Raw genomic sequence first — 57,671 nt, 5'->3', positions numbered from 1 at the left:
GCGAAAGCATTAATCGCCCTTGGAATTGAAAAGGGAGAAAATATTGCGATTTGGGCAACAAACACTCCTGAATGGGTAAGTATGCAATTTGCCACAGGTAAGATGGGGGCAGTACTAGTTACAGTTAATACAAACTATCGATCAAACGAACTGGAATATTTATTAAATCAGTCAGAATCTACAACGCTAATCTTAATTGAAAATTACCGCGATCATTCTTATGTAGATACGATCAATGAGCTATGTCCTGAACTGAAAGATTCTTTACCAGGCCAATTACAATCACAGCGCGTCCCATTGCTAAAAAATGTCATTGTTTTAAGTGAGAAACAATATAATGGAATGTACAATTGGACACAGCTGTTAGAAATGGCGAATCAGGTGACAGATGAAAAATTAGAAGTGAGAAAAGAGTCTCTCCATTATGATGACGTCATTAATATGCAATATACATCGGGAACAACAGGTTTTCCAAAAGGTGTCATGTTAACGCATAATAACTTAATCAATAATGCAAATAATATCGCCGAATGTATGAATTTAACAAAAGAGGATCGCCTATGTATTCCTGTGCCTTTCTTCCATTGCTTTGGTTGTGTAATCGGAACACTAGCTTGTGTTAGTGTCGGTGCAACGATGGTACCTGTTCAAGAGTTCCATCCAGAAGAAGTGTTGAAAACCGTTGAGAAAGAGAAATGTACGGCCCTTCACGGTGTTCCAACGATGTTCATTAGTGAATTGAATTTGCCGAATTTTGAAAAATATGATCTTTCTTCATTGAGAACGGGTGTCATGGCAGGATCCAATTGCCCTGTAGAAGTGATGAAAGCTGTCATTAACAACATGGGAATGAAGGAAATCACGATTTGCTATGGACAAACTGAATCTTCCCCTGTAATTACACAAACACGTGCGAATGATGAATTCAATCTGCGTGTCGAAACCGTTGGAAGAGCATTGCCAAGTGTTGAAGTGAAAATTGTAGATCCAACAACTAACAAGGAAGTTCCAAGAAATGAGCAAGGGGAATTATGTACACGTGGCTATCATGTAATGAAAGGCTATTATAACAACCCTGATGCAACGAATGAAGCGATTGATCAAGAAGGTTGGTTACATACAGGGGATCTAGCTGTCATGGACGATAATGGATATGTGAAAGTAACAGGTCGATTAAAAGATATGATCATTCGCGGTGGCGAAAATATTTATCCGCGTGAAATCGAGGAGTTTCTATATACACATCCAAAAGTATTAGATGTTCAAGTCGTTGGGGTCCCAGATGAAAAGTATGGTGAAGAAGCAGCAGCATGGATCATTTTGCGAGAAAGTGAAAAAGTCACTGAAGAAGAGATACGTGAATACTGCGATGGCAAAATCTCTCGTCATAAAATCCCAAGATATATCTTATTCACGGAAGAATATCCAATGACTGCTTCAGGGAAAATTCAGAAATATAGATTACGAGAACAGTTTATGGCACTTATAAAATAACTTTTGAAACATCAAAGGAGAGGATCCTATGTTGAAAAAAATATTAATTGCAAACCGCGGAGAAATTGCGCGACGAGTAATTCGTACATGCAAGAGACTGAATATTCAAACAGTTGCTATTTATTCTGAAGCAGATCAACAGGCTTTACATGTAAGGGAAGCGGATGAGGCATATTGTATTGGAAAACCTCCTGTTAATCAAAGTTATTTAAAATTAGAAGAAATCATTAAAGTAGCCAAGGAATCAGGGGCAGAAGCGATTCATCCCGGATATGGATTATTATCTGAAAATGCTACTTTCGCGAAACGTTGTATAGAGGAAGGGATTACATTTATTGGTCCATCCCCGAAAATAATCACTTCGATGGGGAGCAAAATTGAAGCGAGAAAAACAATGAAAGAAGCAGGTGTCCCGATTATCGAAGGGGTGGATCTGCCATTAGAAAATGAAGAGGCAGCGATTGTAGGAGCAAAATCAATTGGCTATCCGTTAATGTTGAAAGCATCGGCAGGCGGTGGTGGCATTGGTATGCAGCTTGTTCATTCAGAGGAAGAGTTAATCAAAGCATTCGCTGGAAATAAAAAGAGAGCAGAAACCTTCTTCGGAGATGGCACGATGTATTTGGAAAGATATATTAGCGAACCACATCATATCGAAGTACAAATCATAGCCGATACTTACGGAAACATTATTCCTCTTTGGGAAAGAGAATGTTCCATTCAAAGACGAAATCAAAAAGTGGTTGAGGAAGCAACTTCTCCTTTCATTAGTGAAGCGACAAGAGAGAAAATGCTCCAGGCAGCAAAGGATGCAGCGAAACACATTCAATATACAAATGCTGGCACAATTGAATTCTTAGTAGATAAGGATCAAAACTTCTACTTTTTAGAGATGAATACAAGATTGCAAGTGGAACATCCTGTAACAGAGGAAATTACCGGACTTGATTTAGTAGAAGAGCAGATACGAATTTCATCTGGGTTAGAGCTGTCCATAAAACAAGAGGATGTCGTGAAAAAAGGACATGCAATTGAAGTTCGAATTTATGCAGAAGATCCAAAAACATTTTTCCCAAATCCAGGGAAAATCACTTTACTGCAACTTCCTGAGGGGGAAGGAATCCGTCACGAATGTGCAGTTGAATCGGGATCTATGGTCACACCTTTTTATGACCCAATGATTGCAAAATTAGTCGTTTGGGGAAATGATCGTGATGAAGCATGTAAACGATTAAAACAAGCATTACTGGATTATAAAATTGAAGGAATTAAAACCAATATTCCAATGTTAATCAAAACGATCAGCCATGAACAATTTTTAAAAGGCTATACAACTACAAAATTTGTGGAAGAATATTATCTCCCAGAATTAGCGACAATTTAAGTTTCTTCCAACAATCAATGGAAAAAAAGGAAAAAGGGAAAAGTCTAGTTTCAAGGAGAAGCGTATAGAAATAGTAAGATTTAAAATCCGAATCCGGAACGATCTTTTCAAGTTGGCGCTTAAAAAGAATGACGATAATACAAATCTCCCTGCTAGACTTTTCCCCAATAATTAGCATATACGGAGGGATACAAAATGGCAACAGTAAAAGCAAGTATGGCAGGTAACGTTTGGAAGGTTTTAGTGTCAGAAGGAGAAGAAGTAAAGGCTGGTCAAGATGTCGTCATTCTTGAATCGATGAAAATGGAGATCCCAATTGCGGCTGAAGAAGATGGAGTTGTACAAAAACTGATCGCTCAAGAAGGAGATTTTGTAAACGAAGACGAAGATTTGCTTGAATTACAGTAGGAGGTTAAATCAATGAAACTTCCCAAACATGTCACTATTAAGGAAGTCGGACCAAGGGACGGTCTCCAAAACGAAATAGAAATGATCCAGACAAAGGATAAGATTGAATGGATTGAAAACTTATCGAAAACAGGATTGTCTTATATTGAAGTCACATCATTTGTCCATCCTAAATGGATTCCGCAACTTGCAGATGCGGTCGATGTATTAAAGGGACTTAAACGTGAGGAGTCCGTGACCTATGCGGCACTTGTTCCTAATATGCGCGGGTTAGAACGAGCACTAGAAGCGAATATTGATGAAGTTAGTGTGTTTATGTCCGCGAGTGAAAGTCATAACAAAAATAATATTAATAAATCCATTGAAGAAACCTATCCGGTTTTGGAGGAAGTGGTTCAAGCAGCAAAAAAAGAAGGGAAGCAAGTTCGTGGCTATCTTTCAACCGTGATCGGCTGTCCTTATGAAGGAAAGATTCCTGTGGAACAGGTGGTCCGTATTACTGACCGATTATTGGAAATGGGGATTGAAGAAATTTCTCTCGGGGATACGATCGGAGTTGGGGTTCCAACTGAAGTAGAAGCATTATTGTCTGCACTTTTAACACGTTTTAATTCTAATTTATTTGCCATGCATTTTCATGACACGAGAGGGACCGCTCTAGCCAATATCTTACAGTCATTAGAAATGGGTTTAACGAAATTTGATAGTTCACTTGGAGGACTTGGTGGCTGTCCGTATGCAAAAGGAGCCTCAGGAAATGTTGCAACAGAGGATTTACTATATATGCTTCAAGGGATGGGGATCAATACCAATATCGATATGGACGCATTACTAAATGCAGCCTTTTTCATAGAAGAAAAATTAGGAAAACAACTAAACAGCAAACAAATGAACATTGCTAGAAAGTAAGAAAGGGGGAGAAAGATTGGGAGATTTTGTGCAAGTAGATCAAGTAGAAAATGGAATTGCACTGATTACTCTTGCAAGACCAGAGGCCGCTAATGCACTGTCAAAGCAATTATTATTTGAATTACATGATGCCATTTATACGATCAAAAATAGCGAAAATATTCGTGTTGTAATCATAACGGGCAAAGGGGAAAAGGCCTTTTGTGCAGGTGCCGATTTAAAAGAAAGAAAAGGAATGAGTCATCACGAGGTTAAAGCAGCTGTTCATCTAATTCGTTCTACAGTGAATGATTTAGAATCATTGCCTCAACCAGTCATCGCAGCCATGAATGGAGTAGCTTTTGGAGGTGGCTTAGAGCTTGCTTTAGCTTGTGATATCCGAATCGCATCTAAGACCGCAAAGTTTGGGTTAACCGAGGCGGCATTGGCCATTATTCCAGGTGCAGGTGGTACACAGCGCTTACCGCGGTTAATTGGGCTAGGTAAAGCAAAAGAATTGATTTATACAGCAAAACGGTTAGATGCAACCGAAGCAGCTGAATATGGAGTTGTTGAATATGTTGCAGAACCGGATCAATTGCTTGAAAAAGCGATTTCACTAGCGAAAGAAATGGCTAAGAATGCTCCGCTTTCACTCGTACAAGCCAAAGTGGCAATAAATAAAGGATATGAAGTCGATCTTATGACAGGACTGAAAATAGAAGAATTGGCGTATAGCGCATTGATTCCAACAGAAGATCGAATGGAAGGTTTACGTGCTTTTCAAGAAAAGCGACCACCTCAATACAAAGGTCGATAAGGAGGATTATAAATGAGCGATGCAAAAATTAAGGAAAAAGAAACTCTGTCTGCGATCCAAGAGGAAAAAGCAAAGATTTTAAAGGGTGGACAACCTAAATATCATGAAAAAAATGAACAGCAAGGAAAACTTTTCGTTCGTGACCGCCTTAAGCATTTATTTGACGGTGACCTACAATTAGAGGATGGAATGTTTGCTAATTGTAAGGACGGGAGCCTTCCTGCTGATGGTGTTGTAACAGGAATTGGAAAAATCCATGGAAAAACAGTCTGTGTAATGGCTAATGATTCAACAGTAAAGGCCGGATCGTGGGGAAAAAGAACGGTTGAAAAAATTATTCGTATTCAAGAAACTGCTGAAAAATTAAGATGCCCACTTTTATATTTAGTTGACTCTGCAGGTGCTCGAATTACCGACCAAATTGAAATGTTCCCTGGTAGAAGAGGAGCCGGGCGTATTTTTTATAACCAAGTAAAGCTGTCTGGGAAAATCCCACAAATATGTTTACTATTTGGACCATCTGCTGCAGGAGGAGCATATATTCCAGCATTTTGCGATATCGTTGTCATGGTTGAAGGAAATGCGTCCATGTACTTAGGATCCCCTCGTATGGCTGAGATGGTTATTGGTGAGAAAGTGACACTCGAGCAAATGGGTGGCGCGAAAATGCATTGTTCGGTATCTGGATGTGGGGATGTATTAGCAAAAACAGAGGAAGAAGCCATTTCATATGTTCGAAATTATTTATCTTATTTCCCATCCAATTATTTAGAAAAGCCTCAAAAGGTTGAAGCGAAAGCACCAGCAAGCTTTGACAAAACGATCGAGGAATTAATCCCAAAAAATCAAAATTCCCCATTTGATATGTATCAATTAATTAACCGGATCATTGATGAAAACTCTTTCTGTGAGATTAAGAAACTATTTGCTTCTGAACTTATTACGGGACTAGCACGACTGAACGGTCAATCGATTGGAATTATTGCGAATCAACCTCGTGTTAAAGGTGGGGTACTTTTCCACGACACAGCGGATAAAGCTGCGAAATTTATTAATCTTTGTGATGCATTCCATATTCCAATTCTATTTTTGGCCGATGTTCCAGGATTTATGATCGGAACGAATGTAGAAAAAGCCGGGATTATCCGTCATGGTGCCAAAATGATTTCGGCTATGAGTGAAGCTACCGTTCCAAAAATGACGGTCATTGTCAGAAAAGCATATGGAGCAGGTCTTTATGCAATGGCTGGACCAGCATTTGAACCGGATTGTTGTATTGCATTACCGAATGCTCAAATCGCAGTAATGGGTCCAGAAGCCGCTGTAAATGCCGTTTATGCGAATAAAATTGCCCAGCTTCCAGAAGAGGAAAGAGCACAATTTGTTGCCCAAAAAAGAGAGGAATACTTAGAAGATATCGATGTCTACCGTTTAGCATCTGAGCTTGTCATTGATGATATTGTTGAACCAGACCGACTGCGTGAAGAATTATCGAGTCGCTTAGATGCTTACATGTCAAAATATGTAGTTTTCACTGAAAGAAAACATGGTGTATATCCCGTTTAATAGGAGGGAAGTAGGATGAAAACAATCTATACAAATTTTCAGGAAGCGGTTAGTGGAATTAAAGATGGAATGACGTTAATGGTCGGGGGTTTCGGACTTTGCGGAATACCTGAAAATTTAATCATGGCTTTGGCAGAGTCTGGAGTGAAAGATTTAACGGTCATATCTAACAATTGTGGAGTCGACGATTGGGGTTTAGGGTTATTGCTTCGAAATAAACAAATTAAAAAAATCATTAGCTCTTATGTTGGTGAGAATAAAGAATTTGAACGTCAACTATTGGCGGGAGAAATCGAAGTGGAACTTACTCCACAAGGGACATTGGCTGAAAAAATTAGAGCCGGTGGAGCTGGAATTCCGGCATTTTTTACACCCGCTGGAGTAGGTACCCCGATCGCCGAGGGAAAAGAAATAAGAGAATTTAATGGAAAAGAATATCTTTTAGAAGAATCATTGGTGGCTGATTACAGCTTAGTAAGTGCTTTAAAAGCAGATAAGGCGGGAAACTTACTTTATAATAAAACAGCCCGGAATTTTAATCCAATGATGGCGGCAGCTGGAAAAATAACGATTGCCGAAGTAGAACAAATCGTTGAAATCGGCGAGATTGATCCAGATTGTGTGCATACTCCTGGAATTTATGTCCAATGCATGATCCAAGGAGAAAAGGAGAAACGAATTGAAAAAAGAACGACCCGATAAAAAAATGTATTCGTCTAGCCCCGACCATATCCTATTGTGGGGCTAGTGCCTTCAAGATGATAAACATGGTAAAAGGAGGGAGTTCATCCTATGGATACACGAGAGAAAATTGCAAGAAGAGCAGAAAGAGAGATTGAAAGTGGAAATTATGTGAATTTAGGAATTGGAATGCCTACATTAGTAGCGAATTTCATTTCTGATGATAAACAAGTCGTATTGCAATCTGAAAATGGACTTCTTGGGATTGGCCCTTACCCGACAGACCAAAATGTTGATCCTGATTTAATCAACGCAGGGAAAGAAACAGTAACAACGATTCCTGGAGCGACTTATTTCGATAGTTCCGAATCATTTGCCATGATTCGCGGTGGTCATATTGATGTAGCCATACTAGGTGGGATGGAAGTGTCTGAACAGGGGAATTTAGCCAATTGGATGATCCCAGGTAAGATGGTGAAGGGAATGGGAGGCGCGATGGATTTAGTCCATGGTGCAAGAAAGACGATTGTCATCATGGAACATGTCAATAAACATGGACAATCTAAAATACTGAAAGAGTGCAGCCTTCCATTAACTGGGAAACGTGTTGTTCAGAGAATTATTACCGATCGAGCGGTTATGGATGTAACAGATGAAGGGTTGAAATTAGTAGAAGTAGCCTCAGGTTTCACAGTCGAGGACATCCAAAATTGTACTGAAGCCACATTAATTATCGGTGATGATGTAAAATTGGCCTCATTTTAAATGGAGAGTTTTAAAAAAACGGAGCTGTCTAAAAGCTACTGGCCCCCCTTATCTCAAATGGATAAGGAGACCATTTTTTAGCTTAAGAGACAGCCCTTTTTATTTCTAAGTTTAAGCAATATTGTTTCCTTTTTCATCGTGCGATTGTTTCTGTAACTTTATACTTGGTAATTTCCAGTGGAATGTATAGGAGAGAACTCTTAATGATGTAATTATAGCAAATAGAATCAGCAAATACAGTGGACTGTTCATTAAATTTAAACCCAAAATCAAGCCAGCCAAGGCGGCCCAAACCCCGTAAATTTCATCTTTTAAGATGAGAGGTTTTCGTTTAGCTAATACATCACGAACAAGACCCCCTCCACTACCTGTTAAAACAGCGGCAACGATGACAGCACTTAAGGGGTGATTCATTTCAGTCGCATATAGGGCCCCTTGAATAGCAAAGGCAGAAAGACCGACTGCATCTGTGAAATTTCCCCATACATGCCAATGCTTTAGTAAGTTATTAGGAAATAAAATGGCTGCTGTGACCGATAATAGCGCAATTTGGAAAAACAACCCTTGACTCCATAAAGCCGAAACAGGGACATCGATCAGTAAATTCCGTATTGCACCCCCGCCAAATGCCGTAATCATACCTAATATATAAACCCCAAATATGTCATACTCCTCTTCCATAGCCACCATGGCACCAGAAATGGCAAAAGCAATGGTCCCAATGATCGTTAAAATATCCCACGTCATGTTCCATATCCCCTTTTTTGTGTGAAAAATGAACCGTATGTTTTGGAGGTAAAAGCTATAATTCTTAAGACATTTCCTCACTTCTGCAAATCGATTTTATCACAGCATTTCTAATTTGCAACGGGTTTCATACACATTTTAATGGGGGCAGATTCCTATTGAATTTAAACTAGGCAAAATAGTTTTTCTGAACAATTTTTGATATGATAAAAGATAGTGATTTTAAGGAGGTTGGGTGTTTATTGGCTGAAAAATTAATGGAGAAAGTGATTTTAGTCGGTTGTCAAATGGATGATGATCCAACACAGTTTTTATATTCTATGGAGGAATTAAAATCTTTAACGGAAACTGCGCAAGGAAAGGTATTATGCACTTTAACGCAAAAAAGAGATCGAATTCATCCAAGTACATATATTGGAAAAGGGAAAGTAGAGGAACTTTCAAGATTGGCGGAAGAAATCGAAGCAGATTTAATTATTTTTAATGATGAATTAACCCCTAGTCAACTTAAGAATTTATCTCGCGTATGTTTGGCACGCATCGTGGATCGAACTCAGCTTATCCTTGATATTTTTGCACAAAGAGCCCGTTCAAAGGAAGGAAAGCTTCAAGTGGAATTAGCACAGCTGCAATATTTACTCCCGCGATTAATTGGGCAAGGAACAGAGTTATCTAGACTCGGTGGTGGTATCGGGACGAGGGGACCGGGGGAAACAAAATTAGAAAGCGATCGCCGTCATATTCGCCGTCGGATCAGTGAAATAAAAAATCAACTCCAAACCATTGTTCGACATCGAGAGCGATATAGAGAACGGAGAATAAAAAATCATGCTTTTCAAATTGCGCTTGTCGGCTATACAAACGCAGGGAAATCCACTTTATTTAATCGCCTAACCCCGGCTGAATCGTTAGAAGAGAACCAATTATTTGCAACACTTGATCCGATGACGAGAAAATTTATTTTACCTAGTGGGTATACGGCACTACTTACGGATACAGTAGGTTTCATTCAAGATTTGCCGACTACATTGGTCGCAGCGTTTCGCTCTACATTAGAAGAAGTGAAGGGGGCAGACCTTCTTCTTCATGTTGTCGATAGCTCTAATCCAGATTATTCCCAACATGAAGAAACCGTGAAGTCCTTGTTGGAAGAGTTAGAATTGAATCATCTTCCCCAACTGACGGTTTATAATAAAATAGATCAAAAACATGAAGAATTTGTCCCGATTTCAAAGCATGAAAAAATGATGATCAGCGCTTTGGATAAAGAGGACCTCCTTCTATTAGTGAATAAAATAGAAGAACAAATGCTAGCATCCATGCAACCCTATTCTATTTTAGTTCCAGCAACTGAAGGAAAATTATTGGCTAGAATCAAATCAGAAACAGTACGGAAGAGTATGATCTTTAACGAAGAAAGTGAATCCTATCAAATAAATGGTTATACATTTACGAATCACCCGGTTTACGGGGAAATTAATAAATACTTACAATAAGGGAGAACATCATGTTTGAATTACTAAAACACGGAAAAAAGATAAAAGAGATTGTACAAGAAATAGAGGAACAGATCCGTCCCGTGCATGAAAACATTGATCGTCAAATGGAGAACAATCAATTTCGAGTATTGCAAAGTTTCCAACATCATCATGTGAGTGAATTTCATTTCCATCCGTCTACAGGTTATGGATATGATGATACAGGAAGAGATTTATTAGAAGAAATTTATGCTGAAGTCTTTGGGGGAGAAAAGGCCCTTGTTAGACCACAAATCATCTCGGGAACCCATGCCATTTCGATTGCATTATTTGGAATATTACGGCCAGGGGATGAACTTTTATACATAACGGGAAAACCCTATGATACGTTAGAGGAGATCGTCGGAATTAGGGGAGAGGGGGTTGGATCCTTAAAAGAATTCGGAATTGGTTACGATAGTGTTTCCCTCAAAGAGAACGGAAAAGTAGACTATGAAGCAATCAAAAAGGCCATTCATTCAAATACGAAAATGATTGGAATTCAACGGTCAAAAGGGTATGCTACACGACCGTCTTTTACAATAGAAGAAATTAAGGAAATGATTACATTTGTGAAAGAAATAAAAAAAGATGCCGTTGTTTTCGTGGATAATTGTTACGGAGAATTCGTTGAAGGAATGGAACCTTGTCATGTTGGGGCGGATTTAATGGCTGGATCCTTGATCAAAAACCCGGGTGGAGGGATCGTCAAGTCGGGAGGGTATATTGTTGGAAAGAAAGAATATGTCGAGGCATGTTCCTACCGTATGACTTCTCCAGGGATTGGTTCAGAAGCGGGAGCAAGTTTATATAGTCTGCATGAAATGTATCAAGGATTTTTCTTAAGCCCTCATATCGTGGGACAAGCATTGAAGGGGGCAGTATTTACATCCGCATTATTGGAGAAAATAGGGATGAATACTTCGCCAAAATGGGATGCAGTGAGAACAGATCTTATCCAGTCGGTTCAATTTGACGACCGTGAGAAAATGATTGCCTTTTGTCAAGCGATTCAATACGCTTCTCCCGTCGATTCACATGTAACCCCAACTCCTAGTTATATGCCGGGTTATGAGGATGATGTCATCATGGCAGCAGGAACATTTATCCAAGGGGCAAGTATTGAGCTTTCAGCAGATGGTCCCCTTCGCCCGCCATATGTAGCCTATGTTCAAGGAGGACTAACTTATTCTCATGTAAAAATCGCTGTTTGCACAGCATTAGATCATTTAATGGAGAAAAAATTATTGTAAAAAAGAGCGGAACCAGCTCTTTTTTCTTTTTTTCTAAAAACTAGAATAGTCGCGGTGAAAAGATGGATTAATATTCTTCCGTCTAAAATCATTATCCTGATCAGTAATTACCTTATTGATTGATGTCAGGAAACCTAACATCAATTTGACAGATAATCAGACATTTTGATAAAATAAAAAAGAAGAGTGAGAGAAAGGGGGATTCCATGATGAGTAGGAGCCAAATACGGCGATCCATGCCTTTGTTTCCAATGAGTACCGTGATGCAATTGACAGAATTAACTGCTAGACAAATACGTTATTACGAGCAACACCAATTGATTTCTCCTGCAAGGACGGAAGGGAACCGTCGACTCTTTTCTTTAAATGATATTGATAAATTATTGGAGATTAAGGAACTACTCGATGATGGAGTCAATCTAGCAGGAATCAAAAAAATTCTCGGTCTTCATGAAGATCAATCAAAAATTCAGGTGGAAGAAGAGAAGCGAACGAAAAAAGAGTTATCAAAGGTTGAATTAAGAGAAATCCTTAAAAATGAACTTCTTCATGCTGGACGTTTCAACCGTTCTTCATTGCGGCAAGGAGATATGTCACGCTTTTTTCATTGATGAATGGATGATTCATGATTCTTAATCCATAGCAGATGATTTATACCATCTTGTATATATATAAATAAGATTTTAAGAACTTTCCTATACGTACTTAGGGGTATAAATAAATCAAGCTGAGGTTAGAATACATTTTAATCATATACTTTTTCGAGAGGAATGGGACAATGGGTAAGTATGGTAGAGAAGATATTATGAAAATGGCTAGTGATGAAAATGTGAAGTTTGTTCGACTTCAATTCACAGACATTTTAGGAACAATCAAAAATGTGGAGATCCCAGTTAGCCAATTACCAAAGGCACTTGATAATAAAATGATGTTTGATGGTTCTTCAATTGAAGGGTTTGTCCGTATTGAAGAGTCAGACATGTATTTATATCCTGATTTAGACACTTGGGTCATTTTCCCATGGACAGCAGAGAAAGGGAAAGTAGCACGATTAATTTGCGATATTTTTAATTCTGATGGCACTCCATTTGCAGGGGATCCACGAAATAATTTAAAACGTGTGTTAAAAGAAATGAAACAACTTGGATTTACTGATTTTAATCTTGGACCCGAACCGGAGTTTTTCTTGTTTAAATTAGACGAGAAAGGTGAACCAACATTAGAGTTAAATGATAACGGAGGTTATTTTGACTTAGCTCCAACCGATTTAGGTGAAAACTGCCGCCGTGATATCGTACTAGAATTAGAAGAAATGGGTTTTGAAATTGAAGCATCTCACCATGAAGTAGCGCCTGGTCAGCATGAGATTGATTTTAAATATGCAGATGCTATTACAGCTTGTGATAATATTCAGACTTTTAAACTAGTTGTTAAAACAATTGCACGTAAGCATGGCTTACACGCTACATTTATGCCAAAACCGCTTTTCGGAGTGAGTGGTTCAGGAATGCATTGTAACTTATCTTTATTTAAAGATGGCGAAAATGTTTTCTTTGATCCGAACGGCGAATTACAGCTTAGTGAAAAGGCTTATCAATTTATTGCGGGAACGATTAAACATGCAGTCAATTATACGGCTATCACAAACCCAACTGTCAACTCTTACAAACGTTTAGTTCCAGGTTATGAGGCTCCATGTTATGTTGCTTGGTCTGCTCAAAACCGTAGTCCATTAGTCCGGATTCCATCATCACGTGGATTAAGTACACGTGTAGAAGTAAGAAGTGTTGACCCTGCTGCAAATCCATATTTAGCTATGGCTGTTTTATTGGAAGCGGGTCTTGACGGCATTAAAAACGGCCTAACCCCTTCAGCACCAGTTGATCGAAATATATACGTCATGAGTAAAGAAGAAAGAGTAGCTGAAGGGATTATTGATCTACCAGCTACATTGTACGAAGCATTAGAAAGCTTGAAAAACGATGAAGTGATTAAAGAAGCATTAGGAGATCATATTTTAGAACATTTTATTGAAGCAAAAGAAATCGAATGGGATATGTTCCGCACTCAAGTTCATCCGTGGGAACGTGAACAATATATGAGCATGTATTAATAAAAGAACCCCCTTATACTATTCGTATTGAGGGGGTTCTTTTGTGGATAAATTACCTCGTTCTCAAGCAAAAGTCTATGCTATCCATCAACAAAAGGTGCAGATGGGGAGTTAATCAGGATATGAAAGGCGTAATAATAGGTAACCTAATATGGGGCTTCAAGAAGATCGATGTGGAATCGGGATTTTGGCATTAGCCCACAATTTCCTGAAAGTGGCGGACATCTGTCGACTACTTTCAAATAAAAATTGAAAAAACAGGTGGAGAAAAACAGTTCGTTTTTCTCCACCTATTTTATTTTAGAGGCTTATTGGACAGCCCCATTTATTCCATCTTTCTCAACTTACGATATCAACTAAGCCCGATTCTTCATTTTAAAAATTTCTCGATCATGCTCGCCTAATTTCATATAAATGTATTCAAGATCTTCTAAAGTGGCTACTTGTTCTAAATGAGCAATAGTCTCAGCGTGGTATTCTGATAATTTCCCTGTTTGATTAAAAACACTTGTAATACGCTCATTTCCCTTTTGTTGTTCATGTTCAATTTTGTTCACTTTATCATCTATACCGCTAACTTTACTATCAAGATTTTGAACTTTAGAGTTTAAAGTGCTAACATCTCGTTTCAAGCCATTAACATCTTGTTTCAAGCTGCTGACATCCTGTTTCAAGCCACCGACGTCCGCTTTTAAACCAATAACATCTTCTTTCAAACCTTTTAGTTCCTCAAGTATTTGCTGTAATAATTGGTCACTCATCTATTTCACCACCTTTTCTAATATAATGAACCTCATGTCATTCTTTCTTTCGCCATCATCGTAATCAACTTAAAATGTTCTTCAAGAATTTTAAGTTGAAAAAACTAAAAGAAATGTTCAAAGTGGATTTCCTAGATTTAATTTTATCACAAAACATTAAGGGGGGTGGGAAATCAATAATAAAATCAACTTATATCAAACAAATGAAATTTACCCCCCACAATGGACAACTGCAGTTTCTTCTCATATTCCTCACTAATAGACTCGCAATTTAATTTTTTCTTCTAGTAACCTTTCTACTATTTTTTATCATAGTTTAGTCATCGCCTTCATATGAATCTTGTAAGTAAATAAAAAATGAGGATGAAGAGTAGATGATAAAAGGAGCCTTCCAAACGGTTTTATCCATCATTATTATACTTTTTATCATTGCGGCCGTTTCCTTTTCGGGAATAAAAATAAGTGACCAAAATCTATTCGATAAAGATGAACTAAAAAGCGAATCACTGATTTACCTTATGTCACTTGAAAATCATCACTTATCACGGTTAATTCCAAACTACCAAAAAACATCAGTCGTGGAGGCAGTGATAAAGTTTATTACGAGTATTAATTTGAAGGATCAAAGGTCATTGTTGATTAGTGAAATTAGTGGGTTAGAAAATTATAATTCAACGATATTCGTCGCCGGAAGAGGGACTGATTTTACTAATTTGCCGATTGAAACCCCGCCACACCATGAAATGAGGAATACACAATCAGATCACGATGGTAATCATGAACAGAAAGAAAATATTCAAAATATAGAGGGAGAAGGAAAGATTTACATTTATCATTCTCATAATCGGGAATCGTTTCTCCCTGTTTTAGATGGTGTAAAAAATCCTAATCTTGCTCATGACCCCGACAAAAATGTGACATTACTAGGAAAAAGATTGTCAGATAATTTAAGAGAAAAAGGGATACAGACGATTGTGGATACGACAGATATTTATGGGGTCTTAATGAAAAGAGGGCTGAAATATCCATCATCATACAATGTATCGAGGGAGTTCGTTCAAGCATTTTTAAAGGAAAATGATCGTATTCAAATGATGTTTGATATTCATCGTGATGCAAGGCCAAAAAAGGTAACCACGACTACGATCAATCAGCTTTCATACGCCCGGCTGTTCTTTGTTGTAGGTGTGTCCCATCCGAATTATGAAGAAAATCTCAAGTTTGCTAAGACTTTGAATCATGAACTTGAGAAGAAGTATCCTGGAATATCCCGTGGTGTATTTGGTAAGAGCAGTAAAGAAGGGAATGGAGTGTACAATCAAGATCTATTAGCTCATTCCGTCATCATCGAGGTTGGCGGTTATGAAAATAATATGGAAGAGTTGAATCGAACCATTGATGCTTTAAGTGGAGTCATTTCCGATTATTATTGGCAAGAAGCGAAGGAAGTGCAAAAGTAAAGAATCTCCCCCTCAAGAAAGCTGAGGGGTAAATATTATTGGATATGTCGAAATACACCGATCACTTTTCCTAAAATGATGACATTTTGTAAAATAATTGGCTCCATTGTAAAGTTCTCTGGTTGAAGTCGAATAAAATCTTTTTCCTTGAAAAAACGTTTGACTGTTGCTTCATTCTCTTCTGTCATGGCAACAACGATATCACCGTTTGAGGCTGTGTGTTGCTGTCTAACAATCACATAGTCACCATTTAGAATTCCGGCTTCTATCATACTATCACCCATAATTTCAAGCATAAATACTTGACTATCAGCTGATGCGAATTGTTCAGGTAGAGGAAAATATTCTTCTACGTTTTCAATGGCAGTGATCGGAAGTCCAGCTGTTACTTTTCCTACAAGAGGTACATTCATAATGTTTTGCCGTGGAATGGTATCTTCTTCATAATTTAAAACTTCAATTGCTCTAGGTTTAGTGGGGTCACGACGGATAAGTCCCTTTTTTTCCAAACGTGCTAAATGTCCATGAACAGTTGAACTGGAGGCTAATCCAACCGCTTCGCCAATTTCCCGAACAGACGGGGGATATCCCTTTGTTCTTACTTCGTCTTTAATAAAATCAAGAATATCTTGTTGCCTTTTAGATAATTTTGTCATATTCAGCACCTCTAATATTTGTCTGTTATGTAAATTATAGCACGAGTTCATATCGGATACAAACATAAGTTCGAATTTTTATCTTGACACAAACAAACGTTCTTATTATGATGTTTGTAGAAATAAGTCGAACAAATATTCGTACGGAGGGATATTTATGATAAAATCTATTTGTAAGAAACATATTTTTTCACTTCTATTTGTTGGTGTCATGTTTTTGGCTGGGGGGTTCGTTATATTGCAATTAGATTCAGAAGTAGAGTATCAAACCATCCTAGTGAAAAACGGAGATTCACTCTGGAGTCTTGCTGATGATTATCATCATTTGCATTTAATGAAGACGGAGGAATTTGTCGAATGGGTAGAAGCAAAGAACCATTTATACTCAGAAACGATTAAACCAGGGGATACGTTGATCGTCCCTATTAAAGTGACGAAAGAAAATATGCAGGATCATATTGCATTGAAAGAGGAGTAAAAAGAAATGAAGGCGATTATTTACTGTCGTGTTAGTACGACAAAACAATCTCAAGAGACTTCTTTAGAACGCCAAGAAGAAGAATTGCAACAATTAGCGAAGAGCAAGAATTATCAGATTGAAGAAGTCATAAAAGACCAAGCTAGTGGATATGACCTGGATCGACCTGGGGTTTTACATATGCTGGATCTTTTGAAAAATGATGAGATTCAAGCGGTTTTTATTCAAGATGAAACAAGAATTGGGAGAGGAAATGCTAAAATCGCCCTTTTACATTGTATTATGAAGGAAGGGGTTACTGTTTATAGTATCGATCATAATGGGGAGATCCAGCTTTCAGAATCGGATTCAATGGTCTTAAAAATCGTAAGTATAGTAGAAGAATATCAAAGGAAAATTCATAACCTGAAAATAAAACGGGGAATGAAACGAGCAGTAAAAAAAGGCTTTCGTCCTGAGAAAAACTTAAAACATGCCGGACATAACTCAGGGAGAGAACGAAAAGAAGTACCTGTCGAAGAAATCATTCGGTTAAGGGACAATCATTTAACCTTTGCAGAAATTGCGGCCACATTAAGAGGTTTTGGGTATAATGTCTCAAAGGCAACTGTTCATCGCAGATATCAAGAGTATATAGATGCCAATGAAAAGACATTGAATTCATGAATCTTGTCATTTTATTGCTTTTCTAGTATGATGACCAATATTATAAATAGAATAGAAAAGGAGAACAAGCATGCTTTCACCTAATAAAATTGCAAGAATTAATGAATTAGCCAAAAAAGCAAAAGCTTCTGGCTTAACAGAAGCAGAAGCGAAAGAACAGTCCAAACTTCGAAAAGAATACTTAGAAGCATTTAGGAAATCTGCACGCAAAACAATAGAAAATGTTCGTGTTATGGATCCAAATGGAAATGACGTCACTCCTGAAAAACTTAAACAGATTCAAAACAATAAAAAGCTCCATTAATAGATGATTCAATCCATATCTTGTCTGTTTCACTTTTTGAAACGATACGATTTTTTAATGACTCTGAATAATAGCAAAAATGAAGGAAGCCATATAAATTATAGAAACCAAACAGTAAGTTCTTATATTGTTCATTATATATTGTATAAATACGAAAAGAACTATAATATTAAGAATGTAAATAGTGAAAGGAAAGGATGGTCAACATGTTTGATAATACCGACCAATTGGCAATAAATACGATTAGGACATTATCAATTGATGCAATTGAAAAGGCTAAATCTGGTCACCCAGGCATGCCAATGGGAGCTGCTCCAATGGCCTACACCCTATGGACAAGATTTATGAATCATAATCCGAAAAACCCAGAATGGTTTAATCGCGATCGATTTGTACTTTCGGCTGGTCATGGATCTATGCTTTTATATAGTTTGCTTCATTTATCCGGATATGAATTATCAATGGATGATTTAAAAGATTTTCGTCAATGGGGAAGCAAAACGCCTGGACACCCTGAATATGGACATACAAAAGGGGTAGAAGCTACAACAGGACCATTAGGTCAAGGGATTTCCATGGCTGTTGGAATGGCTATGGCTGAACGTCATTTAGCTGCTGTATACAATAAAGAAAACTATGAGCTTATTAATCATTATACATATACTATTTGTGGTGACGGAGATTTAATGGAGGGAGTTTCAGCAGAGGCTGCCTCACTAGCTGCCCATTTGAAATTAGGTCGTCTGATCGTATTATATGATTCCAATGATATCTCCCTTGATGGTGATTTAAATAAATCATTCTCTGAAAGCGTTGAAGGGCGATTTAAAGCCTACGGATGGCAATATATTCGCGTTGAGGATGGAAATAACCTAGAGGAAATTTCTAAAGCAATTGAAGAGGCGAAAACCGATGAAAACCGCCCTACAATGATCGAGGTTAAGACGGTCATTGGTTACGGATCTCCAAATAAATCTGGGAAATCAGATGTTCATGGAGCCCCATTAGGAGCAGATGAATTAAAACTTACGAAAGAATATTATAAATGGACATTCGAGGAAGACTTCCATGTGCCAACTGAAGTATATGATCGCTTTAACGAACAAATTGTTCAGGCTGGGGAAGCAAAAGAAAAAGAATGGACAAAAATTTATTCACAATACAAAAAAGACTATCCTGAACTTGCTCTTCAATTAGATCGAGCTATTCAAGGGGAATTACCTGAAGAGTGGGATGAAAAAATTCCAGCTTATGAAGAAGGAAAAAGTTTGGCAACTCGTGCTTCCTCAGGTGAAGTCATCAATGCGATTGCTGAAAAGGTTCCAACTTTTATGGGAGGTTCAGCAGACCTAGCTGGTTCGAATAAAACAACTATTAAAAATGAAGAAGATTTTCTTCCAGGGACATTCGAAGGCCGTAATATTTGGTTCGGAGTTCGGGAGTTTGCGATGGGGGCCGCTATGAATGGGATGGCATTACATGGAGGAGTCCAAATATTTGGCGGGACTTTCTTCGTTTTCTCCGATTATTTACGTCCTGCGATCCGTTTAGCAGCGTTGATGGGCCTTCCTGTCACATATGTATTCACACATGACAGTATCGCGGTTGGAGAAGATGGACCTACACATGAACCGATTGAACAGATTGCCGCATTACGTGCCATGCCGAATTTATCTGTTATTCGTCCCGCTGATGGGAATGAAACAGCTGCGGCGTGGAAGCTCGCATTAACATCGAAAACAACGCCAACCGCCCTTGTATTAACTCGTCAGAACCTGCCAACGTTAAAAGGGACAAACCAAAATGCTTCAAAAGGTGTTGAAAATGGGGCATATGTCATTTCCCCTTCTAAAAAAGAAGTGGCAGACGCCTTACTTTTAGCAACAGGTTCTGAAGTTCATTTAGCGACCGAAGCACAAGCAGTATTAGCTAAAGAAGGGATCGACGTTTCCGTAGTTAGTATGCCTTCTTGGGATCGTTTTGAAAAACAATCGGCTGAATATAAACAATCGGTTATACCGAAAAATGTGAAAAAACGTTTAGCAATTGAAATGGCTTCTTCATTTGGATGGGCTCGTTATGTTGGCGATGAAGGTGAAGTATTAGCTATCGACCAATTTGGCGCATCCGCACCAGGTGAAAAAGTGATGGCGGAATATGGATTTACTGTAGAAAATGTAGTAAATCAAGTGAAACGTTTACTAGACCGATAAAAAATGCAAAAACAGCTGTTTCCTGTAAAAGGGAATAGCTGTTTTTCATGTATTAAAAGAATACCCTAATGATGGAAATTTTTTTTAAACCTTTGGATGAAAAGAGGATAATGGTGGTAACCTACTGCTATAAGGGAAGATACCGAGATGATGATTTGGATGGAGCCATTTATTAAAATGATGATGATAAAGCGTCAAAAGGCACATCATTACTAAAATTCCTCCTTTTATCGACAAAAGTAGTTTTCTTTTTTTTCAACATTCTACAGTAGCCGCTTGTAAAATTTTCTATAATAGAGAAAAGGACAAGCGGGGAGGAATGAAATTGCGTTCTTATCAAATCTATTGGGTTGTAGATGAGTTTGCAAACTATTTTTATGGTCGAGAGCGTGTATTTTTCAACTTATTTTCCGAATGGAAAAAGACAGACGGAATAGAGAAGACGATCCTAGAAAAGCAAGTACAGTTTATTACGAGACCGATTCCCTATTTACATATTCATCGGCTTTTACATCATTTTTTTCAGAAAAGAAAAGGGTTTATGAATGAGGGGAGAGTATACCAAATTCATTTTCCGAAAAAATCGAATTATAGTATACTTCGGGTAGAGGATCGAAAATTACTGATCAGTGCTAAAGGTAGCTATGATGCAGAATCTATATTTTTTGAACCATTGGAACATTTCCACGGGAGACTACTGGCAATTGACTTCGAAAATGAAAGATATGGTTGGTTAAAGCCAATAAAGGAAAGAAAATACGTTTAATTCCATAATAAATATTGTATAATTACTTCTTGTTTAGTACACTCTTAATAGACAACATGAAGGAGGAAGTTTTATGTGGTATGTTCTAGTCGGTATTCTAGCATTACTTGCTGGAGTCGCACTAGGGTTTTTCTTTGCACGTAGATATATGATGAACTATTTAAAGAAGAATCCGCCAATTAATGAACAAATGTTAAAAATGATGATGATGCAAATGGGACAAAAGCCGTCTCAGAAAAAGATCAATCAAATGATGAACGCCATGAATAAACAATTTAAAGATTAAATCACTAGCACTCAAATTTGTGAGTGCTTTTTATGTTTTTTAATTAGAAATGCAAGTCAGTTTCTTTGTATTAGGGAAGGGGAATAGGGTAAACTGGGTGGGAACTATTTAATCGCAAGAATCGGTTTCTGTTTTGGATAGGCCGGGCTTCCTTTTATCTATAAAAAATATGTCTCATTCGCAAATGATTCTCAAAATTCATAAAGAAAAAGTAGGTCATGGAAGCATCAACCTACTTTATTATTTAGTAACGAGTGATTTCTCAATAGATGATTTTTTTATATATAACCGATTATAGTCATTCAATAATGAATCGAGCTCTTGACTATACTGAATAGCGATAGGAGAGTTTAAACCATTATTAGCTACAATCCCAATAAGTTCGTTCCGTTTATTTTCGATTTGTTTAAGAAGTTTTTCCCTAGACACTAGATTTGTTCCTTTCATTCGTGATCAACATTTTGCAAAGGTCATGGTGGCTACTTTATTCGATTGGTGAACCCCAATCATATGGGATTTCGACCATTTTCTCCTAGCTGTATTAAGTATAACCAATCTTTTACACTTTTTCAAAATGAAATTATCAATTTCCAGCTGTTCCCGTCGAAAAAAGACGAGTTTGTATTTAAATATCCATTCCTTGAGTAATTTGATCGTTTTATTCTGCTTTTTCTCTTAAGGAAGGACACAAATCTTTCATATTTTTTATCCTAATATAATTCAGGTGGCTTTGTTAGAATGGAGTAAGGAGGTTGTTTTACAAATGACGGATATTAATATCTTTTTTGCTTTTGGCGCGGGGTTTTTAAGCTTTATTTCTCCGTGTGTGTTACCGCTTTATCCAGCCTTTCTTTCCTATATTACAGGGATGAGCGTTAATGATTTAAAAAATGAAAATGCGATGTTACATCGTAGAAGTATTCTGCATACATTATTTTTCTTAATCGGGTTTTCTATTATCTTTATTGCACTTGGATTTACTTCATCATTTATTGGCGACTTTTTCAATCGGTATCAAGATTTAATCCGCCAAATTGGTGCAATCTTAATTGTATTCTTTGGATTGGTCATATCAGGTGTATTCCAACCGAAATTTATGATGGCGGATAAACGAATTGAGTTTAAAAACCGACCAAGTGGTTATATAGGCTCTATTTTAATTGGGATTGCTTTTGCTGCCGGCTGGACTCCTTGTATGGGTCCAATTTTAGGAATGGTCATTGGTTTAATTGGGACGAATCCTAGTTCAGGATTATTGTATATGATTGCTTATATTCTTGGATTTGCAATTCCATTTTTCATTCTTTCCTTCTTTATCGGAAAAATGCAGTGGATTCGTAAACACGGAGCCATGATCGTTAAAATTGGTGGTTATTTAATGGTTGTAATGGGGATTGTCCTTTTCTTCGATTGGATGACAAAAATAACGGTTTTATTCACAGAGTTATTCGGCGGATTCCAAGGTTTTTAATTTTTTCCAAGGAAAATATCGGCAATTGCTTATTGCTAATTCAAAATTACCAGTGATATAGTTGAATATAATAACATAACATCTCCAAAAGAATGATGAGGAGGAACATCGAGTGGCAACTATATTAATAGTAGATGATGCGAAGTTTATGAGACTAACACTTGCGAATATGTTAGAAAAACTTGAACATAAAGTGATCGGAGAAGCGGAGAATGGGAGACAGGCAATTGAGCAATATCGGGATCTACAACCCGACCTTGTAACGATGGATATTACCATGCCTGAAATGAATGGAATTGAAGCGGTTTCAGTGATTACATCAGAATTTCCTGACGCTAAGATCATTATTTGTTCTGCCATGGGACAACAACGGATGGTAATGGAAGGAATTGAGGCTGATGCAAAGGACTTCATTGTGAAACCGTTTGACGAAACCCGAGTAAATGAGGCGATTCGCAGAGTATTACCTTAAGCTGTTTCTTTGGAAACAGCTTTTTGTTTTTTCGTGGACTCCATCGCTCTCGTTTCCTTTATGTCAGTCGAAACTTACGAAATCCGTACGCCGATGAACAGGCGCTTTCGCATTTGATCGTCTAGCTACAGCGCCTATCGGCTAGCGAATTTCTCCATTTTCTCCCTCCGATAAGTCAACATCGGCTCGTGGAGTACCTCGCCGTGTTTCCTTTATCTCAGTCGAAACTTACGAAATCCGTACGCCGATGAACAGGCGCTTTCGCATTTGTTCTTCCAATGAATTTAATATATAATATCAATGCAAACTAGTGTACGAAGGATGATTGATATGTTGATTATAGCCTCTACAATAATGGCAGTAATAATGGGGACTTTAGTTATTTTTGTTAGGATGAAAGCTGCGCAGAAACCGACATCAGTAAAAAAAATCATTTTACCTCCCTTTTTTATGAGTACAGGTGCACTCATGTACATTTTTCCACAGTTTCGATTAACATCTATGGAAATAATTGAATCGATTGTGGTAGGGCTTTTGTTTTCCATCATTTTAATTAAAACATCCAATTTTGAAATTAAAGAAAATGATATATATTTAAAACGGTCAAAAGCATTTATCTATATTTTAATTGCTTTATTAGTCGTTCGTTTAGTAGGGAAGGTGCTATTAAGTTCAACGATTGAAGTAGGACAATTAAGTGGGATGTTCTTCCTTTTAGCTTTTGCCATGATCGTCCCTTGGAGAATTGCCATGTATTTGCAATATCGAAAACTTTTAAATAAAGTGAGGCAGGATTCAATTGAGGCTAATCCGATTAGTTGATAGAAATAAATAAAGAGAGGAAGCATGGTACTCCTCTCTTTTGCCTCCCTTATTAGAATAAATGTTCATAGGGAGTTACATCAATTTGCATTTCATGAAGTTTCTTTCTTAAAAATTTATGATCACGTTTCGGAGTGGCAACGATGTATCCTCGGATGACATGTTCTTGGGTAATTCGCTCCGCTCGATCTTTTAAAGCAATTTCGCCAATTTTCCCTGCGATTTTATGACGGGCTACATCGCGGAATAGTTCTGGAACAGGGCTCACCAATTCCTCTAAAAATTGTTTTTGATCCTCTGGCCAAAGCTTTCGAGTTTGGTTCACATAGTATTCTTCCCAGTCCATATCCGATTTACCATCTGCCTTTGGTAGTTTTTTCAAAAACTTCCGGAACATGAAAAACCCTCCAATAGCAAACGATCCCATTAAGACAACAACCCAAAATAAGATAAAATATAAAAACCAACCCTCAAGCATGAAAAATACCTCCGAAATCCTTCTATTCGTAATTATTATAGTAAACGGTTAAACTGTAGACAAGGGAAAGGTTCTTTATTATATAATTGTTCGACCAAAACGTTAGTGGCTACTCATTTAAATGGTAAGGACAAATGATTGATTTACTAAAAAAATAGTAGTAAGATGGTTTCAATATGGGGCTGATTACTATGCTGGTGCAGGTCGTAGTCTTCAAAACTATTCGAGAGGCGCGTGTCGTCTCTGCTGGGTTCGATTCCCAGGCAGTCCCGCCAAATAAGATGATGAACTGAACAGCTAGTATTGGACTAGCTTTTTTTATTTTAGATAGATAGAAAAGAAGATTGAAAATTTAATCTATTTATCATATAATAAGAACAGATGTTCCCTTTTTAATTAAAATCAATGAAATCGATGTTTTTGATATAATGGACTTCGATAACAAGCTTAGTAGAGGTGTTTTCATAATGAAATTTATTCATACAGCTGATTGGCATTTAGGTAAATTAGTACATGGAATTTATATGACCACACAACAAAGAGAAGTCTTGCAGCAATTTGTAAAGCTTGTGGAAGAGGAGAGACCTGATGCGGTTATTATCGCTGGTGATTTATATGATCGCTCCGTTCCACCAGTAGAGGCTGTGGAATTGCTTAATGAGATGTTATTTACGATAAATGTAGAACTCAAAACACCCATTGTCGCTATTTCAGGTAATCATGATAGTGCGGAAAGACTTTCATTTGGTGCATCGTGGTTTCAGCATAGTCGATTTTATCTAAAAGGTGGATTAACAAACGATTTTAGCCCGGTAAACATAAATGGGGTAAATTTTTACCTTATTCCATATGCAGAGCCTGGAATTGTCCGTGAGCTATTAGATGATGAGTCGATTCATTCCCATGAAGAGGCGATGAAGGCAATGGTTGGAAAAATAGAAAAACAATTAAATCCCAATGAAGCGAATGTGTTAGTCGGGCATGCGTTTGTACTAGGTGGGACGACATCTGATTCAGAACGTATTTTGTCTGTTGGGGGCTCAGGCTGTGTTCCAAGTGATGTTTTCTCTCCATTTGATTATACAGCACTTGGGCATTTGCATAGCCCCGATGCTATTAAACATAAAACGATTCGCTATTCTGGCTCTCTATTAAAATATTCTTTTTCGGAAGCAAAACAACGAAAGAGTGTCTCGATTATTGAGATGGATGAGAAAGGGAACTTTTCCTTAAAAGAACATTCTCTCACACCATCCTTAGATATGAGGGAAATAGAAGCATTTTTGGATGAGCTATTAGATCCTGCCTTTTATCAACAGCAGAACACAGAAGACTATATTAAAGTTATTTTGAAGGATGAAGGGGCAATTGTGGATCCCATGGGAAAACTCCGAAAAGTATATCCAAATATCCTTCATTTAGAACGAAAGATTGAAGCAATTGATCTACGAAAAAAACAAAGCTACCAAACAGTTCGGGATGAGAAAAAATCAGATTTAGATCTATTTACTCACTTTTATGAACAAATGACAAGTCAATCATTTTCAAGTGAAAAACGGGAAATTATGAAGAATGTCATGGACAAGGTAAAGTTGGAGGCTGAAAGCAGATGAGACCACTTAATTTGATGATGCAAGCGTTCGGACCTTACGCAGAGAAAGAAGAAATTGATTTTCGAAAATTAGGGAATCGAACCATGTTTGTCATTTCAGGGAAAACCGGTTCTGGTAAAACGACGATATTTGATGGAATTAGCTATGCCATATACGGGAAAGCAAGTGGAGAGGACCGCAATGGCAACGAACTTCGCAGCCAGTTTGCGAAGGATAATCTTTTGACCGAAGTATCTTTATTATTTTCATTAAGAAATAAACTCTATTACATATGGCGCTCCCCTCAACAGGAGAAAAAAAAGGAACGCGGTGATGGGTATACAACTGTCAATGCTAAAGCGGAATTATATGCGATCAATCATGAGGGAAAAAAAGAAATACTCGCTGGAAATGTTCGTGAAGTAGATGAAAAGATAAGAGAGCTGATTCAATTGGATGCGAATCAATTCCGGCAAATTTTAATGATCCCCCAAGGTGAATTTCGTAAGCTATTAATATCTGACAGCAAAGAAAAAGAAGTCATTTTGCAACGACTTTTTTCCACTCAGTTTTATAAAATGATAGAAGAGAGATTAAAAGCAGAAGCAACGGAACTAAAAAATCAAGTCCATCACCTTCTGAATGAACGGAACCGGCTACTAGGAAGCATACAACCATACTCTCAAACGATGCAAAATCTTCTTAAAGAAAATACCTTAAATGAAATCGAAATCACACAGCTATTAGATAACGAGCTATTACAAATGAAAAATAAACAATCCATATTAATGGATGAATATGAAAAAAGCCAAAAGGCACATGATGAGATCATTGAACAGCAAACTCAAGCGAAAGTCTTACTCGACCAATTTACCCATCAAATGCGATTACAGAACGAAAAAATCAAGCTTGACGAGGACCGGGAAAAAATTCATCAACTCGAACAGGATCTCCTGTTAGCGAATAGGTCCGGTAAATTAGCTCAGCAAGAAGAATATTGTCGAAAATTAAGCAATGAGAAAAAAGAGTTAACATCTCGACAACAGAAATTGCAAGAACAATTTCAAAACATTCAGCAAAAACTAGAACAGGTAAAGCAACAATATGAAGAGGAACAAGGTCGAGAGGGAGAACGTAATGAACTCGCTAAGGAAATCAATCAATTAGAATCGATGAAGCCGTTAGTCTATTCTTTTTCCAACGAGAAAAAAGAGCTTGCCCTACTTCAGACAAAAGCCCAGGAAGTGCACCGTAATAAACAGCAAACGCAAATACAACTAGAAAAAATCGAGAAAGAGTTGGAACAAATCGATCGAAAGGTTAATCAAGTAAACGAATTGAAAGTGCAATTTTTGAAAGATCAGATGCAGCAAGAGAAAACAAAGCAAGTCTGGATGAAATTGAACAAAATAGCGAATTGGCAATTAGAGCTGCAAAAACTACATGTAGTGGAAACGAAAGAACTTGAAGAATTCCAACATATTGAAAGGTCTTTTGAAGATGCAAAGGCAACATTGCAACATCTTGAAGAGAACTGGCGGGATGGACAAGCAGGATTACTTGCCGAGCAATTACTAGACAATGCCCCATGTCCTGTTTGTGGTTCAACTCACCATCCTAATAAAGCAATGGTCCAAGAAAATTTACCAAGTGAGGAAGACCTGAAAGCGGCTAAAGAAACCGTCTTACAATATGAAAATGAAAAACATAAAAAGGAAAGGAAATTATTTGAATATCAATCCAAACGGGAAACGCTGGAATATAATATTCAGGAAGAATCAGATGCAATAACGAAGTCCGTTGGGAACTATTCAGTTGAACAAACGGCTTATTTCCAAGATCATCTTCAACAGGAAATGGATTTGATGAATACAAGGATGTCTAGCAATGCCGATATCATTCATCAACATCCTATATTAGTTGAGAAAATGGAAAGTTTAAAAAATATGCAAGTGCAGGAAAAAGAACAATTAGCTACCTATGAACGAAAAGAAAATGAAGTCAAGGAACAATATATTGCAAAGCGGACACAAGTTGAAAAAATGACAGAATCAATTCCAGAAACCTTACATCAAAAGGAAGTATTTGATAAAGAATTAAATGGAATGGTTTTAAAACAGAAAAAAATGAAACAAAGGCTGGAGGAAACAGAGAAACAGTATTATGATTTTCAAATTCAAACGAAGGGCTTTCAGTCGAGATTGGATGAAATGCAAACAACGATCGAAGAAAAAAATCAATCATTAGAAACAGAAAAATCATTATTTTTATCGATGATGAAAGACGAACAATTTGTGGATTACAAACATTATGAGCAGTCAAAACGTTCAGAGGATCAAATAAATAAAATTCAACAACAAATTCGACATTATCATGAGACCTATCGTTCGATTACAGACCGATTACAAGAATTAAACCAAAACTTACAAAATGTCAAAAAACCCGATCTGATAGCTTTGGATGAAAAATTTAAAAAAATCAATGAACAATTGGACAAGATTAATCAGGAAATGAGTAATATCCAGCATAATATACGCTTTAACGAGCGAATTCAACATGAGCTTCAATCATTAAATGTTCAGCTAAAAGAGCTAGAAGAACAGTATAAAATGATTGGTGATTTATCCGATATCGCTTGCGGACAAAATGTTCATCGATTAACATTTGAACGCTTTGTTTTAGCCGCATTTTTAGATGATATTTTACATGTAGCTAATCAGCGACTTACCAAAATGACGAGTGGACGTTATCAGCTGTTAAGAAAAACAGAACGCGCGAAAGGGAATACGCAAAGTGGCTTGGAATTGTTAGTTTTCGACCAATATACTGGACAAGAACGTCATGTGAAGACACTATCAGGGGGCGAAAGTTTTAAAGCAGCTTTATCCCTTGCGTTAGGGCTTGCAGAAGTTGTTCAACAATATTCAGGAGGAGTTTCACTTGAAACAATGTTCATTGACGAAGGATTTGGAACGTTAGATCCTGAATCATTAGATCAGGCTATTGAATCATTAATGGAAATTCAAAATAGTGGTCGTTTGGTAGGGATCATTTCCCACGTTCCAGAATTAAAAGAACGAATTGACGCTCGACTTGAAGTAGTCGCAACACAGAAAGGGAGTTACACACAATTTCACTTTTTCCATTAATCCTAAAAAAGAGTCATTACCATTTTATTTGTTCCATAGTGTGTCTTGTCGAACACTATGGGATAATCTTTTACCTAAAGAAATCCCTGTAAACTTAAAGATCATCTCATCAACCGCTTCTTTATCCCACCTAAACGGGCAGTTAAACCTCCACCTCAAAATGATTCGGAAACAGAGAAGATAGGTGGAGGATCACTGCTTCTAAGGAACCGATAAGTTTAACTAACATTTTAGTGGGGAATGAAGAAAACCCCCACTGAATGAAGTTTACTTTATAACTGCTGCCCCCTTATTCATCCAAATGAAATTGCAATCTATTTGAAATAAGATTCCTATACTTTCATTGATTTTGTCTACAATAATGAATAACTTGGATTGGGTGTGAAGAGGATTTTATACGATTTAAAGGTGAAAAATATGAAATATAAAACTTTTTCGAAATATGAGCATATAATCATATATATAGTGTGGAAGGTATGTTAAACTTTTTTTATAGCAGGTTAGGAACGGAGGGGCGGTTATGGATGAATATCGTTTGAAAGGATTATCATGTGCAAATTGTGCACGAGAAATGGAAGAGGAAATTCAAAAATTACCAAATGGCAAAGATGCCAAAATTTTTTTCAATTCTGGAAAGCTTAATATTTCAAAGGACGTGGATATAAAAAAAGTAGAAAAAATCCTTGCGTCAGATGGAGCCGTGCTTGTACGTGAGAGAATGGACAATCAAGGACACGAAGAGCATGATCACCCCCATGGAAATGGGCCTAATTGGAAATTGCTCGTGGCCATCTCATTCGGATTGTTTTTACTTGCGATGTTCACAACGAATTGGTTACCTGTTTCCGTTACAGTTGGATTATATTTAGCAGCAACCGCCATTAGTGGCTTCCAAACATTTATAAAAGGAATTAAAAATTTGTTTCGCTTGAAATTTAATATTGATACACTCATGACCATTGCGCTTATTGGAGCATTTAGTATTGGGGAATGGAAAGAAGGGACACTTGTTGCGATCCTCTTCGGTGTGAACGAATATTTAGAAGGGCTTGGTATGGAAAAAGCTCGCAAATCCATGGATTCATTATTAAAGGTGGCGCCAAAAGAAGCCATCCGTATTGAAAATGGAATTGAACGCCTTGTTCCCATTCAATCGTTAAATAGAGGGGATATTGTTCTAGTGAAGGCCGGTGAAAAGATTCCTTCAGATGGGGTTGTCTTGGAAGGGAAAAGTTCGGTCAATGAGGCTGCAATCACAGGAGAATCGATGCCTGTTGATAAAGGAATTCACGATTCTGTTTATGGGGGCAGTATTAATAATGAAGGAGTGCTGAAAGTCGAAATAACCAAAAACTATGTAGACTCTTCATTAGCTAAAATTTTGCATTTAGTTTCTGAAGCACAAGAAACGAAAACCCCTACAGAACAGTTTATTAATCAATTTGCAAAATATTACACCCCTTTCATTATGTTCATTTCATTCGTAGTTATGACGATTCCGCCATTATTTATGAATGGACATTGGGGTGATTGGTTTTACCAAGGCTTAGCCGTTCTTATCGTTGGTTGTCCTTGTGCCCTTATCCTTTCATCACCGATTGCTATTATTTCGGGAATTACCCGAAACGCAAGAAACGGGATCTTAGTGAAAGGTGGAGTCTACTTAGAAGAACTTGGAAAAATCAAAACGATTGCTTTTGATAAAACAGGTACGTTAACAAAGGGTAAACCTTTTGTTGAAAAAACAATTGTATATAACAAGGATGAATTCTTCTTTGTGTCTGGATCCATTGAAAAGTCCTCTTCCCATCCATTAGCCAAAGCGGTAATGGAGGAGGTCAATAAACAAAAGATTTCTTTTTACGATCCAGAAGAAATCCAAACTTTAGCAGGACAAGGGATCATCGCCACAATGAAGGGGGAAAAATATTTCGTTGGTAATGAAAAAAGCTTACATCATTTAAATTTGACTGAAGAAATTCAAAGGGACATCGACGATTTGAAAAATGAAGGATTCACGCTTGTGATAATTTCCAATGAAGAGAATGTATTAGGAATGTTTGGGATTTCAGACCAAATTCGACCGGAAAGTAAAGAGATTATGGATCAACTAAAACAAATTGGCATCGAACATACAGTCATGTTGACAGGTGATCATGAAAAGACAGCTGAGAAGGTAGCAGATAAAGTTGGGTTAACTGATTACTTTGCAGGGTTATTGCCTGATGAAAAAGTAGAGAAAATAAAGAATCTGACTCAAAAATCAAAAACTGCGATGGTGGGAGACGGAATCAATGATGCCCCAGCATTAGCTACTGCTAATTTGGGGATTGCCATGGGAAAGGGAACAGATAGTGCCATTGAAACAGCCGATATTGTCTTAATGCAAGATCACTTAGGCAAGCTTCCATCGGCGATTTCGATTAGTAAAAGGGTGAATGCCGTCATTAAATGGAATATATCGATAGCATTGGGATTAAAATTAATCGCACTAATTTTAACCATTCCTGGTTGGTTAACACTATGGATTGCCATCATGTCCGATATGGGAGCAACAATTTTAGTCACTTTAATTAGTTTAACGGTTCTAATCGAATCTAAGAAAGAAAGTACGTTAATGGTTCCATCCTAATAAGAAGAATCTTTTTTTGATCATTTATTTCAAGCTTTTCACCTTCTGTCACTAAATTTTCACGAAAAAAATCAGTTGGAAGTTGAGAATCACTCTTCATTCGTCTACCATTGAATATATACAGAAGCTTCTCAGGAGGGAATTATTTTGAAGTTATTAAAAAAGATCTTATTCATTCCCACTATCACAGCACTCCTTTTATTAGCCGCATGTAGTAATAGTGATTTTCAAGGGAATATGGACGTGAAAATGCAAGACTTTTCATATGTAAACCAAGATAATAAAAAAGTAAGTTTAGATGATTTGAAAGGAACCGTTTGGATTGCAGATTTAATTTTCACAAACTGTAAAACGGTTTGCCCACCGATGACGCATAATATGACACAACTTCAGCAAAAATTAAAAGAAGCAGGAATTAAAGATTATCGAATCGTCTCATTTAGTGTGGACCCAGAAAATGATACACCTGAAAAATTAAAAGAATATATCGGCTACTATGAAGCGGACGAGTCTAATTGGGATTTACTTACAGGTTATACTTCTAAGGACATTAAAGAATTTGCGGAAAAATCTTTAAAAACATTAGCTGTTCCAGAACCTGATTCAGACCAAGTGATGCATGGAACAAGTTTTTACCTTGTTGACCAAAAAGGAATCGTCGTAAAAAGTTATAGTGGGTATGAAGATGTACCATATGATGAAATTGTTTTAGATATGAAAACTTTAATCAATCAAAAATAAACTAAAAGAAAGGGAGCTTGAGTTTTTTTAAGCTCTCTTTCTTATGGGGGCAAGTCGAGACATTTGCAAGGATCCCTATAAGCTTGTACATTTGTATACAGCAAGAATGAAGGAAGGTGTTCGCTTGGAGAAGAAGTATTTTACGATCGGAATGGCTGGCCATATTGACCATGGTAAGACAGCTTTGACGAAAGCTTTAACGAATATAGATACGGACCGATTAAAGGAAGAAAAAATAAGAGGGATCTCGATTGAATTGGGGTTTGCTCCATTATATGAAGATTCTGAGGTACATATTTCCGTCGTGGATGTTCCAGGGCATGAACGATTTATTCGACAAATGATCGCGGGTGTCGCTGGAATTGATTTAGTTTTATTAGTGGTGGCTGCAGACGAAGGGGTCATGCCACAAACGAAAGAACATACGGAAATTTTACAACTGTTGGGAATTAAGCAAGGGATGATTGTTGTAACGAAAGTGGATAAAGTGGAGAAAGATCTTTTGTCGTTAGTGAAAGAAGATATTCGCGAACAGTTAAAAGGGACTGTATTTGAGTATGCTCCTATTTTCTGTGTTGATAACGTTTCAAAAGAAGGAATCGAATCGTTAAAAACATCAATTATTCAAGAACTAAAGAAAGAGCCAATGCGTAGTATGGAGGGAGAGTTTCGTCTGCCGATTGACCAAGTTTTCACGGTAAAAGGTCAAGGAACAGTTGTACGGGGGACCGTTTATGAAGGAGTCGTTCATGACGGGGATACTTTGCATGTTTTTCCGGAAATGTTGGAAGGAAAAGTAAGACAAATTCAAGTTCATCATTCCAAAGAAGCAAAAGGGTTTGCAGGTCAACGAGTAGCGATCAACCTAGCGAATATAATGAAGAATGAAATTCATCGAGGGGATGTACTTGTATCATCACCACATGTCACAAGTACGCAAATGTTAGATGTTTCTCTTCAAGTGATTGCAGATATAAGAATGCCTGTGAAACAAAGGATGCTCGTCAAGGTGTATATTGGAACAGCTGAAGTGATGGGGAAAATCACATTTTTTGATCGTAACAAAGTAGAAAGTGAACATAAAGAAATATTATGTCAATTAAATTTACAACAGCCAATTGTCGCTAAACGAGGCGATCGGTTCATTATCCGACGACCTTCTCCACCTGAAACGATTGGAGGGGGTTGGGTCATTGATCCCAAGGGTGAAAAATATCGATTTGGTCAAAGGACAATGGAGCGACTGAAAAAAAAGAAGGAAGCGACACCGGAAGAAAGATTGCTGGAGCTAATCAAAGTCCACAAAGGAATGGCTTTTCAACATATGTTAAAGGAAACCTCCATACCAGAAGAACAATTGCAAAAAATATTCCAAAGCTCCCCTTGGATCCAATATAAACAACAGCATTACACACACGAGCGTATCATTACTTCATTAGACGGAAAAATAAGAGATGAGCTTCAAGCTTTTCATACATCAGAACCGATGAAACAAGGAATGAAGAAAGCGGAATTGATCCATGTCCTTTCCAATTCTTATCCAAAAGATCTTATTCACTTTGTCATGGAACGAGGAGAAGAACAATTAGTGTGGAAACAAAAGGGACCAATCCTTCAATTGACTCATTTTCATCCGTATATTCCAGATCAATGGAAAAAAAGAGCGGAAGAAATACTCCACTTATTAAAACAGGATGGGGTGAATCCCGATTCCTTATTCGCTTATTTTAATCAGCAAAAAATTCCTGAAAAAATGAGAGAAGATTTAAAACAATTTTTCATTTATGAGAAAAAAATCATAATGCTAGATGAGAAATTCGCCTGGCATATGGATGTTTTCGAGAAAATATTGAAAAATTTACATGTTCAAACAGACGATCACTTTGAATTAAAGAAAGCAAAGGAAATCACCCAATTATCGCGGAAATTTCTGATTCCATTTCTTGAAACTTGTGATCGTATAGGAATGACAAAGAGAGAAGGGAATCAACGACTTTGGATCGAATAAAATTTTGTCATGTAGTGGTGTGACCCTCCACACCACTTCCAATGGAATGATTGGTGAAAAGTGTTAATAAAAAACGATGAAGATTCGAATTCTGAAAAAAAGGAAGGGAAAAATAATAAAGAAATCCCGCTAATGGAATCGTTTTCATTGGAGAATTCACAAATTTGTAATTTGCAACTTCATCAAAATGTAGTAAAATAAGAATGTAGTAAATTTTCAGAAAATTAATAGAGAGGTGATTGTATGAAATATGGAATGTATAAGTTTGGTTCAACGAGTCCGATTAAGTGTGATTGTGGTTGGGAAGGTCTCCGTGCGGAACTTCGTCAGCAATTAATCATTTTAGAACAAACCAAACGAGGCGATGTTTTTGATGCCGAAGATATTTATGTATGTCCAAACTGTTCCGCAAGAAAGTATTAATCATATCAAAGGTTTCCTACAAGTATCTGCCTACATTATTACCTATCCCGTATTAATTTGTTCGACTTACGAGTTTTCATTATGTTTTAATTGAAACCATTATTTTTAATGGAGTTTAAAAAGTAATGTGTTTTTTCCTCATTTATCCTTTACAATGCTCATTCCTCACAAATGTAAGGTGCGTTTTCTGAATATTTCAGAAAGCGTCCCATCTTTTCAAAATTTCAACTTCTCGAAGAAGATGTATTTCGGGACTAGAAGATGATACACAGATACGGTTTTCAAGGACGACAGTCACTTTCATCCTCCATTTATGATTGAAATTATTTAACTCAAATACAGAAAGATATCACATATTAATGAATTTCTCGTCATTTCTAGTATAATTTATTTTATAGAGGTGATGAGGATGGAGAAAGTGTTGCGTGGCCACCATCTTTTGTGTGTTCACGGATTTCGCGGGATGGGATATAATGATGGCTTTGTTGCGAAAATGAAAGAGATTGTGGAGGATATTCGTAACGAAGAGAAGGATTTTTTCATTCAAGTTGTTGCTGATTTAGATCAAGCCTGCGCGGCTTGTCCCAATCGTGGCGAGACAAGATGTGAAGCATCGGCGAATTCTAATGAACATGTCTTAACATTGGATGAAAATGTGATCCATCATTTAGGATTAAAAAAAGGTGAAAGCTATTTGAAATCAGAGCTTGTGGCTTTAACCGCTAAGAGAGTGGTTCCAGATGATTTAGATATCCTTTGTAAAAATTGTTCCTGGTTAGCTGCAGGTGTATGTAAAGAAGGAATGGCCAACCTACGGAAAAAATATAAGATAAAAAAATAGCGTGAAGGCAGGATGAGGAGGACATCTTGCTTTTTTTGTTGCATATTCATCCCGTTCATTTTGCTTATGAAATTGTAACAAAGTGAAATGGATGATAAGATATTCCTGAACATGAATATTATTGAAGGAAGTGACTAGATGATTGACGCGAAATTATTAGATGTAAGAAAAAAATTTGAAGATAGCCCCTATTTCCAATTTCTAGGTATCGAAATTCTTTCATTTGAGGAAGGAAATGTGGAAACGAAACTTCAAGTAAAAGAAGATTTCATGAATACAAACGGAACATTACATGGAGGGGTACATGCTTCCATGATTGATTTTGTCATGGGAATGACGATTGTTTCAAAAACAAAAATAAAATGCAATACGATGAATTTAAATATTCATTACATAAAACCCGTTTTGACAGGGGATATCTTCGCAAAAGGATTCATTGTACATGAGGGCTATAAAACCATCGTCGTGGAAGGGATTCTTTACGACAAAGAAGGCGAACTCATTGCCAAAGGTTCTGGCACGTTTAAATTGATGAGAGGGAAATAATCGAGGGGATATAGGAAGGAGATTTGGAAACCGATTTCCGAAACACCTTCCCTATTTCAATCATGATTCGATAGTTGGATGGAAGCGTAGACTTCCAGAGTCTTTGATTTGTAATTGGATGTCAATGTCAATAGAATCCTTTGATAAAGGAATTTCACCAGAAACTTGGTTCTTTTTCCAAAGGGGATTATTTTTGCGGTAAAGTGCGCCAGATAAATTATAAATATCAGAGCCCTGTTCTAAAGCGGTCTGATAAGTGGTCTGAATTTGCTTTCTCATTGTTTTCACTGCCTCTTTACGCAACTCTTCTAAAGGTACGGCTTTATCAAATAAATTAATTGAAGCTTTTGCGTTTATTTTAATTTTAAACCGAATTTCCCCATTTTGCACAAATGGGATGATTGTTGATTTTTTATCTTTGATGACTAACGACGTTTCGTTATCGTCTGATAATTTCATGGTCAATTGATCACGGGTAAAATGGTTTGTTACCCATCTGAGCCCCCTCGCTTTTTCTTCTGATATTTTTCCTAAATAATGTTTGTCACGATGATAAAGGGTAACCCCTGAAAAGCCAACCATATTTCTTGGCTCCTTGTTCGTTTGCCACACTGTTTTTGTCACGTACACTTTGGGGATGGGTACGCTGTAACCTGGTTCATTTAAAGCAATAACGAATTCCCGCATATTTCTCATTGGAAGAAAGGAGCTCTGTTTTAAGCTGCTTTCAGGTCGCGATAGTTTAGATAAGGTTGTTGAAATACTAAGTAATGGTGTAAATAATAATATGTCTTCTAAATGATCTTCAGCTGAAAAAATATTAATATGATACCTGATTTCTGGATACCGATTCCATAATTCCATCACATCTTGTATCCCTTTTTCCTTAAGTAAATTTTCAGTGAGGATTAAAAAAGAAACATCGCTCCAATATATTTTAATTTGCGAGGATTGATACAATTTAAACAAGGCTTCATCTAAATTCTTCGCTTTTACCCTGCCCATTTCTGTTGGATCTTTTTCTTCATCACCGCCTCCTTCTGTTTTAGCAATACTCCCAAGATTAATGATCTGCAAATATATAATATATTCTCCATCAACATAGTCTACTCCAATGCCATGTGCATATACCATATCTTCTGGTGGCGTTGAATCAGAACAGCCATGAATGAACAGCACGCTGCTAATCATCAAAAGCAATAGGCGATTTTTTTTCGAAAAGAAGGATCGGATCATGACCTGAAATTTTCGAATCAAACTATTTTGACAAGTGATCATCTTGTGTCCGTTTGGCTGGGATTCTGTCTTTATGGACTGGGCCATTACTCTCCCTCTTTTCTCGTTGAATCTTTCGGATTTAACATTGATGGACGTTTTGCGTATGCTTTCCAAGGGAGTCGAAAGGAAGTGACCAAAACTGATTTGATATCAAAACGCGTTACAAACGATAAATAAGGCACCCCGAATATTCGGATATTGGATAAATAAGTAATAATAAAAAACATGGAAACAAAAAAACCAAAGAACCCCAAAAAGGAAGATAATAAAAGGACAAAAAATCGAAGGACACTGACGGTTCCAGTTAGCGTTTGATTGACAATCGTAAAACCAGCTACAATCGACCCAGCGATGACGACTAACATGGATGGGCTTGTAATTCCTGCACGAATTGCCGAATCTCCAATAATAAGTCCCCCGACAACACTTAAGGTTTGTCCGATTGCCATGGGAAGTCTTAGTCCTGCTTCACGAAATAGTTCAAAGATAATTAACATGAGAAATCCTTCTAATGCTGGGGATAACGGCACTCCTCTCCTAGATTCGACTACAGTGGCAAGTAAGGAAATGGGCAGTTGATTTTGATGAAAGGCCGTAATGGCTATCCAAAATCCTGGAACAAATATAGCAATAAATAAGCCCATGATTCTCCCTAATCTTTCCATACTATTAAATACGACTGGAAATGCGCTATCTTCCGCACTTTTAAACAAGAGGAATAGATTCGCTGGTGTAATGATGACATATGGAAATCCATCGATCAAAATGATCACTCTTCCTGTCACTAATGATTGAACAGCAAAGTCTGGACGACCACTATAGTCATATCTTGGGAAAAAAGATGATTTTTTTTCAATTAATGACATTAACTGATTGCCACTAAATAGGACATCAATATCAATAAGATGAATGCTTGTTCGAAGTTCCTGTAGTATTTGCTGATCCGTAATATCTTTAATATATAGTACTCTTACTTTTGTTTGTGAACGCCTCCCAATAATGAAGTCTTCAGAACAGAGAGAGTTCGATGGAAGCCGTTTTCTGATTAGCGCCATATTCACGGTAATGTCCTCTATGAAATTATCACGTGGACCGACAATGGCCACTTCCATATTTGTTTCTTCCGGTTGACGCTGTGGCTTTTTTCCGAGATTAACTGCAAATAAGGTTTCACACCCTTGGAATAGCAAAACCACTGCACCGTTAAAAACATTAGATAATAGATCTTCTGTTTTCTCGATTGACTGTAAAGAAGGAATGGATAAATGGTTTAAAATATATTCTTTTGATAATTGTAGAACAGATGGCTTTGCAAAAAAGCGATTAAGTGTCTCCATAATTCTTTGGTCAAGAGCTTGTTCGTCAATCATTCCTTCGCAATAAATAAGTTGCACTTCATAAGATTGCTGTTCCTTTACAAAATGAACAGGTTTGAACGTTACATCTGAATTAGATTCAAACAATTCTTTTAATCGTTTTATTTGTTTGTTGGACGATTTATTTTGTTGTGAATCTAGTACTTCGGATAATTTTTTTATCTTTTTCACTGGGATTCCTCTTTTCTTTTTGAAATGAATACGAATAGCCCTATGAGTAGAGTAATGCTAGCAAAAAAGTAAAATGAAAAGGGAAGGATGACATTTTTTAGTAAGCGATAAAAAATGATGTCACTAATCGGTAAAAGACAGAATACAAAAAGAGCAACAATCATTATGATGAAAAGGAAATAGGTCGCCTTTTGTTTCTTGGTACTAAAAATTTCTAATATTAAAATGAAAATGAGAGAAATACGGATAAAAGCACCTGAAAGCCATTGGTAAATGGATAAAAAATCCAAATGTTCAATAAACCTACCTAAAGATGCAAGTCCCCATTGTTCGTAAGCACTAAAACGTTGATTACTAGCTTCCGATGGTCCAAATTCTGTGATCGCCCCAATCGTCGGTCCAAAAGCCAACCAAAAAAGGAGGAAAGCGGTAAGGACAAGATGCTTGAATTTTATTTCCTCTTTCACACGATGTTGGAATATAATAAACATAAACAGTTCAGTCATACCAGATAAGGGGTAAATGCTCCCTTTTATCACGGGCTGAAATCCATGTTCTAAAACGGGAAGTAACAATGAAAAACTTTTAAACTGCATATTTGTAAAAGAAACGAAAAATCCAAAAATAATGACAAAAAATAAGATGAAGAAATTAGCAATAGCAAGTCCACGTAATCCAGTAAGGGCTGCTACTGCACAAAGGAATAAAAAAAGCCCGACTAATACGAATGAAGGAGTATTTTGCAAATAGGTTACTTTTGTCCAAACAACCGTATCCTTTAATGTCACTGCCCCGATGATGATCAAAAATAAATAGAGCAAAGCGGCAAAAAGAAAGGATACCACCTTCCCAAACTTCTCATTTAACCAGGTAAACAAATGCGCTTGGTTCGTTCCTTTATGAATATAAATTAGCAAAATTGCCCAAATAATGGATACGAATAGGACTAAGATGAGGGAAATCCAGGCATCTCGACCAGCCGTATCGATTAACGGATCAATAATTAAGACATGAACTTTTAATCCCAAGGCCGTAACGGCTAATAGGATCAGTTGAAATAAACTAATAGGTCCGTTTGTGTTCATCAATGATTATCATCCTCTTTGAAGGTGAACGTTATAGAAAGGAACATCTTCTTGTAGGATTACCTAATAAATAAAAATTATGAAATTTTTCAAATGATGAAGGCATATGAGATAGACCATTTATTAGAAAAGTATGGTATAATAGTATATCCATGATTTTACAGGTGAAGGAGCTTCATTTAGATGATCCAAGACAAAGCAAATCGATTCTTTACCGACCATAGTGCTTCGATTGACATACTAGCAGATCGTATTAGTGAGAAGTTGGAGTGTCCAATTACCATTGAGGATGCTAATCATCGAATCATTGCGTATAGCCGCCATGAAGGGGAAGTAGATCCCGTTAGAATTGCCACGATCATGCGACGTCGAGTTCCGGAGCAAGTGATTAATAGTTTATGGAAAGTGGGGGCGATCCCGAAGCTGTTTGAAAGTGGGGAGCCTGTCGTCATACCGAAAATTGAAAATGTCGGATTAGGAGAAAGGGTAGCGATTTCTGTTTGGAAAAACAAAGAAGTATTGGGGTTTATTTGGGCGCATGCGACGACAACGTTTTCGAGTGAAAAAATGGATATATTAAAAGAGTCCGCAAAAGTAGTCAAACAAGTGTTAATGAAGCACCAGAAAAATCAAAGAGAAAATGATGAAAATTATCAAGAATTTTTCTGGAAATTGCTGACAGGTCATATAACAAAATGGAAGGATATGGAGAAAGAATGCCGGCATTTTGATCTGAATTTTGATGGTGTATTAGCTGTCATTGTTTTTGAATTTCAAGATAAGCTAGACCCATCTATTGAAAGTCAAGCCAATTATTTAATCGATAATATTCAAAAGATTCCGGTTCTCTGTCGGACATTTGAATCGAATCAATTGATCCTACTTACGAAACTTCCTACAATGGATCAACAAAAGCAGATCGATTCCTTTATTTCCCATTTCACTAATAAAATGGGGGAGAGACTCCAATCGATGTCTCATGTCACAGGGGCAGTAGGAGGTCTATATACAAAGCCTTCTGATATTCATCAAAGCTTTCAAGAGGCTTTATATGTCTTGCAAATGAAACAGCTCTTTCCTCATGAATGTGAAAAAATGGTCTCCTATGATCATTTAGGAGTCTTTCAGTTTATTCAAACCTTATATGAAAATAAAAAGAAGCATCATGATCGCAATTTGATTTTAGAAAAATTAACACAATATGATGAACAACATCGAACGAATTTATTAAAAACGATTGAAGTATTTCTACAATGTGATAGCAATGTAAATGATGCTGCAAAAATTTTACATATTCACATAAATACTCTATCATATCGTTTAAAGAGAATTTCTGAAATTGCGGATTTCAATTTAAAAGACCCGAACCAGAAAATGAATCTATATCTTCATTTGCTGATGTCTCGTATGGAATTGAGCGATTTGTGAAATTTCACAAATATCTCGCTTGTTTTTTTGAAAATTACATAATGAAAATTTCGTAAAATTGTCATATTATTATAGAGTAATTAATTCTTAGGGGGATGTAAATATGATTATCGGTGTACCTAAAGAAATTAAAAATAATGAAAACCGTGTGGCTATTACGCCTGCAGGGGTTGTGAATCTTACACAAGCTGGTCATCAAGTATTAATAGAAGCGACTGCTGGACTTGGTAGCGGTTTTACTGATGAAGAATATACACAAGCTGGTGCTAAATTGATTGAAAGCGCTTCAGACGTTTGGGGACAAGCTGATATGATATTGAAAGTAAAGGAACCAATTGCTTCTGAATATCCATATTTCCGAAAAGATCTGTTGCTTTTTACATACTTACATTTAGCAGCTGAGCCAGAATTAACGAAAGCATTAGTAGAGAAAGAAGTAACAGCTATCGCGTATGAGACTGTTTCCGTAAACCGTACATTGCCACTATTATCTCCAATGAGTGAAGTAGCGGGACGTATGGCTGCTCAAATTGGTGCGCAATTTTTAGAAAAGAACTACGGAGGTAAAGGGGTTCTACTTGGCGGAGTCCCAGGTGTTCAACGTAGTAAAGTGACCGTAGTAGGCGGTGGGATGGTTGGTACAAACGCTGCGAAAATTGCTATGGGATTAGGAGCAGATGTAACGATTATTGATTTAAATGCGGAACGTCTTCGTCAATTAGAAGATATTTTTGGAAACAGAATCCAAACGTTAATGTCGAATCCTCATAATATCGAAGAAGCTGTTAAACAATCTGACCTAGTTATTGGTGCTGTACTTATTCCAGGTGCAAAAGCTCCAAAACTAGTAACAGAAGAAATGGTTAAACAAATGTCACCAGGTTCTGTTGTTGTAGACGTTGCAGTTGACCAAGGAGGAATTTTCGAAACGGTTGATCATGTAACGACTCACGATGATCCAACATATGAAAAACATGGTGTGATTCACTATGCAGTGGCGAATATGCCAGGTGCGGTTCCACGTACATCTACAATGGCATTAACAAATGTTACGATTCCTTATGCTCTACAAATAGCTAATAAAGGATTCGTAAAAGCCATTCAAGAAAACCAACCATTAAAACTGGGTGTCAATACTTATAAAGGTCAAGTAACTTACGAAGCTGTTGCAAAAGACCTTGGCTATAATTACTCTTCAGTAGATGAATTATTGTAAGTATTCAAAAGATGTCTCTCTATTAGGAGGCATCTTTTTTCTCTCTCTTTTATTGAAATTCCCCCATACGCATCATTCATTATTTGAGAATAATCGATAATTATATTATGTAAACTATAATTTAGGGATGGCTTTTCATGACGATCTTGTAAATCCTTTTATATATATTGAATTTTTACTTAAATTGTGACATTGCCATTCATTATTCCTGGGGTAGTAAATGATTCTATTGGAAGTAATCTTAAATGAATAAAATGGAAATCATAAGAATCTCTTTTTTACCTCAATCTAGTAAGGAGATGGAGGTGAATGGGATATGACGGTTGCTACACAAATGCAACAGACGATTGCGAATTGCCAAGGAGTGTTGTCAAACTTAACAACTTTTTCTTTGGAAACAGAGGATCAAGCTGCAAAGCAAATGTTTCAAAATTTAGCGAAGCAGCAACAGCAAATTTTAGATAATTTAAATGCACGATATCAATATATTCAATCGCAGGAACCGCAGTTTAAAGAACAATGAGGTATTAAAGCAAAAGCTACAGAGCTGTCTTAATAAGTGTTTTCACCTTCAAACACTTATCGGGACAGCTTGTTTTGTTATGGGGCAAAGCCTGGTTTGTAAAAGGATGGGCCTTGTTTTTTTATGAAGAAAAAGTCAACCGCCAGATGTCCTTGTTGAGTATAGGTTGCCAATGAAATCCGATTTATTTCATCTTTTCGCAAATTATGAGCCATTAACTGCATTTCAAGCCGTTCATCATTTTTTTAAGTAGTGTAAATTATGTTGTAGTATTTGACCATCGATGATAATGAGGGTTGGGAAAAAGGTAGGAGATGGTTGTAACATAAGGGAGGAATTAAAAATAAAAAAGAACACCTAGATAGGAAAAGCTCTAGGCGTTTTAGACTTTAAGAAAACATCTTTTTGAAGAGTAAGACAAACCAGTTTTCTTTTTTTATTTCTTCTTTTACATATACATCTTGAACCGCGGCTTTCTCTAACTCAGGTGTTAAATAGTCAAAGGTGTCTCCAACTAGCTGGACCTTTCCAACTTTTTCGCCTTTTTCGACTGGAGCTTTGAGTTTTTGTTGTTCTGTCCATTTGGATGGAGTCAATGCCAGTTCCGCTTTTGCTTTCATAGGTTCATTCTTTAACACTAAAATTTTCTTTCTTTTGGCTGAAAGAGTGGTTGCATCTTGCTTTCCTTTTTCAACTGTAACGGTTCGTTTTTTCTCGGGTAGAAAATCAACAGGTGAAAGTTTTTCGTAATGCCATTCGTGGAATCCATAATCGAGAAGCTTCTTTGTTTGGGCAAATCGAGCCTTTGAAGTCCCTTGATTTTCTTTATTTTTCCCGTCGATAATCACCGTAATAAAGGTGCGTGAATCTCGCTTAGCTAGGGAGGTAAAGCCATATCCTGCCGCTTCGTTCGTTCCGGTTTTCATTCCGATGATTCCGTCGTAGGCGTATTTCCCGTTCGGAAGCATCTGATTTGTATTGATCATTTCAACGACGATCGTTTCTGTTACGTGAAAGGGTTTCTTTTCGATTTGTTCTGCGGAAAGTTGATTTGGAAAATCATGAGCGATACGGTAAGCAAGGATGGCCAGATCATGGCTAGACATATGGTTTTCATCTGTTGGGTTTGTCCCTTCGACGATATAAGGGGCAAGATCGGTATTATTCAGTCCCGATGTATTGACAAAGTAAGAACGAGTTAATTTCAATTCTTTTGCCTTTTGATTCATCATTTCAACAAAGTGTTTATCCGTTTTCCCGACAATCTCACCAAGTGCTCTACTTGATGCATTGGCAGATACGATCATCATCGAATCGTATAATTCTTTTACCGTATATTCTTCTCCTTCATAAAGTGGGATATTACTTAAACCTGGTTTCGTTGATAATAGTTGATCGATTTTTTTGGCTTTATAAACGGTATCCCAACTAATCGTGCCTTTTTGAATATTTTCTAATACAAGATACTGGGTCATCATTTTAGACATACTGGCAACGGGAAGGGAATCATTGATATTTTTTCCATAAAGAATTCTCCCAGAATTGGCATCGACAAGAATGGCGGACCTTGCCTGAACATCCAAATGGGAGGAGGCTTCAGATGTTTGAGGGATCACTATAAAGCTTGTACTAAGTAAAATCAATATCATGATGTGTTTCATCCATTTCATTAAGTTCACTTCCTATAAATAAAAATGATTAATCCTGCGATTTGAATTATTAAATTAAACAACTTCTAACTGAAAAAGACAGCTAGAGAATTATACCATAAACTATAGAAATAAACATCAAAAGTAGAAAAGAGGATGGGGGATCAAAAGGGAGGTAAACGGAGAAAAGATGGTTATGGTGGATTCCAAGTCTCTTTCTCCTACATCATCTTCAAGAAGTTGTTCATGTTTGAAAACATAACTAACAAGTGTCGCAACACATTTTTTCTTCATTGGAATGATGTTCACCCATTTTGCAGACCAAAGAATTGAGCAACTACCAGCGTGAAATTTACTGGATCAACTTACATAAAGAATTTCCAATATGACTTTATTAAAAAAATATATTCTATACAACTTGCATATTTTTCCTATATAATGAAAACAATCTAATAACGTTTAAAACTAGTTTTCATAATATACATTATTTTGGCATAAAAGCGGGGAAATCGACATAGAATGAATTGTAAGCGTTTTACACTGACAAATTCATCCATTGTGTGTTTGTTATCAAAAAAACATCGTGAAGGGATCGGATATCGGGTGAAGGAAAGAAGATACATTGGAGAAAAATGACAACATTCGGGTGTAAATTGTCATAATTTTCTTACAATCAATACAAATTATGACACACTTTTTTGACATTCTCGTATAAAGTAGTCATGACAACACCTAAAAATGGCAGAAAAATTTCTTATGCGAGAATAGACCTAGATGTTCAATAGATGAAGTGAAACCTATAAGAAAGGGGAATCCTGATGAATAATTTTTTTAGAAAGAGATTAACAAAAAGAAACTATCGGATGTTTCAATTACTCTTTCTTTTATTTATGGTTACATTTGCGAGTTTCATTATGGAAGAGTTACATTATTATTCTGCCACGCCTATACATATTACTATGTTTCTCATTTCATTTCTTACCGCTGTCGTGATCAAAATTATGAATGGAAAGCAAGTTATGATTTATGTTTTATTAGGAGTTGCCACTTTTTTCCTGAATATTGGAATTCTCCAATCGACTGCGCCGTTTTTTGCGATGACCTTGTTTGCTTTTCCATTATTAATTGTATACGGATTTCTTCTTCCTAACCCAATTTGGACCATCTTGTTAGGAATGGATTTCATTTTTATTTCCTTATCTTATTATGGGAAAACAGACCTTCAGTATATTAATACCGTCGTCATTGGATTGATTGTGAATACGATTATTTTCGCAGGGTTCATTTTTGCAATGAAACAATTAAAAAATCAAAATAGTCAGCTGCGTTTGAGTGAATCGAGTTTAATTAAAATCCTAAATATTTTTCCGAAACCCATCGTCATTCATCATAATGATCGGATTCTTTATCTTAATAAAGAAATGATGAATTTGTTGGATATTCAGGAAGATGATCAAGAAATTCTTCGGCAATCTATTTATCGATTTATTCATCCTGAACAGCATGATTTAATGCAAAAAAAATTATCAGAAGTTTATAAAGGGAATTCCACACGAAAGTATGAGGAAGTGAAGATGATTTCCAAGCATGGACGGCAAGTCTTACTCGATATGACCTCTGCTCTGACCGCCATGTATGGGAAAAAAGTATTTATTACTGTCGGAAAGGATATAACCGATTCAAAACAGCAAACAGTGGCACTCATTCAAAACTCGGAAAAATTAGCCTTAGTCGGACAAATGGCTGCAGGGATTGCTCACGAAATTCGCAACCCATTAACATCTATTAAAGGATTTATCCAATTATTAAGTAAAGAGATGAAAGAGAAACAAGAGATTTTTCGGTTATTGCTATCTGAATTAGATCGAATCAATTTTGTTGTAAATGAATTTTTAGTTGTGGCAAAACCAACTGCAGTAGAATTCAAACCCCATGATATAAACAAAATTTTATTGGATGTGAACTATTTACTCGAAACTCAAGCAATTATGAACAATATTGAAATTCAAATGAACACGGCTAGCCATTTACCTTTAGTGAACTGCGGGGAAAATCAATTAAAACAAGTGTTTATTAATTTGATCAAAAATGCTATAGAAGCAACTGCATTTGGGGGTAAAATTACAGTAACATCAGGGGATGTGAATGATGAGGAAATCTACATTAAAATTTCTGATACAGGTTGTGGGATACCGAAAGATCGACTTCCAAATCTTGGCCAACCCTTTCATACAACAAAAGAAAAAGGTACTGGTTTAGGATTAATGGTATGTTACAGTATCATTGAAAGTCATCAAGGGACGATGAAAATTGAAAGTCAAGAAGGCGTGGGGACAACAATTATTATTCACTTACCAGTGAGCACCCCAAATCAGACATCGCAAATGCAAGCAATCAAAAGCATCGTTTGAAAAAGGAAGGCAATCGCCTCCTTTTTTTGCGTTTAACAAAGGAATTCTTCTCCGCTTTTTAAAATAATTAATGCATTTATTTTCACTATTCATATTGTAAGAAGATTCACAAATTATCCATAAATAAGGAAAAGCCTAATATGATTGGAATCCCCACATGGGTATCGGTTTGAAGACAAAATACTTGTGATATTTTTAACAGTAGATATTGGTGAATCATGGTATCGTTGGAATTGAAAGGGGAGAGGATCAAATGAGAAAAAGGACGATTATGGCCATCGGGATTTTACTCATTAGTGGAATCGCGATTGGAGCAAAATTAGGTGAAAAGATTACAAATAATATTACTCCAAACTCCGTCACAACCATTGCAACTGGAAATCAAAAGGTGAAGCAATTAACCTTTAATCCACCTAGTATGGACCATCTTCCTAAAGGAGCAGACGGGGAGGAGATCCATTATGGGTACCAGCTCGTCGATTCAACGAATGATTTGCTTCCTGAAAATGTGGGGAATAATTTGAGTTGTTCCAGCTGTCATGCGGGTGCAGGTTTAAATGAAAATGTCTCACCGTTAGTTGGAGTTTCTTCTACATTTCCACAATACCGCCCCCGAGAAGGAAAGGAATTCACTATCGAAGACCGAATTAACGGTTGTTTCTTAAGAAGTATGAATGGTCAGAAACTTGAAAATGATAGCAAGGAAATGAAGGCAATGGTAGCTTACTTTGATTATATTTCACAGGGAGTACCGAAAAATGCAAATAGACCTTGGGCAAAACCAAATTCGATCGACAATTTACCAGTACCCAATATTAATGATGGAAAAGAACTATACGGAACATCATGTATCTCTTGTCATGCTGCAGATGGATCTGGGACAGGAGCGAATACGGGTCCTGCCCTATGGGGAGAAAATTCTTTCAATGATGGAGCTGGGCTTGGTCGGCTTTCTAAAATGGCAGGATTCATCCAGAATAATATGCCAATTGGTCAAGAAAATACGTTAACAGATCAACAAGCCGCAGATTTAGCAGCCTATATTTTATCGCAAGAAAGACCTGTCTGGAAAGGACATGAGGGAGACTGGCCTAAAGGCGGACGTCCGAATGATATTATAACGAAAGAAAAACGAGAACAAATGAGAAACGGGAATATAAATTGGGATGAAGTATTAAAAGTCAATCCGTAAATATCGTGAAAAGAAGAGCAAGGAATTGCTCTTCTTTTTTTCGTGAGAGGGAATATTGACGCATTCTGTAAAATAGACCGAAAAAAATAATATAAAATTGAAACATTTTGGTTAAACAATCGTATAAAAGAGTAGGTGAATTTATGATCTATAAATTTATCATTTGGATAAAGGTTAAAGGACGTTTCTAAAAGGATTCGTGTAATCTGTTGGAGGTGAAAAATATGAAAATATGGATTGGATCCGTCCTAGTTATTGCTTTATTAGGTGTTGGCTTTTGGCTCCTATTATCTCCATCCTTTAAAAAAGTTGGGGATACAGCTCAAAAAGTAAAAAAATATATAGAGGAGGATGACGATGGAAGTAAACACTGAGCCTAAAAAGGGAAACAATCGAAAAATAGTAGGTGGCGTTATTGTCGGGCTTACTCTTGCATTAGCTATTTTTATTACTTCATTATTTATTGAAAAAATCCCAAATGGATATGTAGGGGTTGTCTATAGTCCAAATGGTGGGGTGCAAAATGAAACACTCGACCAAGGTTGGCATTTAGTTGGTTTATTTGATAAAGTGACACGTTATCCAATTCGCATGCAAACAGTTAACTATAAAAATATTCAAGTGGCCACTTCAGATGGGAAAAATATTACGATGGATTTTGCTTACAACTATAGCATTCAACCAGATAAAGTGGTGTCCGTGTTTAATAAATTTGGGCCAGTAGATGTCAGTGTGATAGAAGATTCTTATTTAAAAACAAGATTTTGGGATGCAGGTCGTAAAGCCATCGCCAAATATTCGGTGATTGATACATATGGCGAAAAATCATCAGAAGCAGCGGTGAAAATTCAAGAAATCTTCTCAGAAGACGTATCTGATTTAGGATTTATCGTGGATAATTTAACTCTCGGTGTTCCGAAACCAGATAAATCTACCCAGGCTGCGATAAATAAAAGAGTCGAAGCAGCCCAAGAACTAGAACGTAAGCAAATTGAATTAAAAATTGCACAAGCTGAAGCTGAAAAGAAAAAAATTGAGGCACAAGGGATTGCTGAATACAATGAGATCATAAAGAAATCGATTTCCCCAGAAGTGATCCAAAATAAATGGATTGAAAAGTGGGACGGAAAAATGCCAAAAGCTACAGGCACTAATTCCCTTATTCAAATTCCAACAGACGATAAAAAATAAAATTTTAGTCAAAGTGCGTTGTGATCTCAAAAGTATATAATACAAAATCGGATTTACCATTAGGAATCAGGGCTAATAAACTCTGGTTCCTTTTTCCTTCTCATCATCTCAAAATGTCTAAGATGAGAAGGAGAAAATATGGCATATATGTCCTGGAATTCACTTGCTCTATCGTAATGAGCAGGGGGCTGTCATTTCAAACCCTATCATGAAGGCCCATTATGGCGGATACATATAGCTTTTTTCTATTGAAAATTTTGTCACATTCTTTCCCCTTAAATTGGTAGTTGGAAAGTCTCTTTTTAAGAGATTCTTATAAAAATGACCATCTTAAGGATTTGATTTTCCAGTGAACTACCCGTCAATGAATTGACTGAGCTTCTCGCTTCATCGGGCGGTCTATCGATCTGCCCTCCACGAAGGTTCATTCCGAACCTTGCAATGGTTTCAAATGAGTGGGTCTTTCCCACATGACAGGCATTATTTTACGTGGTGACTGTTCTTTCTTCACCACAACCCCATATAATGCAGTTTTCAAAGAACACTCGTTCTTGTAAGTAGTATATCATGTTTTGTCTTGCCATCCCACAAGGGGATTTCGACAAAAGCGTACTCTCATCTCTACTCTAAAGAGGTAGAGGATTCCCGTCCGCAATCCTAAAACTTATAAATTTCTTCTGTGTTTGGCTTTTAAGCCTAATTCGTTCATAAAACTTCTTTTCCTTTTTCCCTTACATCGATATCATACTTGTCTCTTTCTATATCCATAGTTTTGTTTGTGGTCAGGGTAAATGATTGTATTACCTACCCTCTTTTAGCTTTAAAATATTTATAGTAACCAGCCTTAGAGACTTGTAGCTTTTTCGCATGTCTTCACAATCAGATATTTGTACTTTAGTCCCTCGACTACTCTGAATTTGAATTTTTCCTCCATCAAAAGATCAGCTTGTCTCAATTTGATAACGTTTCTTTTCCTGTGAATGTGAATTCTCTGTAGCGTTTATCTACAGAATGGAAAAGGAACTAAAACAGATCGCAATAGTGATTTCGACTCATTCCTGAGATTATTTCCTATAGTCCCTAATTCCCTTTGATAAATATTTATGGGACAAATCATACAGTTTGGAAATGATTCCTTTCGTTCATTCCTGTATATTCTAATATTTGATATCCTGTTAAAAAATGGGTTATTTGGAAGGGGGGATAACTACAACATAAGATGTTAGTTCCCTCCCATCCGCATCTGTTCGTTTTGATTAGTTTTCTTACAACTTATATCTATTCTATTATGGCCAGTTTCACCTTTGGAACTTGAGTGTTCCATTTCTTAGTTCGAAAATTGCTTGTATCAGAATGTTATTCGGTGCCTCAAGCGAATGAAAGTAGTGGTTAAAAAAATGAAAATATTAAATGTAAACGACTTTTGCTCCGGAATTGATACAGTCCAGAAAAAATTGTATGCTTTAGAAGAACAAATGAAACAAATTCAAAAGGACGTCGACACAATTATTAGCCTTGAAGAGTCTTTTAAAGGGGCGGGAGGAAAGGCAATCCGCTCCTTTTACCGAGAATGTCACAGGACCTTTCTCTTTTTCTACCAAGAATTTAGTACGAGCTACAAACAAACTCTTAGAAATGTTATACAAGCTCTACGTGCGTTTGAATCAGCAGGAGATGGCTATATTAAGGAAGAGTTTTTAGAAGGAAAGGTAGAACAAGGGCTAGAAAATATCAAATCCGTCACAGAAGATCTCACCATAGAAGCCAATGGGATGATGGACAAAGTCTCAGATATTGTGAACTTAACGAAACTAAATGATGACGAGGTCCTCAAAAATATCGACTCGGCCAAAAACAAACGAGATGAGACCATCAAGAATCTGAATGAATTTGATTCAGATCAAACGAAAGCCCTCCACTCAGTCGAGCAAGATATTATGACGATGAAGAACTACATCCAACAAATGGAGTCTATGTTCCAAAGTGGCGACATCACCATCCAAGAATTTTCCAAAAAACAGTTCACAAAAGAAGAGGCATTCAACGATTTAAAAGAACGTTTGAACCAAAAGCTATATGAAAATGTCTTCGATCACTGCCAAAATCCGTTTTTAAGCAAAAAAGAATTTAATCGAATAAAAGATGGGGCTGTTAAAAAAGTACAGGTGATCGATGAATATGCTGTAGAAAAGAGTGATATTAGCGGCACGTACTATCAAATGAAAAATGGTTTGATTGTAAGGGAATATTATGAAAAAGGAATCCATTATCAAATCGTCGATAAAATTCCAAAAGAGAGAGTGAGTAGTATTCGAGAGCTCGACTCTTTCGTGGAAGGAACGCCTTTAGCCCCATTGGAATATATAAATCCCTCTAGCGGAGCGAAGAAGCTCGTTGTGGGTTTAGTAAAAAAACAGTCCAAGCCGATCAAATTTAAAGGTAACCTCGACAAATTAAAGAACTTTTCAATTCCTAATATTCTAAGAAAACCAGCCTTTGAAGGGATTGTCCATGATGTAAAGAAGGCGGATGTTCCGAAAAAGAAAACGAAGGAAACGATTTCTAGGGCTGAGAGATCGGGTACTAAGGGTATAGATAATCCTTCTGTAACCAACAAAAGTAATTTATATAGGGGTGATAGTTTACTTCACTCTCCAACTAGACCAAATGGAATTGGTAAACCTCATATATCGAGTTCAGGTGATTTAGTTCCAGCCAGTAAGGATGGTTTATATAAAGGGAGACAAGTAACTGTTATAGAGCATATACTTGGAGGTTATAGAAAAGGAGCTAAATCTAATAGCCCTTATACTAGTTTTACAAATAACAAAAATGTGATTGGAAATTATGGAGAAAATTCAATTGAACTAGATATATCAGCCTTAAGGAAAGATATACAGTCTGGAAAGGTAAAAGATGTTGTTATACTTTCTCCAAAACAAATTCAAAAGTTAATTGAAAGAGATGTTATTTCTTCTGATTTTTGGAAGAATAGAGCAATTAACTGGACTAAAAGGGATAATGAGTATTTGATTAAAGGGGAAGTTCCTAGCCAATATATAAAGGTTTCGTCTAAGGAGTGAGAATTTTGAAATTATACTTTCAAAACGAGTTTTTAGGAGATATACGTAATATTAATGTTGATGGTATGTGGATTAATGCTGAGATTACCCCTTCAAAAAATATAGACAAATTCAACGATTTTTTTCTAGCGATTGTTGATGAGGAAAATGATTTTGAAGAAACTAATTATAACGAAGAATGGTTAGATGATAGCAATTGGTATATTATTGATGATGAAAATAGGAGAATGGGTATATACATACCTGCAGTTTATCCTGATAGGGAAATTAACTGGAGGTGGAGATGATTTATAGATAGACAGTATTGATTATATTTATAGAGTATAAAAAACCTTGAGTGGCAATACGCCTTTCAAGGTTTTCTTTTTTGGTGGGCTACCTAGTGTCGAATGAACTACTAATTATTTACAGAATAGAGATAACGCTTTTAAACACTATATGATGTTTTAACAAATTCTTTAGTACGTATAACACCTTTAAAACGTAAGCTCTATCTATACTTTATTATGTTAAGTAAATAATCATAATATCATCAGTTACCACCATTTCTATTCTCCAAAGCCATACTTTCGCTTTCTCCCTGCCTTTTAAATTTTTTCGCAATTTTTACGTACATAGAACGATTACTATGGCAAGAGGACTACTCCACCTCGATTAACTCCTGAATGTCGATGTCTAACACTTTGCATACCGTTTCTAATGTAGATAGATAAACCCTATCCACGTTGTCTGAACATAGATGGCTTATTGTATTAGGACGAAGCCCTGTCATTCGTGCCAATTCACGTTGTGAAAGGTCACGTTCTTTAAGGACTTCCTTTAGCTTGATTGTAATAGGCATGGTACTTCCTTTCCTCTTATTAATGTTACCTTTTACGATACATCACAAACTTGTATCGGTAAAGGGGTTGATTGTATCGCTAAAGCCGCATACAATGAATTTATATTAAATATATCGGCTAAGCGTTACGTTAATCCTAATTTGCGTAACGGAGGGGGGAAAATACCATGAAAGTTATCGGATATATTCGAGTATCTACACAAGGTCAAGCAAGGGATGGATATAGCCTTGCTTACCAAGAAGATGAAATCAAAGCATATTGTCAGGCTCAAGGATACACGCTATTACACTTGTTTAAGGACGAGGGTATTAGTGGGGCTAAAGTGGATGAAGAAGCGTTAGAAGTGGACAGATTAGGTTTTCAGGAGATGTTAGAGTATCTCTACCACCATGAGGTGAATTATGTTGTTACGCTAAATACAAGCCGTTTATGGCGGTCGGACATTGTGAAAGTGTTAGTCCATCGAGAATTGAAAAAGTACGGAGTGGATATTTGGAGTATTGAACAACCGCAATACAGTATCCATAAGAAAGACCCTAGCGACTTTTTAATCAATGGCTTAATGGAGTTATTAGATCAATATCAACGATTAGAAATCACATTAAAACTAGGGAGAGGGCGAAACAAGAAAACCCAGCAGGGAGGCTATGCAGGAGGAAATGTCGCATTAGGCTACAAAGTGAAGAAAGGTCAAAAAAGGCTTGTCATAGATGACAGACAGGCAAAGACCGTACAAAGAGTGTTTGACTTAAAGGAAGAGTATCCTTCGTGGTCTTTAACTCAACTAGCGGAACAACTGAATGAAGAAGGACATCGAACAAAACAAGGAAAGCTGTTTACTAAAGTCCAAGTCAAACGGATTTTAGATAGAAAAGCCTTTTATAGTGGGTTATACCACTATGGTGACATAACAGCAGATGGCAAACATCGAGCCATTTTATAACGGTAAACAGATAGAGAAGGGATAGGCTTTCGTACCCTTGCAAGTCTCTAAGACTAACGCTCGACCTAAGGTTGCCGACATTCTCAGTCTTGCTTTAGCCGTTCTAACGAATATAGGGGTGAAGTTTTCTGATGGGAAGAGATAAGTATATTTATATAGGACTGGATTTACATAAATTAATACTGATAATATTCCTAACATGACTAAAAATGATATATTAGAGGGGTTACCAAGTAACTGGAAATACACTGAGAATAACGGTTTTGTTCATATTAGAGATGCTAATGGAAATGCCTGGATGAAAATTGACCCTCCTGACAAAGTTACAAAGTATGACCATGTTCATATTTTTGATGAAAGTGGTAATCCGCTTGATGTAAACCTAAACGTTGTGGATAGAAAAAGCCCGGATGCTCATATTCCATATAAAAAGTGAGGTGGAGTAACTTGAATGCACAGAAAATACTAAATGAAATTGAAGAACTGCATTATTGGGATGCTAGAGTACTGCAAATGGAGTCCAGTTTTTTTGGAGATGAACTTAGAATTGTATTTGAAGACACAGATTTTAATGTAATCTTACTTTTTACTGGATGTTCGAAATTCTCATTTGTAACAAGTGTTGATGATAGATTGAAACCCTTAAAAGAATTAACGAAAACTCAAATTCCTTATTTTATTCAGGATGTTGAGATTACAGATGTACAGATTGACGGAGAAGATATATTAAAATGTAATATTTTTATGCCGCCTTTAAATGTAGAAGTTATTTGTAATACTATACTAATTGAAAAAGAATAATAAAAGAACCTTGATTTGGCTAATGAGCCTATCAAGGTTTCTTTTATGTTGGGTGGGGATACTCAATGACGAATAGTTCAATTGTTATGCAGAGAATATGAGTAACTCCTGTAAGCCCCATATTAAGTTTTTACGAATTATATAGTACGTACAACACCTTTAAAACGTATGCCCTTTTTACTCTTTATTTTGTTAAGAAAATAACCATAATATCATCAGTTACCACCATTTTTATTCTCCAAAGCCATACCTTCGCATTCTTCCTGCCTTTAAATTTTTCGCAACTTTGACGTACATAGAACGATTGCTAGTACAAGAGGCTACTCTCATACCATGAGGTGGATTATGTTGTAACACTAAACACAAGCCGTTTATGGCGGTCGGACATAGTGAAAGTGTTAGTACATCGAGAATTGAAAAAGCATGGAGTGGACATTCGGAGTATTGAACAACCGCAATACAGTATTCACAAGAAAGACCCTAGCGACTTTTTAATCAATGGCTTAATGGAATTATTAGACCAATATCAACGATTAGAAATCTCGTTAAACTTCATTCAGCTGTTCAGCTAGTTGAATTAACGACCATGAAGGATCCTGTTCCTTTAGGTCAAACACTCTTTGTACGGTTATTGCTTGTTTAGAAGCGAGTAACAATGCTTGTTCCACTAGAAAGGCAGAGCAAATAATGTCACTCGTTCTAGCTGATGGAGAGGTAAAGCGTGAATACCAAATATCAAGAGACTTTATCATTCAAAGCATAGTAAGAGATATCCCTTTAAGAAACAGGAAATCAAGAAGGTGGATAAAAAGTTAAAGGTGACCATTCAAACGTTAGGTATGCAACTTGAAACTATGCCAGGGATTGATACGGTTACTTCCTCCGCATTGATTGCAGAGATTGGTGACATTCATCGTTTTGCCAATTCTGACAAACTCGCAAGATATGCAGGAATTGCCCCTATTAAGATGGGTTCGGGCGGTAAGGAAACGATGAAGAAAACGATGAAGAAAACAAAACAAGGTAATCGAAAGCTATATGACATCTTTTACAACTTATCTGTCCAACAAGTCCAAGTTAGTAAAGGTAGTAAAATACCTCGAAACCCTGTCTTTTATGCTTACTATAATCGTAAGCTAAGTGAAGGGAAGTCCAAGTCACAAGCCCTTCTTTGCATTATGAGAAGATTAGTCAGAATTATCTATGGTATGATGAAAAATAAAATGACTTATATTATGGCAGATCAACCAGAAACAAAAGCTAGTTAATCAATATGGGTGGTGGTTGAACAAACTGCCATTCTTTTATAAAGTACATTTTTAGATATTCCTAAGGGTACGGGTAATTTTGTTAAAGTTAATAATAAAACTATAATAATACTGCAACTGCCCCTAAAAAGGGTGGAGAGACAGTTGTAGGTCATGCTTTACAAAAACATGCAGGAAGAAATCCAGACATTTGGGGGAAAGTTAAAGGCGGACCCGACCAAATAAATCAAACAGCATTGAAACATCTTGAAGAAATTATGGATGGACCTTTAGGATTTATAAAAATTAAAAATCCTAAAGGAATAGAATTTTTGGAGAAAAAACTACCAGATGGGCGGGGAGTTCGATTAAATCTGGATGGAGCTTTTAAAGGGTTTATTGACCTGTAAAAAAGGTGGGTTGTAAGTGGAAAATTTAGAGATTATATTAACTGATTTTAATAAGAGAAAAATTGATAAATTAATTTATGAAGAACTTAAATTATCTACATTAAAACTTAAATCATCACATTTTTATCCTGAATTATTCACCGCAATCTAAAACTTTGAGAATTTCATGAATTTATAACGCTAAGGGAAATTGAGACCGAAAAAATAGCCTAGTTAGAGACGATTTGAAACGTGTCTTGCGAGAAAACCGATTTTTGGGCAGACTTGCCCCTTGGTGCGAGTTCGATTTTTTAAAAATGGCTATTTAGTTAAATGTTAGCTGCTGCACCCTGGTCAGTACATCCCAAAAGAAGCGTTCATAGACAAAGCTTGAGGACATTTTGAAATACAGTGAACGTCCGGATTTCACCAATTTACTCGCTAC

General features: G+C 36.7%; 53 protein-coding genes, 1 tRNA gene and 3 pseudogenes (1 of these 57 running past the window's edge). 47 read left to right on the top strand and 10 right to left on the bottom strand.

The features are described 5' to 3' along the window. The 8 genes from J2S13_RS05295 to J2S13_RS05260 all read left to right on the top strand — a co-directional run. A protein-coding gene (locus J2S13_RS05295) for an AMP-binding protein (RefSeq protein WP_307256669.1) crosses the window boundary here: on the top strand, positions 1-1,494 show its 3' portion. It extends 141 nt beyond the left edge of the window; 1,494 of the gene's 1,635 nt are visible here — the last part of the coding sequence; its start codon lies beyond the left edge, outside the window; the stop codon is at positions 1,492-1,494. Positions 1,495-1,522: 28 nt separating this feature from the next. Next, a complete protein-coding gene (locus tag J2S13_RS05290; protein WP_307256668.1) occupies positions 1,523-2,878 on the top strand; it encodes an acetyl-CoA carboxylase biotin carboxylase subunit in 1,356 nt (451 codons plus the stop codon). Positions 2,879-3,073: 195 nt separating this feature from the next. Then, positions 3,074-3,286: an acetyl-CoA carboxylase biotin carboxyl carrier protein subunit gene (locus J2S13_RS05285; protein ID WP_307256667.1), complete on the top strand. Its 213-nt coding sequence runs from the start codon at positions 3,074-3,076 to the stop codon at positions 3,284-3,286. Positions 3,287-3,298: 12 nt separating this feature from the next. Beyond that, complete coding sequence (locus J2S13_RS05280) at positions 3,299-4,195, top strand: hydroxymethylglutaryl-CoA lyase (protein ID WP_307256665.1); 897 nt, start codon at positions 3,299-3,301, stop codon at positions 4,193-4,195. A 16-nt stretch (positions 4,196-4,211) separates the two neighbouring features. After that, the gene (locus J2S13_RS05275; protein WP_307256664.1) at positions 4,212-4,994 is read left to right on the top strand and encodes an enoyl-CoA hydratase; all 783 of its coding nucleotides are present in this window, start codon (positions 4,212-4,214) and stop codon (positions 4,992-4,994) included. Between the two features lie 12 nt (positions 4,995-5,006). Continuing rightward, positions 5,007-6,560, top strand: coding sequence for an acyl-CoA carboxylase subunit beta (locus J2S13_RS05270; protein WP_307256663.1), 1,554 nt, complete (start codon positions 5,007-5,009; stop codon positions 6,558-6,560). 15 nt (positions 6,561-6,575) lie between these two features. Next, positions 6,576-7,262 (top strand): CoA transferase subunit A, encoded by a 687-nt coding sequence (locus J2S13_RS05265; RefSeq protein ID WP_307256662.1) that lies wholly within the window; start codon positions 6,576-6,578, stop codon positions 7,260-7,262. Between the two features lie 90 nt (positions 7,263-7,352). After that, entirely contained in the window at positions 7,353-8,006 is a 654-nt protein-coding gene (locus tag J2S13_RS05260; protein ID WP_307256661.1) for a CoA transferase subunit B, read from the top strand. 111 nt (positions 8,007-8,117) lie between these two features. Here the strand turns inward: J2S13_RS05260 and J2S13_RS05255 are convergent, their stop codons facing one another. Next, positions 8,118-8,753: a trimeric intracellular cation channel family protein gene (locus J2S13_RS05255; RefSeq protein WP_307256660.1), complete on the bottom strand. Its 636-nt coding sequence runs from the start codon at positions 8,751-8,753 to the stop codon at positions 8,118-8,120. Between the two features lie 257 nt (positions 8,754-9,010). On the opposite strand from J2S13_RS05255, the gene hflX reads away from it, so the two are divergent. The 4 genes from hflX (at position 9,011) to glnA (ending at position 13,636) form a co-directional block, all read left to right on the top strand. Beyond that, entirely contained in the window at positions 9,011-10,249 is a 1,239-nt protein-coding gene (hflX, locus tag J2S13_RS05250; protein ID WP_307256694.1) for a GTPase HflX, read from the top strand. An 11-nt stretch (positions 10,250-10,260) separates the two neighbouring features. Next, complete coding sequence (locus J2S13_RS05245; RefSeq protein ID WP_307256659.1) at positions 10,261-11,523, top strand: methionine gamma-lyase family protein; 1,263 nt, start codon at positions 10,261-10,263, stop codon at positions 11,521-11,523. A 209-nt stretch (positions 11,524-11,732) separates the two neighbouring features. After that, positions 11,733-12,134, top strand: a complete 402-nt coding sequence (locus J2S13_RS05240; protein ID WP_307256658.1) for a MerR family transcriptional regulator — start codon at positions 11,733-11,735, stop codon at positions 12,132-12,134. A gap of 167 nt (positions 12,135-12,301) precedes the next feature. Next, positions 12,302-13,636, top strand: coding sequence for a type I glutamate--ammonia ligase (glnA, locus tag J2S13_RS05235; protein ID WP_307256657.1), 1,335 nt, complete (start codon positions 12,302-12,304; stop codon positions 13,634-13,636). A gap of 356 nt (positions 13,637-13,992) precedes the next feature. On the opposite strand, the gene J2S13_RS05230 is transcribed toward glnA, so the two are convergent. After that, a complete protein-coding gene (locus tag J2S13_RS05230) occupies positions 13,993-14,397 on the bottom strand; it encodes a hypothetical protein (protein ID WP_307256656.1) in 405 nt (134 codons plus the stop codon). A gap of 374 nt (positions 14,398-14,771) precedes the next feature. Between J2S13_RS05230 and spoIIP the strand changes: the two genes are divergently transcribed. Further along, positions 14,772-15,857, top strand: coding sequence for a stage II sporulation protein P (spoIIP, locus tag J2S13_RS05225; protein ID WP_307256655.1), 1,086 nt, complete (start codon positions 14,772-14,774; stop codon positions 15,855-15,857). Between the two features lie 35 nt (positions 15,858-15,892). Here spoIIP and lexA read toward each other — a convergent pair whose 3' ends face one another. Further along, positions 15,893-16,513, bottom strand: coding sequence for a transcriptional repressor LexA (gene lexA, locus J2S13_RS05220; RefSeq protein ID WP_307256654.1), 621 nt, complete (start codon positions 16,511-16,513; stop codon positions 15,893-15,895). 157 nt (positions 16,514-16,670) lie between these two features. Between lexA and yneA the strand changes: the two genes are divergently transcribed. The 6 genes from yneA (at position 16,671) to J2S13_RS05190 (ending at position 21,226) form a co-directional block, all read left to right on the top strand. Further along, positions 16,671-16,991, top strand: a complete 321-nt coding sequence (gene yneA / locus J2S13_RS05215) for a cell division suppressor protein YneA (RefSeq protein ID WP_307256653.1) — start codon at positions 16,671-16,673, stop codon at positions 16,989-16,991. Between the two features lie 6 nt (positions 16,992-16,997). Then, on the top strand, positions 16,998-17,657 hold the full coding sequence (locus tag J2S13_RS05210; RefSeq protein WP_307256652.1) for a YneB family resolvase-like protein: 660 nt from the start codon (positions 16,998-17,000) through the stop codon (positions 17,655-17,657). A gap of 70 nt (positions 17,658-17,727) precedes the next feature. After that, positions 17,728-17,961 carry a DUF896 domain-containing protein gene (locus J2S13_RS05205; protein WP_307256651.1) on the top strand — a complete coding sequence of 78 codons (234 nt, stop codon included), beginning with the start codon at positions 17,728-17,730 and terminating at the stop codon, positions 17,959-17,961. A 206-nt stretch (positions 17,962-18,167) separates the two neighbouring features. Next, on the top strand, positions 18,168-20,174 hold the full coding sequence (tkt, locus tag J2S13_RS05200) for a transketolase (RefSeq protein ID WP_307256650.1): 2,007 nt from the start codon (positions 18,168-18,170) through the stop codon (positions 20,172-20,174). Between the two features lie 325 nt (positions 20,175-20,499). Further along, a complete protein-coding gene (gene sirA, locus J2S13_RS05195; protein ID WP_307256649.1) occupies positions 20,500-20,940 on the top strand; it encodes a sporulation inhibitor of replication protein SirA in 441 nt (146 codons plus the stop codon). Positions 20,941-21,013: 73 nt separating this feature from the next. Then, the gene (locus J2S13_RS05190) at positions 21,014-21,226 is read left to right on the top strand and encodes a YneF family protein (protein WP_307256648.1); all 213 of its coding nucleotides are present in this window, start codon (positions 21,014-21,016) and stop codon (positions 21,224-21,226) included. 240 nt (positions 21,227-21,466) lie between these two features. On the opposite strand, the gene J2S13_RS05185 is transcribed toward J2S13_RS05190, so the two are convergent. Beyond that, positions 21,467-21,655, bottom strand: coding sequence for an aspartyl-phosphate phosphatase Spo0E family protein (locus tag J2S13_RS05185; protein WP_307256647.1), 189 nt, complete (start codon positions 21,653-21,655; stop codon positions 21,467-21,469). Between the two features lie 334 nt (positions 21,656-21,989). Between J2S13_RS05185 and J2S13_RS05180 the strand changes: the two genes are divergently transcribed. The 3 genes from J2S13_RS05180 to J2S13_RS05170 all read left to right on the top strand — a co-directional run bounded on the left by J2S13_RS05180 (position 21,990) and on the right by J2S13_RS05170 (position 23,991). Further along, entirely contained in the window at positions 21,990-22,697 is a 708-nt protein-coding gene (locus J2S13_RS05180) for a cytochrome c biogenesis CcdA family protein (protein ID WP_307256646.1), read from the top strand. Between the two features lie 112 nt (positions 22,698-22,809). Further along, positions 22,810-23,169, top strand: coding sequence for a response regulator (locus tag J2S13_RS05175; protein ID WP_307256645.1), 360 nt, complete (start codon positions 22,810-22,812; stop codon positions 23,167-23,169). 330 nt (positions 23,170-23,499) lie between these two features. Further along, a complete protein-coding gene (locus J2S13_RS05170) occupies positions 23,500-23,991 on the top strand; it encodes a CcdC family protein (RefSeq protein ID WP_307256644.1) in 492 nt (163 codons plus the stop codon). Between the two features lie 52 nt (positions 23,992-24,043). On the opposite strand, the gene J2S13_RS05165 is transcribed toward J2S13_RS05170, so the two are convergent. After that, positions 24,044-24,469, bottom strand: a complete 426-nt coding sequence (locus J2S13_RS05165) for a DUF2621 domain-containing protein (RefSeq protein WP_307256643.1) — start codon at positions 24,467-24,469, stop codon at positions 24,044-24,046. A 178-nt stretch (positions 24,470-24,647) separates the two neighbouring features. On the opposite strand from J2S13_RS05165, the gene J2S13_RS05160 reads away from it, so the two are divergent. The 9 genes from J2S13_RS05160 to J2S13_RS05120 all read left to right on the top strand — a co-directional run bounded on the left by J2S13_RS05160 (position 24,648) and on the right by J2S13_RS05120 (position 36,401). After that, positions 24,648-24,744, top strand: a tRNA-Sec gene (locus tag J2S13_RS05160). 192 nt (positions 24,745-24,936) lie between these two features. Next, on the top strand, positions 24,937-26,082 hold the full coding sequence (locus tag J2S13_RS05155) for an exonuclease SbcCD subunit D (protein WP_307256642.1): 1,146 nt from the start codon (positions 24,937-24,939) through the stop codon (positions 26,080-26,082). Continuing rightward, positions 26,079-29,210: an SbcC/MukB-like Walker B domain-containing protein gene (locus tag J2S13_RS05150; protein WP_307256641.1), complete on the top strand. Its 3,132-nt coding sequence runs from the start codon at positions 26,079-26,081 to the stop codon at positions 29,208-29,210. Before J2S13_RS05155 ends, J2S13_RS05150 begins: the two co-directional genes overlap by 4 nt. 520 nt (positions 29,211-29,730) lie before the next feature. Beyond that, entirely contained in the window at positions 29,731-31,842 is a 2,112-nt protein-coding gene (locus J2S13_RS05145; protein WP_307256640.1) for a heavy metal translocating P-type ATPase, read from the top strand. Positions 31,843-31,986: 144 nt separating this feature from the next. Beyond that, complete coding sequence (locus tag J2S13_RS05140) at positions 31,987-32,583, top strand: SCO family protein (RefSeq protein ID WP_370873965.1); 597 nt, start codon at positions 31,987-31,989, stop codon at positions 32,581-32,583. A gap of 124 nt (positions 32,584-32,707) precedes the next feature. After that, positions 32,708-34,591: a selenocysteine-specific translation elongation factor gene (gene selB, locus J2S13_RS05135; RefSeq protein ID WP_307256638.1), complete on the top strand. Its 1,884-nt coding sequence runs from the start codon at positions 32,708-32,710 to the stop codon at positions 34,589-34,591. A gap of 243 nt (positions 34,592-34,834) precedes the next feature. Next, positions 34,835-35,014 (top strand): hypothetical protein, encoded by a 180-nt coding sequence (locus J2S13_RS05130; RefSeq protein WP_307256637.1) that lies wholly within the window; start codon positions 34,835-34,837, stop codon positions 35,012-35,014. Positions 35,015-35,423: 409 nt separating this feature from the next. Further along, positions 35,424-35,855: a DUF1284 domain-containing protein gene (locus J2S13_RS05125; protein ID WP_307256636.1), complete on the top strand. Its 432-nt coding sequence runs from the start codon at positions 35,424-35,426 to the stop codon at positions 35,853-35,855. 138 nt (positions 35,856-35,993) lie between these two features. Next, the gene (locus J2S13_RS05120) at positions 35,994-36,401 is read left to right on the top strand and encodes a PaaI family thioesterase (RefSeq protein ID WP_307256635.1); all 408 of its coding nucleotides are present in this window, start codon (positions 35,994-35,996) and stop codon (positions 36,399-36,401) included. Between the two features lie 60 nt (positions 36,402-36,461). Here J2S13_RS05120 and J2S13_RS05115 read toward each other — a convergent pair whose 3' ends face one another. The 3 genes from J2S13_RS05115 to J2S13_RS05105 are packed head-to-tail and all read right to left on the bottom strand — an operon-like array spanning position 36,462 to position 40,311. Continuing rightward, entirely contained in the window at positions 36,462-37,724 is a 1,263-nt protein-coding gene (locus tag J2S13_RS05115) for a Ger(x)C family spore germination protein (RefSeq protein ID WP_307256634.1), read from the bottom strand. Then, positions 37,724-39,226, bottom strand: a complete 1,503-nt coding sequence (locus J2S13_RS05110; RefSeq protein WP_307256633.1) for a spore germination protein — start codon at positions 39,224-39,226, stop codon at positions 37,724-37,726. The genes J2S13_RS05115 and J2S13_RS05110 overlap by 1 nt, the downstream gene beginning before the upstream one ends. Continuing rightward, entirely contained in the window at positions 39,223-40,311 is a 1,089-nt protein-coding gene (locus J2S13_RS05105; RefSeq protein ID WP_307256693.1) for a GerAB/ArcD/ProY family transporter, read from the bottom strand. Before J2S13_RS05105 ends, J2S13_RS05110 begins: the two co-directional genes overlap by 4 nt. A gap of 183 nt (positions 40,312-40,494) precedes the next feature. Between J2S13_RS05105 and J2S13_RS05100 the strand changes: the two genes are divergently transcribed. From J2S13_RS05100 to J2S13_RS05090, 3 genes are all read left to right on the top strand, one after another. After that, entirely contained in the window at positions 40,495-41,739 is a 1,245-nt protein-coding gene (locus tag J2S13_RS05100) for a PucR family transcriptional regulator (RefSeq protein ID WP_307256632.1), read from the top strand. 103 nt (positions 41,740-41,842) lie between these two features. Next, positions 41,843-42,955 carry an alanine dehydrogenase gene (gene ald, locus J2S13_RS05095; RefSeq protein WP_307256631.1) on the top strand — a complete coding sequence of 371 codons (1,113 nt, stop codon included), beginning with the start codon at positions 41,843-41,845 and terminating at the stop codon, positions 42,953-42,955. Positions 42,956-43,271: 316 nt separating this feature from the next. Then, on the top strand, positions 43,272-43,478 hold the full coding sequence (locus J2S13_RS05090; protein WP_307256629.1) for a DUF1657 domain-containing protein: 207 nt from the start codon (positions 43,272-43,274) through the stop codon (positions 43,476-43,478). Between the two features lie 389 nt (positions 43,479-43,867). On the opposite strand, the gene J2S13_RS05085 is transcribed toward J2S13_RS05090, so the two are convergent. Then, positions 43,868-45,148, bottom strand: coding sequence for a D-alanyl-D-alanine carboxypeptidase family protein (locus tag J2S13_RS05085; protein WP_307256628.1), 1,281 nt, complete (start codon positions 45,146-45,148; stop codon positions 43,868-43,870). A 797-nt stretch (positions 45,149-45,945) separates the two neighbouring features. Here J2S13_RS05085 and J2S13_RS05080 point away from each other — a divergent pair. From J2S13_RS05080 to J2S13_RS05055, 6 genes are all read left to right on the top strand, one after another. Further along, entirely contained in the window at positions 45,946-47,538 is a 1,593-nt protein-coding gene (locus tag J2S13_RS05080) for an ATP-binding protein (RefSeq protein WP_307256626.1), read from the top strand. Positions 47,539-47,791: 253 nt separating this feature from the next. Next, positions 47,792-48,730 carry a c-type cytochrome gene (locus J2S13_RS05075; RefSeq protein WP_307256625.1) on the top strand — a complete coding sequence of 313 codons (939 nt, stop codon included), beginning with the start codon at positions 47,792-47,794 and terminating at the stop codon, positions 48,728-48,730. 224 nt (positions 48,731-48,954) lie between these two features. Continuing rightward, positions 48,955-49,104, top strand: coding sequence for a DUF8570 family protein (locus tag J2S13_RS05070; protein ID WP_307256624.1), 150 nt, complete (start codon positions 48,955-48,957; stop codon positions 49,102-49,104). Then, entirely contained in the window at positions 49,088-49,921 is an 834-nt protein-coding gene (locus J2S13_RS05065; protein WP_307256623.1) for a prohibitin family protein, read from the top strand. The genes J2S13_RS05070 and J2S13_RS05065 overlap by 17 nt, the downstream gene beginning before the upstream one ends. Before the next feature lie 1,397 nt (positions 49,922-51,318). Then, entirely contained in the window at positions 51,319-53,004 is a 1,686-nt protein-coding gene (locus J2S13_RS05060) for a ribonuclease YeeF family protein (protein WP_307256622.1), read from the top strand. Positions 53,005-53,009: 5 nt separating this feature from the next. Then, positions 53,010-53,291: a hypothetical protein gene (locus J2S13_RS05055; RefSeq protein ID WP_370873959.1), complete on the top strand. Its 282-nt coding sequence runs from the start codon at positions 53,010-53,012 to the stop codon at positions 53,289-53,291. A 353-nt stretch (positions 53,292-53,644) separates the two neighbouring features. Here the strand turns inward: J2S13_RS05055 and J2S13_RS05050 are convergent, their stop codons facing one another. Then, entirely contained in the window at positions 53,645-53,845 is a 201-nt protein-coding gene (locus J2S13_RS05050) for a helix-turn-helix domain-containing protein (protein WP_307256620.1), read from the bottom strand. 167 nt (positions 53,846-54,012) lie between these two features. Between J2S13_RS05050 and J2S13_RS05045 the strand changes: the two genes are divergently transcribed. The 7 genes and pseudogenes from J2S13_RS05045 to J2S13_RS05020 all read left to right on the top strand — a co-directional run bounded on the left by J2S13_RS05045 (position 54,013) and on the right by J2S13_RS05020 (position 57,398). After that, positions 54,013-54,789, top strand: a complete 777-nt coding sequence (locus J2S13_RS05045) for a recombinase family protein (protein ID WP_307256619.1) — start codon at positions 54,013-54,015, stop codon at positions 54,787-54,789. Positions 54,790-54,988: 199 nt separating this feature from the next. Beyond that, positions 54,989-55,225 (top strand): transposase, encoded by a 237-nt coding sequence (locus J2S13_RS05040; RefSeq protein ID WP_307256618.1) that lies wholly within the window; start codon positions 54,989-54,991, stop codon positions 55,223-55,225. Positions 55,226-55,236: 11 nt separating this feature from the next. Next, positions 55,237-55,590: a PIM7 family immunity protein gene (locus J2S13_RS05035; protein WP_307256617.1), complete on the top strand. Its 354-nt coding sequence runs from the start codon at positions 55,237-55,239 to the stop codon at positions 55,588-55,590. A gap of 323 nt (positions 55,591-55,913) precedes the next feature. After that, positions 55,914-56,138 (top strand): annotated as a pseudogene (locus J2S13_RS05030) (recombinase family protein); the annotation flags it as partial. Between the two features lie 91 nt (positions 56,139-56,229). Continuing rightward, a pseudogene (locus tag J2S13_RS05025) lies at positions 56,230-56,858 on the top strand (transposase); the annotation flags it as partial. 167 nt (positions 56,859-57,025) lie between these two features. Further along, a pseudogene (locus J2S13_RS17025) lies at positions 57,026-57,247 on the top strand (tRNase toxin domain-containing protein); the annotation flags it as partial. Between the two features lie 16 nt (positions 57,248-57,263). Continuing rightward, positions 57,264-57,398 (top strand): hypothetical protein, encoded by a 135-nt coding sequence (locus tag J2S13_RS05020; protein WP_307256616.1) that lies wholly within the window; start codon positions 57,264-57,266, stop codon positions 57,396-57,398. The last annotated feature ends 273 nt before the right edge of the window (positions 57,399-57,671 follow it).

The organism is Oikeobacillus pervagus (genome assembly GCF_030813365.1).
GTDB lineage: Bacteria > Bacillota > Bacilli > Bacillales > DSM-23947 > Oikeobacillus > Oikeobacillus pervagus.
The sequence above is the reverse complement of the archived record's forward strand: the minus strand, read 5'-3'. Positions and strand labels throughout refer to the sequence as shown.

Bases quoted from the DNA above. Each gene is read 5' to 3' on its own strand.
- J2S13_RS05290 (WP_307256668.1), top strand. From the start codon at position 1,523: ATGTTGAAAAAAATATTAATTGCAAACCGCGGAGAAATTGCGCGACGA.
- J2S13_RS05285 (WP_307256667.1), top strand. From the start codon at position 3,074: ATGGCAACAGTAAAAGCAAGTATGGCAGGTAACGTTTGGAAGGTTTTA.
- J2S13_RS05280 (WP_307256665.1), top strand. From the start codon at position 3,299: ATGAAACTTCCCAAACATGTCACTATTAAGGAAGTCGGACCAAGGGAC.
- J2S13_RS05270 (WP_307256663.1), top strand. From the start codon at position 5,007: ATGAGCGATGCAAAAATTAAGGAAAAAGAAACTCTGTCTGCGATCCAA.
- J2S13_RS05265 (WP_307256662.1), top strand. From the start codon at position 6,576: ATGAAAACAATCTATACAAATTTTCAGGAAGCGGTTAGTGGAATTAAA.
- J2S13_RS05260 (WP_307256661.1), top strand. From the start codon at position 7,353: ATGGATACACGAGAGAAAATTGCAAGAAGAGCAGAAAGAGAGATTGAA.
- J2S13_RS05255 (WP_307256660.1), bottom strand. From the start codon at position 8,753: ATGACGTGGGATATTTTAACGATCATTGGGACCATTGCTTTTGCCATT.
- hflX (WP_307256694.1), top strand. From the start codon at position 9,011: ATGGAGAAAGTGATTTTAGTCGGTTGTCAAATGGATGATGATCCAACA.
- J2S13_RS05245 (WP_307256659.1), top strand. From the start codon at position 10,261: ATGTTTGAATTACTAAAACACGGAAAAAAGATAAAAGAGATTGTACAA.
- J2S13_RS05240 (WP_307256658.1), top strand. From the start codon at position 11,733: ATGAGTAGGAGCCAAATACGGCGATCCATGCCTTTGTTTCCAATGAGT.
- glnA (WP_307256657.1), top strand. From the start codon at position 12,302: ATGGGTAAGTATGGTAGAGAAGATATTATGAAAATGGCTAGTGATGAA.
- J2S13_RS05230 (WP_307256656.1), bottom strand. From the start codon at position 14,397: ATGAGTGACCAATTATTACAGCAAATACTTGAGGAACTAAAAGGTTTG.
- spoIIP (WP_307256655.1), top strand. From the start codon at position 14,772: ATGATAAAAGGAGCCTTCCAAACGGTTTTATCCATCATTATTATACTT.
- lexA (WP_307256654.1), bottom strand. From the start codon at position 16,513: ATGACAAAATTATCTAAAAGGCAACAAGATATTCTTGATTTTATTAAA.
- yneA (WP_307256653.1), top strand. From the start codon at position 16,671: ATGATAAAATCTATTTGTAAGAAACATATTTTTTCACTTCTATTTGTT.
- J2S13_RS05210 (WP_307256652.1), top strand. From the start codon at position 16,998: ATGAAGGCGATTATTTACTGTCGTGTTAGTACGACAAAACAATCTCAA.
- J2S13_RS05205 (WP_307256651.1), top strand. From the start codon at position 17,728: ATGCTTTCACCTAATAAAATTGCAAGAATTAATGAATTAGCCAAAAAA.
- tkt (WP_307256650.1), top strand. From the start codon at position 18,168: ATGTTTGATAATACCGACCAATTGGCAATAAATACGATTAGGACATTA.
- J2S13_RS05190 (WP_307256648.1), top strand. From the start codon at position 21,014: ATGTGGTATGTTCTAGTCGGTATTCTAGCATTACTTGCTGGAGTCGCA.
- J2S13_RS05180 (WP_307256646.1), top strand. From the start codon at position 21,990: ATGACGGATATTAATATCTTTTTTGCTTTTGGCGCGGGGTTTTTAAGC.
- J2S13_RS05170 (WP_307256644.1), top strand. From the start codon at position 23,500: ATGTTGATTATAGCCTCTACAATAATGGCAGTAATAATGGGGACTTTA.
- J2S13_RS05165 (WP_307256643.1), bottom strand. From the start codon at position 24,469: ATGCTTGAGGGTTGGTTTTTATATTTTATCTTATTTTGGGTTGTTGTC.
- J2S13_RS05155 (WP_307256642.1), top strand. From the start codon at position 24,937: ATGAAATTTATTCATACAGCTGATTGGCATTTAGGTAAATTAGTACAT.
- J2S13_RS05150 (WP_307256641.1), top strand. From the start codon at position 26,079: ATGAGACCACTTAATTTGATGATGCAAGCGTTCGGACCTTACGCAGAG.
- J2S13_RS05145 (WP_307256640.1), top strand. From the start codon at position 29,731: ATGGATGAATATCGTTTGAAAGGATTATCATGTGCAAATTGTGCACGA.
- J2S13_RS05130 (WP_307256637.1), top strand. From the start codon at position 34,835: ATGAAATATGGAATGTATAAGTTTGGTTCAACGAGTCCGATTAAGTGT.
- J2S13_RS05125 (WP_307256636.1), top strand. From the start codon at position 35,424: ATGGAGAAAGTGTTGCGTGGCCACCATCTTTTGTGTGTTCACGGATTT.
- J2S13_RS05120 (WP_307256635.1), top strand. From the start codon at position 35,994: ATGATTGACGCGAAATTATTAGATGTAAGAAAAAAATTTGAAGATAGC.
- J2S13_RS05115 (WP_307256634.1), bottom strand. From the start codon at position 37,724: ATGGCCCAGTCCATAAAGACAGAATCCCAGCCAAACGGACACAAGATG.
- J2S13_RS05105 (WP_307256693.1), bottom strand. From the start codon at position 40,311: ATGAACACAAACGGACCTATTAGTTTATTTCAACTGATCCTATTAGCC.
- J2S13_RS05100 (WP_307256632.1), top strand. From the start codon at position 40,495: ATGATCCAAGACAAAGCAAATCGATTCTTTACCGACCATAGTGCTTCG.
- ald (WP_307256631.1), top strand. From the start codon at position 41,843: ATGATTATCGGTGTACCTAAAGAAATTAAAAATAATGAAAACCGTGTG.
- J2S13_RS05090 (WP_307256629.1), top strand. From the start codon at position 43,272: ATGACGGTTGCTACACAAATGCAACAGACGATTGCGAATTGCCAAGGA.
- J2S13_RS05085 (WP_307256628.1), bottom strand. From the start codon at position 45,148: ATGAAATGGATGAAACACATCATGATATTGATTTTACTTAGTACAAGC.
- J2S13_RS05080 (WP_307256626.1), top strand. From the start codon at position 45,946: ATGAATAATTTTTTTAGAAAGAGATTAACAAAAAGAAACTATCGGATG.
- J2S13_RS05075 (WP_307256625.1), top strand. From the start codon at position 47,792: ATGAGAAAAAGGACGATTATGGCCATCGGGATTTTACTCATTAGTGGA.
- J2S13_RS05070 (WP_307256624.1), top strand. From the start codon at position 48,955: ATGAAAATATGGATTGGATCCGTCCTAGTTATTGCTTTATTAGGTGTT.
- J2S13_RS05065 (WP_307256623.1), top strand. From the start codon at position 49,088: ATGGAAGTAAACACTGAGCCTAAAAAGGGAAACAATCGAAAAATAGTA.
- J2S13_RS05060 (WP_307256622.1), top strand. From the start codon at position 51,319: ATGAAAATATTAAATGTAAACGACTTTTGCTCCGGAATTGATACAGTC.
- J2S13_RS05050 (WP_307256620.1), bottom strand. From the start codon at position 53,845: ATGCCTATTACAATCAAGCTAAAGGAAGTCCTTAAAGAACGTGACCTT.
- J2S13_RS05045 (WP_307256619.1), top strand. From the start codon at position 54,013: ATGAAAGTTATCGGATATATTCGAGTATCTACACAAGGTCAAGCAAGG.
- J2S13_RS05040 (WP_307256618.1), top strand. From the start codon at position 54,989: ATGACTAAAAATGATATATTAGAGGGGTTACCAAGTAACTGGAAATAC.